The organism is Mycobacterium sp. GA-1199 (assembly GCF_001500045.1).
Classification (GTDB): domain Bacteria; phylum Actinomycetota; class Actinomycetes; order Mycobacteriales; family Mycobacteriaceae; genus Mycobacterium.
In genome coordinates this window covers 1-55303 of sequence record NZ_LQIX01000015.1, presented here as the reverse complement: position 1 = coordinate 55303, position 55303 = coordinate 1, and the positions used below count along the sequence as shown (strand labels likewise).

56 protein-coding genes and 1 pseudogene (1 of these 57 cut by a window edge) are annotated in these 55303 nt (G+C 67.2%); 27 read left to right on the top strand and 30 right to left on the bottom strand.

The genetic code is table 11. The features are described from left to right. The 3 genes in view from manT to mmpH are tightly spaced (each overlapping or abutting the next) and all read left to right on the top strand, a layout consistent with a single transcriptional unit that may run on beyond the window. Positions 1 to 206, top strand: the 3' end of a protein-coding gene (manT, locus tag AU198_RS12650) for an MMP alpha-(1->4)-mannosyltransferase (protein WP_064348486.1). Its footprint begins 1030 nt before the window's first position; only the last 206 of its 1236 coding nucleotides appear in the window; its start codon lies beyond the left edge, outside the window; the stop codon is at positions 204 to 206. Next, a complete protein-coding gene (locus AU198_RS12645; RefSeq protein WP_064348485.1) occupies positions 200 to 931 on the top strand; it encodes a class I SAM-dependent methyltransferase in 732 nt (243 codons plus the stop codon). The genes manT and AU198_RS12645 overlap by 7 nt, the downstream gene beginning before the upstream one ends. Further along, complete coding sequence (gene mmpH / locus AU198_RS12640; RefSeq protein WP_064348484.1) at positions 918 to 1997, top strand: MMP endo-(1,4)-3-O-methyl-alpha-D-mannosidase; 1080 nt, start codon at positions 918 to 920, stop codon at positions 1995 to 1997. Before AU198_RS12645 ends, mmpH begins: the two co-directional genes overlap by 14 nt. On the opposite strand, the gene AU198_RS12635 is transcribed toward mmpH, so the two are convergent. Then, on the bottom strand, positions 1998 to 2645 hold the full coding sequence (locus AU198_RS12635) for a class I SAM-dependent methyltransferase (RefSeq protein WP_064348483.1): 648 nt from the start codon (positions 2643 to 2645) through the stop codon (positions 1998 to 2000). A gap of 64 nt (positions 2646 to 2709) precedes the next feature. Here AU198_RS12635 and AU198_RS12630 point away from each other — a divergent pair, with 64 nt between their 5' ends. Further along, positions 2710 to 3279, top strand: coding sequence for a TetR/AcrR family transcriptional regulator (locus AU198_RS12630; protein ID WP_064348482.1), 570 nt, complete (start codon positions 2710 to 2712; stop codon positions 3277 to 3279). A gap of 3 nt (positions 3280 to 3282) precedes the next feature. Here the strand turns inward: AU198_RS12630 and AU198_RS12625 are convergent, their stop codons facing one another. After that, complete coding sequence (locus AU198_RS12625; protein ID WP_064348481.1) at positions 3283 to 3888, bottom strand: TetR/AcrR family transcriptional regulator; 606 nt, start codon at positions 3886 to 3888, stop codon at positions 3283 to 3285. Between the two features lie 100 nt (positions 3889 to 3988). Here AU198_RS12625 and AU198_RS12620 point away from each other — a divergent pair, with 100 nt between their 5' ends. Both AU198_RS12620 and AU198_RS12615 read left to right on the top strand, forming a co-directional pair. Next, positions 3989 to 5368: a cytochrome P450 gene (locus tag AU198_RS12620; RefSeq protein ID WP_064348480.1), complete on the top strand. Its 1380-nt coding sequence runs from the start codon at positions 3989 to 3991 to the stop codon at positions 5366 to 5368. Continuing rightward, positions 5365 to 6696, top strand: a complete 1332-nt coding sequence (locus AU198_RS12615; RefSeq protein ID WP_064348479.1) for a cytochrome P450 — start codon at positions 5365 to 5367, stop codon at positions 6694 to 6696. Before AU198_RS12620 ends, AU198_RS12615 begins: the two co-directional genes overlap by 4 nt. Positions 6697 to 6700: 4 nt before the next feature. Here the strand turns inward: AU198_RS12615 and msrA are convergent, their stop codons facing one another. Next, a complete protein-coding gene (msrA, locus tag AU198_RS12610; protein ID WP_064348478.1) occupies positions 6701 to 7216 on the bottom strand; it encodes a peptide-methionine (S)-S-oxide reductase MsrA in 516 nt (171 codons plus the stop codon). Beyond that, positions 7213 to 7674 carry a peptide-methionine (R)-S-oxide reductase MsrB gene (gene msrB / locus AU198_RS12605; protein ID WP_064348477.1) on the bottom strand — a complete coding sequence of 154 codons (462 nt, stop codon included), beginning with the start codon at positions 7672 to 7674 and terminating at the stop codon, positions 7213 to 7215. Before msrB ends, msrA begins: the two co-directional genes overlap by 4 nt. A gap of 59 nt (positions 7675 to 7733) precedes the next feature. Here msrB and AU198_RS12600 point away from each other — a divergent pair, with 59 nt between their 5' ends. From AU198_RS12600 to AU198_RS12585, 4 genes are read left to right on the top strand one after another with little or no spacing between them, the layout of a single operon-like run. Beyond that, positions 7734 to 8147 carry a hypothetical protein gene (locus AU198_RS12600; RefSeq protein ID WP_064348476.1) on the top strand — a complete coding sequence of 138 codons (414 nt, stop codon included), beginning with the start codon at positions 7734 to 7736 and terminating at the stop codon, positions 8145 to 8147. Between the two features lie 19 nt (positions 8148 to 8166). Beyond that, positions 8167 to 8673 (top strand): nuclear transport factor 2 family protein, encoded by a 507-nt coding sequence (locus AU198_RS12595; RefSeq protein ID WP_064348475.1) that lies wholly within the window; start codon positions 8167 to 8169, stop codon positions 8671 to 8673. Then, positions 8670 to 9674: an NAD-dependent epimerase/dehydratase family protein gene (locus AU198_RS12590; RefSeq protein WP_064348474.1), complete on the top strand. Its 1005-nt coding sequence runs from the start codon at positions 8670 to 8672 to the stop codon at positions 9672 to 9674. Before AU198_RS12595 ends, AU198_RS12590 begins: the two co-directional genes overlap by 4 nt. 13 nt (positions 9675 to 9687) lie before the next feature. Next, complete coding sequence (locus AU198_RS12585; protein WP_064348473.1) at positions 9688 to 10506, top strand: class I SAM-dependent methyltransferase; 819 nt, start codon at positions 9688 to 9690, stop codon at positions 10504 to 10506. A 9-nt stretch (positions 10507 to 10515) separates the two neighbouring features. Here the strand turns inward: AU198_RS12585 and AU198_RS12580 are convergent, their stop codons facing one another. Both AU198_RS12580 and AU198_RS12575 read right to left on the bottom strand, forming a co-directional pair. Beyond that, positions 10516 to 11172: an enoyl-CoA hydratase-related protein gene (locus tag AU198_RS12580; RefSeq protein ID WP_064348472.1), complete on the bottom strand. Its 657-nt coding sequence runs from the start codon at positions 11170 to 11172 to the stop codon at positions 10516 to 10518. Positions 11173 to 11245: 73 nt separating this feature from the next. Beyond that, complete coding sequence (locus tag AU198_RS12575) at positions 11246 to 12769, bottom strand: HNH endonuclease signature motif containing protein (RefSeq protein WP_064348521.1); 1524 nt, start codon at positions 12767 to 12769, stop codon at positions 11246 to 11248. A gap of 69 nt (positions 12770 to 12838) precedes the next feature. Between AU198_RS12575 and AU198_RS12570 the strand changes: the two genes are divergently transcribed. The 3 genes from AU198_RS12570 to AU198_RS12560 all read left to right on the top strand — a co-directional run bounded on the left by AU198_RS12570 (position 12839) and on the right by AU198_RS12560 (position 14784). Continuing rightward, positions 12839 to 13219, top strand: coding sequence for a DUF427 domain-containing protein (locus AU198_RS12570; protein ID WP_064348471.1), 381 nt, complete (start codon positions 12839 to 12841; stop codon positions 13217 to 13219). A 9-nt stretch (positions 13220 to 13228) separates the two neighbouring features. Continuing rightward, positions 13229 to 14140 carry a DNA-3-methyladenine glycosylase family protein gene (locus AU198_RS12565; RefSeq protein ID WP_064348470.1) on the top strand — a complete coding sequence of 304 codons (912 nt, stop codon included), beginning with the start codon at positions 13229 to 13231 and terminating at the stop codon, positions 14138 to 14140. An 80-nt stretch (positions 14141 to 14220) separates the two neighbouring features. Beyond that, on the top strand, positions 14221 to 14784 hold the full coding sequence (locus AU198_RS12560; RefSeq protein WP_064348469.1) for a Dps family protein: 564 nt from the start codon (positions 14221 to 14223) through the stop codon (positions 14782 to 14784). A 24-nt stretch (positions 14785 to 14808) separates the two neighbouring features. Here the strand turns inward: AU198_RS12560 and AU198_RS12555 are convergent, their stop codons facing one another. Then, a complete protein-coding gene (locus tag AU198_RS12555; RefSeq protein ID WP_064348468.1) occupies positions 14809 to 16200 on the bottom strand; it encodes a chloride channel protein in 1392 nt (463 codons plus the stop codon). Between the two features lie 24 nt (positions 16201 to 16224). Then, positions 16225 to 17028 carry a PaaI family thioesterase gene (locus tag AU198_RS12550; RefSeq protein ID WP_064348467.1) on the bottom strand — a complete coding sequence of 268 codons (804 nt, stop codon included), beginning with the start codon at positions 17026 to 17028 and terminating at the stop codon, positions 16225 to 16227. Between the two features lie 54 nt (positions 17029 to 17082). Between AU198_RS12550 and AU198_RS12545 the strand changes: the two genes are divergently transcribed. The 4 genes from AU198_RS12545 to AU198_RS12530 all read left to right on the top strand — a co-directional run bounded on the left by AU198_RS12545 (position 17083) and on the right by AU198_RS12530 (position 26529). Next, positions 17083 to 19176, top strand: a complete 2094-nt coding sequence (locus AU198_RS12545) for a heavy metal translocating P-type ATPase (protein WP_064348466.1) — start codon at positions 17083 to 17085, stop codon at positions 19174 to 19176. A gap of 413 nt (positions 19177 to 19589) precedes the next feature. Next, entirely contained in the window at positions 19590 to 24173 is a 4584-nt protein-coding gene (gltB, locus tag AU198_RS12540; RefSeq protein WP_064348465.1) for a glutamate synthase large subunit, read from the top strand. Beyond that, entirely contained in the window at positions 24166 to 25632 is a 1467-nt protein-coding gene (locus AU198_RS12535; protein WP_064348464.1) for a glutamate synthase subunit beta, read from the top strand. The genes gltB and AU198_RS12535 overlap by 8 nt, the downstream gene beginning before the upstream one ends. Positions 25633 to 25689: 57 nt before the next feature. After that, the gene (locus AU198_RS12530; protein ID WP_064348463.1) at positions 25690 to 26529 is read left to right on the top strand and encodes a polysaccharide deacetylase family protein; all 840 of its coding nucleotides are present in this window, start codon (positions 25690 to 25692) and stop codon (positions 26527 to 26529) included. Positions 26530 to 27010: 481 nt separating this feature from the next. Here the strand turns inward: AU198_RS12530 and AU198_RS12525 are convergent, their stop codons facing one another. Both AU198_RS12525 and AU198_RS12520 read right to left on the bottom strand, forming a co-directional pair. Next, positions 27011 to 27859 carry an LLM class F420-dependent oxidoreductase gene (locus AU198_RS12525; protein ID WP_064348462.1) on the bottom strand — a complete coding sequence of 283 codons (849 nt, stop codon included), beginning with the start codon at positions 27857 to 27859 and terminating at the stop codon, positions 27011 to 27013. Positions 27860 to 27914: 55 nt separating this feature from the next. After that, positions 27915 to 29411: a potassium/proton antiporter gene (locus AU198_RS12520; protein ID WP_064348461.1), complete on the bottom strand. Its 1497-nt coding sequence runs from the start codon at positions 29409 to 29411 to the stop codon at positions 27915 to 27917. Between the two features lie 184 nt (positions 29412 to 29595). Here AU198_RS12520 and AU198_RS12515 point away from each other — a divergent pair, with 184 nt between their 5' ends. Next, positions 29596 to 30288: a potassium channel family protein gene (locus AU198_RS12515; RefSeq protein ID WP_064348520.1), complete on the top strand. Its 693-nt coding sequence runs from the start codon at positions 29596 to 29598 to the stop codon at positions 30286 to 30288. Here the strand turns inward: AU198_RS12515 and AU198_RS12510 are convergent. Both AU198_RS12510 and AU198_RS12505 read right to left on the bottom strand, forming a co-directional pair. Then, a complete protein-coding gene (locus AU198_RS12510; RefSeq protein WP_064348460.1) occupies positions 30260 to 31897 on the bottom strand; it encodes a SulP family inorganic anion transporter in 1638 nt (545 codons plus the stop codon). The genes AU198_RS12515 and AU198_RS12510 overlap by 29 nt on opposite strands. Then, the gene (locus AU198_RS12505; protein ID WP_064348459.1) at positions 31894 to 32271 is read right to left on the bottom strand and encodes an ArsR/SmtB family transcription factor; all 378 of its coding nucleotides are present in this window, start codon (positions 32269 to 32271) and stop codon (positions 31894 to 31896) included. The genes AU198_RS12510 and AU198_RS12505 overlap by 4 nt, the downstream gene beginning before the upstream one ends. 86 nt (positions 32272 to 32357) lie before the next feature. Here AU198_RS12505 and AU198_RS12500 point away from each other — a divergent pair, with 86 nt between their 5' ends. Both AU198_RS12500 and AU198_RS26420 read left to right on the top strand, forming a co-directional pair. Beyond that, positions 32358 to 33362, top strand: a complete 1005-nt coding sequence (locus AU198_RS12500) for a PHP domain-containing protein (protein WP_064348519.1) — start codon at positions 32358 to 32360, stop codon at positions 33360 to 33362. 44 nt (positions 33363 to 33406) lie between these two features. Next, positions 33407 to 33907 carry a hypothetical protein gene (locus AU198_RS26420; RefSeq protein WP_197416106.1) on the top strand — a complete coding sequence of 167 codons (501 nt, stop codon included), beginning with the start codon at positions 33407 to 33409 and terminating at the stop codon, positions 33905 to 33907. On the opposite strand, the gene dinB is transcribed toward AU198_RS26420, so the two are convergent. Together dinB and AU198_RS12485 are read right to left on the bottom strand one after the other, a co-directional pair. Beyond that, complete coding sequence (gene dinB, locus AU198_RS12490; RefSeq protein WP_064348458.1) at positions 33896 to 35116, bottom strand: DNA polymerase IV; 1221 nt, start codon at positions 35114 to 35116, stop codon at positions 33896 to 33898. The genes AU198_RS26420 and dinB overlap by 12 nt on opposite strands. Before the next feature lie 20 nt (positions 35117 to 35136). Beyond that, a complete protein-coding gene (locus AU198_RS12485; RefSeq protein WP_064348457.1) occupies positions 35137 to 35784 on the bottom strand; it encodes a TetR/AcrR family transcriptional regulator in 648 nt (215 codons plus the stop codon). Between the two features lie 79 nt (positions 35785 to 35863). Here AU198_RS12485 and AU198_RS12480 point away from each other — a divergent pair, with 79 nt between their 5' ends. Further along, positions 35864 to 37339 carry a flavin-containing monooxygenase gene (locus tag AU198_RS12480; protein WP_064348456.1) on the top strand — a complete coding sequence of 492 codons (1476 nt, stop codon included), beginning with the start codon at positions 35864 to 35866 and terminating at the stop codon, positions 37337 to 37339. Positions 37340 to 37390: 51 nt separating this feature from the next. On the opposite strand, the gene AU198_RS12475 is transcribed toward AU198_RS12480, so the two are convergent. From AU198_RS12475 to AU198_RS12435, 9 genes are all read right to left on the bottom strand, one after another. Then, the gene (locus tag AU198_RS12475; RefSeq protein WP_064348455.1) at positions 37391 to 38779 is read right to left on the bottom strand and encodes an IS30 family transposase; all 1389 of its coding nucleotides are present in this window, start codon (positions 38777 to 38779) and stop codon (positions 37391 to 37393) included. A gap of 87 nt (positions 38780 to 38866) precedes the next feature. Next, a complete protein-coding gene (gene rraA / locus AU198_RS12470) occupies positions 38867 to 39346 on the bottom strand; it encodes a ribonuclease E activity regulator RraA (protein ID WP_064348454.1) in 480 nt (159 codons plus the stop codon). Then, the gene (locus AU198_RS12465) at positions 39343 to 42165 is read right to left on the bottom strand and encodes an ATP-binding protein (protein WP_064348453.1); all 2823 of its coding nucleotides are present in this window, start codon (positions 42163 to 42165) and stop codon (positions 39343 to 39345) included. Before AU198_RS12465 ends, rraA begins: the two co-directional genes overlap by 4 nt. A 69-nt stretch (positions 42166 to 42234) precedes the next feature. Then, positions 42235 to 42984: a MerR family transcriptional regulator gene (locus AU198_RS12460; RefSeq protein WP_064348452.1), complete on the bottom strand. Its 750-nt coding sequence runs from the start codon at positions 42982 to 42984 to the stop codon at positions 42235 to 42237. A gap of 45 nt (positions 42985 to 43029) precedes the next feature. Continuing rightward, entirely contained in the window at positions 43030 to 43542 is a 513-nt protein-coding gene (locus AU198_RS12455; RefSeq protein ID WP_064348518.1) for a hypothetical protein, read from the bottom strand. 90 nt (positions 43543 to 43632) lie between these two features. After that, positions 43633 to 44577: a CopD family protein gene (locus AU198_RS12450; protein WP_064348451.1), complete on the bottom strand. Its 945-nt coding sequence runs from the start codon at positions 44575 to 44577 to the stop codon at positions 43633 to 43635. Next, entirely contained in the window at positions 44553 to 45086 is a 534-nt protein-coding gene (locus tag AU198_RS12445) for a copper resistance CopC family protein (protein WP_064348450.1), read from the bottom strand. The genes AU198_RS12450 and AU198_RS12445 overlap by 25 nt, the downstream gene beginning before the upstream one ends. A gap of 35 nt (positions 45087 to 45121) precedes the next feature. Then, the gene (locus AU198_RS12440) at positions 45122 to 45637 is read right to left on the bottom strand and encodes a hypothetical protein (protein ID WP_064348449.1); all 516 of its coding nucleotides are present in this window, start codon (positions 45635 to 45637) and stop codon (positions 45122 to 45124) included. Between the two features lie 7 nt (positions 45638 to 45644). Then, positions 45645 to 46301 carry a DUF6474 family protein gene (locus AU198_RS12435; protein ID WP_064348448.1) on the bottom strand — a complete coding sequence of 219 codons (657 nt, stop codon included), beginning with the start codon at positions 46299 to 46301 and terminating at the stop codon, positions 45645 to 45647. A gap of 253 nt (positions 46302 to 46554) precedes the next feature. Between AU198_RS12435 and AU198_RS12430 the strand changes: the two genes are divergently transcribed. Continuing rightward, a complete protein-coding gene (locus AU198_RS12430) occupies positions 46555 to 47046 on the top strand; it encodes an ImmA/IrrE family metallo-endopeptidase (protein WP_064348447.1) in 492 nt (163 codons plus the stop codon). Beyond that, on the top strand, positions 47043 to 48206 hold the full coding sequence (locus AU198_RS12425; RefSeq protein WP_064348446.1) for a hypothetical protein: 1164 nt from the start codon (positions 47043 to 47045) through the stop codon (positions 48204 to 48206). The genes AU198_RS12430 and AU198_RS12425 overlap by 4 nt, the downstream gene beginning before the upstream one ends. Positions 48207 to 48257: 51 nt before the next feature. Here AU198_RS12425 and AU198_RS12420 read toward each other — a convergent pair whose 3' ends face one another. The 4 genes from AU198_RS12420 to AU198_RS12405 all read right to left on the bottom strand — a co-directional run bounded on the left by AU198_RS12420 (position 48258) and on the right by AU198_RS12405 (position 50916). Further along, complete coding sequence (locus AU198_RS12420) at positions 48258 to 48656, bottom strand: helix-turn-helix domain-containing protein (RefSeq protein WP_064348517.1); 399 nt, start codon at positions 48654 to 48656, stop codon at positions 48258 to 48260. A gap of 379 nt (positions 48657 to 49035) precedes the next feature. Further along, a complete protein-coding gene (locus AU198_RS12415) occupies positions 49036 to 49722 on the bottom strand; it encodes a TMEM165/GDT1 family protein (protein ID WP_064348445.1) in 687 nt (228 codons plus the stop codon). A 259-nt stretch (positions 49723 to 49981) separates the two neighbouring features. Further along, positions 49982 to 50515 (bottom strand): hypothetical protein, encoded by a 534-nt coding sequence (locus AU198_RS12410; protein ID WP_064348444.1) that lies wholly within the window; start codon positions 50513 to 50515, stop codon positions 49982 to 49984. A gap of 122 nt (positions 50516 to 50637) precedes the next feature. Next, a complete protein-coding gene (locus tag AU198_RS12405; protein WP_231744661.1) occupies positions 50638 to 50916 on the bottom strand; it encodes a S24/S26 family peptidase in 279 nt (92 codons plus the stop codon). 85 nt (positions 50917 to 51001) lie between these two features. Between AU198_RS12405 and sodN the strand changes: the two genes are divergently transcribed. Further along, positions 51002 to 51424, top strand: coding sequence for a superoxide dismutase, Ni (gene sodN, locus AU198_RS12400; protein WP_064348443.1), 423 nt, complete (start codon positions 51002 to 51004; stop codon positions 51422 to 51424). Positions 51425 to 51509: 85 nt separating this feature from the next. On the opposite strand, the gene AU198_RS12395 is transcribed toward sodN, so the two are convergent. Next, positions 51510 to 51668 carry a hypothetical protein gene (locus tag AU198_RS12395; RefSeq protein ID WP_156431584.1) on the bottom strand — a complete coding sequence of 53 codons (159 nt, stop codon included), beginning with the start codon at positions 51666 to 51668 and terminating at the stop codon, positions 51510 to 51512. A gap of 368 nt (positions 51669 to 52036) precedes the next feature. Between AU198_RS12395 and AU198_RS12390 the strand changes: the two genes are divergently transcribed. From AU198_RS12390 to AU198_RS12380, 3 genes are all read left to right on the top strand, one after another. Continuing rightward, positions 52037 to 52378 carry a rhodanese-like domain-containing protein gene (locus tag AU198_RS12390; RefSeq protein ID WP_064348441.1) on the top strand — a complete coding sequence of 114 codons (342 nt, stop codon included), beginning with the start codon at positions 52037 to 52039 and terminating at the stop codon, positions 52376 to 52378. A 69-nt stretch (positions 52379 to 52447) separates the two neighbouring features. Beyond that, on the top strand, positions 52448 to 53476 hold the full coding sequence (locus AU198_RS12385; protein WP_064348440.1) for a DUF4328 domain-containing protein: 1029 nt from the start codon (positions 52448 to 52450) through the stop codon (positions 53474 to 53476). Between the two features lie 5 nt (positions 53477 to 53481). Continuing rightward, positions 53482 to 54333 (top strand): glycerophosphodiester phosphodiesterase, encoded by an 852-nt coding sequence (locus AU198_RS12380; protein WP_064348439.1) that lies wholly within the window; start codon positions 53482 to 53484, stop codon positions 54331 to 54333. 25 nt (positions 54334 to 54358) lie between these two features. Here the strand turns inward: AU198_RS12380 and AU198_RS12375 are convergent, their stop codons facing one another. Next, on the bottom strand, positions 54359 to 54904 hold the full coding sequence (locus AU198_RS12375; RefSeq protein ID WP_064348438.1) for a ferritin: 546 nt from the start codon (positions 54902 to 54904) through the stop codon (positions 54359 to 54361). Positions 54905 to 55029: 125 nt separating this feature from the next. Beyond that, positions 55030 to 55303 (bottom strand): annotated as a pseudogene (locus tag AU198_RS26415) (LCP family protein); the annotation flags it as partial.

Genomic DNA, 55303 nt, shown 5'->3' with positions numbered 1-55303 from the left:
ACGGAGATTGCGCCCGGCTGGTCAAGCCCGCCGACGTCGACGAATTGACCGCGGTGCTCGGCGAGCTGCTCGACTCGCCGCGTGAGCTGGCCCGCCTCGGCGCGAACGGCCGCAAGCGCGCGGTGGAGGTGTTCAGCTGGCAATCGGTTGCGGCGCAGACGGTTGCGGTCTACGAGAAGGCGCGTGAACGGGTGGGCACATGCTGACGGTCGACTTCGACCTGCTCGGTGTCGGCGCGGGCACGAAGGTGATCGACGTGGGCTGCGGCGCGGGACGGCACAGCTTCGAGGCCTTCCGGCGCGGCGCGGACGTCGTCGCGTTCGACCAGAGCGCCGCCGACCTCAACGACGTCGACGAGATCCTGACCGCCATGCGCGAACAGGGCGAGGCGCCGGCGACGGCCAAGGCCGAGGCTGTCAAGGGCGATGCGCTCGATCTGCCTTATGCCGACGGCACTTTCGACTGCGTGATCGCCTCGGAGATCCTCGAGCACGTGCCCGAGGACGAGAAGGCGATCGCCGAGCTGGTTCGGGTGCTCAAGCCCGGCGGAACGCTCGCCGTCACGGTGCCGCGGTGGCTGCCCGAGAAGCTCTGCTGGGTGTTGTCCGACGAATATCACGCCAACGAGGGCGGCCACGTGCGGATTTATCACGCCGACCGGTTGCGGGACAAGGTGCTCGCCCATGGCCTGCGGCTCGAGCGCACGCATCATGCGCACGCACTGCACTCACCGTACTGGTGGCTCAAATGCGCGGTGGGAACCGAGAATTCGGATCACCTGGCGGTAAAGGCGTACCACCGGATGCTGGTGTGGGACATGATGAGCCGTCCATGGCTGACCAGGACGACCGAGTCGCTGCTCAACCCGCTGATCGGTAAGAGCGTCGCGTTGTACTTCACCAAACCGGTGGGCGCCGGTGCTGACGCCTAAGCTCGAAGGCGTCCCGGGTGTCCCCGGGGTGCTGACACCCGAACAGTGCCGCCAGACCGCGAAATCGATTGCCGCCACCCAGGAGTCCTCGGGTGCGCTGCCGTGGTTCGACGGTGGCCACACCGATCCGTGGGATCACATCGAGAACGCGATGGCGCTGACCGTCGCCGGATTGCTGGAACCCGCCCGCGCGGCGTTCGAGTGGTCGCGCACCCACCAGCGCCCCGACGGATCGTGGCCAATCCAGTTGCGCAACGGCGTGATCGAAGACGCCAACAGCGACAGCAACTTCTGCGCCTACATCGCCACCGGCGTCTGGCACCACGTGCTGGTCACCGGTGACCGGCGGTTCGCGGAGACGATGTGGCCGGTGGTCACCAAGGCGATCGACTTCGTACTCGGCATGCAGCTCAGTGGCGGTGAGATCGCCTGGGCGAGAAGCCCTTCGGCCATCGAATCCGAGGCTCTGCTGACGGGGTGCGCCAGCATCTATCACAGCATCCGGTGTGCGCTCGCGCTCGCGGATTACTTCGACGACCCGCAGCCGGAATGGGAGGTCGCGGTCGGTCGGCTCGGCCATGCGATCGCCCACCATCCCGAGGCGTTCACGGTCAAGGACCGCTGGTCGATGGAGTGGTACTACCCGGTGCTCACCGGTGCGGTGCGCGGTGCCGCAGCCAGAGAGCGGATCGACGAGCGGTGGCACGACTTCGTCGTCCCCGGACTGGGTATCCGGTGCGTCGACGACCGGCCGTGGGTGACCGGCGCCGAAACCTGTGAGCTGGTATTGGCGTTGGATGCGATGGGCGATCCGGTACGCGCCAGAGAGCAGTTCGCCGCGATGCACCATCTGCGCGAGGACGACGGTTCCTACTGGACGGGTCTGGTGTTCGCCGATGGCAAGCGCTGGCCGGAGGAACGCACGACGTGGACCGGTGCGGCGATGATTCTGGCCGCCGACGCGCTGTCGTCGACGTCGGCCGCCAGCGGGATCTTCCGCGGGACGGACCTTCCGCGCGGTCTTGAAGGCGAGTACGACTGCGAGTGCGCGACCAGCGACCGCTAGTCACAGCGGCTGGCCGGCAGCGCCGTCCGTGCGTTCGAGCACCCGCATGGATCCCGTTGCCGAAACCTCGCGAAACTGGTTGGTGTCCAACGCCCGCTGGTAGATGTGGAACGGCGCCTGCCCGCCCTCGTCGGGGTTGGGGAACACGTCGTGGATGACGAGCGCTCCGCCCACCTCCACCCACCTGGCCCAGCCGTCGAAGTCGCGCTGTGCGGCTTCCTCGGTGTGACCGCCGTCGATGAACAAGAGGCGCAACGGAGTTCGCCATCCCCGCGCCACCACCGGCGACCGGCCGACGATCGCGACGACGTGGTCGTCGAGGCCGGCGGAGTCGAGGGTGTGCCGCGCCGTCGGCAAGGTGTCGAAGAGGCCGGTGACGGGATCGACCAGCGACTCGTCGTGGTACTCCCAGCCGGGCTGGTGTTCTTCGGAACCGTGGTGGTGGTCGACGGTGTAGAGCACGCCGCCGGTCTGCTGTGCGGCGGCGCCGAGCAGCACGGTGGACTTGCCGCAGTACGTGCCGATCTCGACGCCGATACCGTCGCCGAGGTATTTCACGGCCGCGTCGAACAGGGCCCGGCCCTCATCGGCGGGCATGAATCCGATGACCTGCTCGGCCAGGGCGAAGAGTTCGTCTGTGGTGCGCATCGGTACGAACCTACTCGGCGCGAATCGTTGCTGGTGCAGGGGTGTTGTAGTAGCGTCCGGACATGTGTCCGACACGGCCATGGAGTCGACTCGGCGCCGCCTGACCGCCAAGCAGGCCGACACCGTCGACCGCCTCGGCCGCGCCGCAGTCGCACTCCTGCACCGCGAGGGCTTCGCCGGTCTCACGGTGCGCCGCGTGGCCGCCGACGCGGGCGTCGGGGCGGCCACCGCCTACACCTACTTCTCCTCCAAGGAACACCTTGTCGCCGAGGTCTTCTGGCGCAGGCTCGCGGCGTCTCCGCCGGCGGCGCACGAGTCGGACGACCCCGCCGCCCGGGTCATCGAGGTGCTGCGCCACATCGCCTTGCTGGTCGCCGACGAGCCCGCCTTCGCCGGTGCGGTGACGACGGCGCTGCTGGGTCGCGACCCCGACGTCGAGGTGCTGCGGGGCCGCATCGGCCGAGAGATCCGCGACCGGCTGGCCGCGGCGTTGGGCGCCGACACCGAGCCCGACATCATCGACACGTTGGAGATGCTGTACTCCGGCGCGCTGGTGCGCGCGGGTATGGGATATGCGTCCTACATGGAAATCGCGGAGCGACTGGAGAAATCGGCGCGGCTGATCCTGAACTGACCCTCAGCGCGAACCGAGGATCGCCACCGCCGCGGTGATGGCCGGCTCGATGATGCCGCGCAGATCGTGGCCGTCCTCGACGAAGAGCGCGGTCAGCTCCCGCAGGCCGCCCAGGATGATGAGCGCCAGGGGACGCGAAATCGGAGTCAGCTGGGCGCGATGGAAGCCGGGGGTGCTGCTGATGTCGACCAGCATGTCGGTGAAATGCTCCATGGCCTCCCGATGCAGCGGATGCGCGACGGCGCCCAGTGCGGGCGCCTCGCGGATCCACGCCAACGTGATGGCCGGTCGCGCCGCGATGTGGTCGACGTAAGCGGTCACCGCCGAGCGGATCTGGGCCCGCCAGTCGGCGTCGGGGTCCGCCGCTGCGCGGACGCCGGCGATCATTGTCTCGTTGTTGCGCCGCAGCAGTTCGATCAGGCATTCCTCTTTGCTCGCGAACTGTTCGTAGAAGGTGCGCTTCGAGGTTTTCGCCTGCCGCACGATGTCGGCGACAGTGGTGTCGCGATAGCCGCGCTGCGTGATCGAGGCGGCCATGCCGTCGAGCAGGCGGTCGCGGAACGCGCCGTCGGCCGCGGTATGCGCGCCGTTGTCCAGCGCAGTGGTCATACCGCCCTCCTCGACAGCCTTGCGTCTGCTGGTACCAAGCGGTACCGTACTACACGAACCTGCGGTACATCGTAGTACCGGGGAACTGGCTGGGAGCGTCATGAGCGAAGCTGTGGTCGTCGATAAGCCTGTCCGCGCCGCGGCGTCGCCTGCCGCGGTCAACCTGCCGCCGAAGGCGCCGATCCCCAAGCCGCTGCTGGGCCTGGCCTTCGCGGTGTCCCGGCGCTGGACCGTCGCCCAGTTCGCCCGCCGCTACGGCCCGGTTTTCACGATGAACGTTCCGGTCTTCGGGCGCACGGTCGTCGTCGGCGACCCGCAACTGGCCAAGCAGATGTTCATGGCCAACACCGACGACGTCGGCAACATCCAGCCCAACCTGTCGCGGGTGCTCGGCCCCGGTTCGGTGTTCGCGCTCGACGGATCCGAACACCGGCGCCGACGGCGACTGCTGACACCGCCCTTCCACGGCAAGAGCGTCAAGAACTACGAGGCGATCTTCGAAGAGGAGACGCTGCGCGAATCGGCGAACTGGCCTGAGGGCCAAGCGTTTCCGACTCTGGAACCGATGATGCGGATCACCCTCAACGCGATCCTGCGCGCGGTGTTCGGCGCCGATGGAGAGCAACTGGACGATCTGCGGCGCATCATTCCGCCCTGGGTGACGCTCGGCTCGCGGCTGGCGTCGTTGCCCGCGCCGTCACGCACGTACGGTCGGTTCAGCCCGTGGGGGCGACTTGCCGAGTACCGCAAACAGTACGACCGGGCCATCGACAAGTTGATCGACCGCGTGACGGCCGACCCCGGCTTCCACGAGCGGACAGACGTTCTCGCCCTGTTGCTCGGCAGCACCTACGAGGACGGTACCGCGATGTCGCGCAAGGACATCGGCGACGAACTGCTGACCCTCCTGGCCGCCGGACACGAGACCACCGCCTCGACCCTGGCATGGGCGTTCGAGCGGATCACCCGCCACCCCGACGTCCTGGACAGGCTGGTGTCCGAGGCGCAGACCGACGACAACGACTACCGCCAGGCCGTCCTCGCCGAGGTGCAGCGGTCACGCACCGTGATCGACTTCGCGGGCAGGCACGTCTACTCACCAACCTTCGAGTTGGGTGAATGGGTTGTGCCGCAGGGCTATACGATGCTGGCAAGCATCTCGCTGATGCACGACAGGGCGGCCGAGTTTCCCGACCCCGAGCGCTTCGACCCGCAGCGCTTCCTCGACGAGCGGCCGTCCACCTTCGCCTTCATCCCATTCGGCGGCGGCACCCGCAGGTGTGTCGGCGCCGTGTTCGCCAACGTCGAGATGGATATGGTACTGCGAACGGTATTGCGCCAGTTCGTGATCGACACCACCGCAGCGCCCGCGGAGAAGACGCATTCGCGCGGCGTGGCCTACACCCCGAAGGACGGCGGCCGCATCGTGGTGCACCGCCGCAAGACACCGCTCGCGCAGGAGGAGCCGAGGAACCGATGACGAACGCGACCGCCACCGATCAGCACGCCCCGGTCACGCCCGGCAAGTTGCCGCCGGCGGTACCGCTGCCCAAACCCGTTCAGATGGTGCTGATGGCGGGATTCCGCCGCTGGTTCCTCGGAAAGGCGCTCAAGCGATACGGTCCGGTGTTCGCGATCAACGTGCCGTTCTTCGGCCGCAGCGTGGTGATCGCCGATCCCGCGCTGATCCGGACGGTATATCTGGCGAGCACCGACGACCTGATCAACGTGCAGCCGAACCTGTCCCGGATATTCGGCCCCGGTTCGGTGTTCGCGCTCGACGGTGTCGAGCACCGCAAGCGTCGCAAGCTGCTCGCACCGCCGTTCCACGGCCAGAGCATCAAGAACTACGAGAAGATCATCGAGGAGGAGACGCTTCGCGAGACCGCGACCTGGCCCGAGGGCGTCGAGTTCGCGACGCTCGAACCGATGAACCGGGTCACGCTGAATGTCATCCTGCGCACCGTGTTCGGCGCCGACGGGGCCGAACTCGACTATCTGCGCGAGATCATCCCGCCCTGGGCCAAGCTCGGTTCGCGCATGGCGACGTTGCCCGAACCGCCGTTCAAGACGGGCCCGTTCAGCCCCTGGGGCCGCCTGGAGACGTTCCGGCGCAACTTCGACCGCACCGTCTTCGCGCTGATCGAGAAGGCCGAAAAGGATCCCGCCCGCGAGGAGCGCACCGACATCCTGGCGCTGCTACTGGGCAGCACCTACGAGGACGGCACCCCGATGTCGCACCAGGACATCTCCGACGAGCTGCTCACCCTCCTCGGCGCCGGCCACGAGACGACGGCGTCGACGCTCGGTTGGGCGTTCGAGCGCTTGCGCCGCCACCCCGCGGTGCTTGCCAAGCTGGTCGAGGAGAACGACGCCGGCGGCAACGAGTACCGCCAGGCCTTCATCAACGAGTTGCAGCGCAACCGGACCGTGATCGACTTCTCCGGACGCCACGTCCTGGCACCGTATTTCGACGCCGGCGAGTGGCGCATCCCGCACGGTTACACCGTGATGGTCGCGCTGGCGAACATGCACGCCAATCCGGACGTGTTCCCGGACCCCGAACGTTTCGACCCGGACCGGTTCCTGGGCAAGCGCCCGCCGACGGCGTGGGTGCCGTTCGGCGGCGGGACCCGCCGATGCATCGGCGCCGCGTTCGCCAATGTCGAGATGGACGTCGTTCTGCGAACGGTGTTGCGCCACTTCGTGATCGAGACCGATGACGCACCCGACGAAAAGGTGCACTTCCGCGGCATCGCGTTCACCCCGAAGGACGGCGGCCGCGTCGTGGTGCGCCACCGCACCTAGCGCGCTACCGGTTGGCGGTTTCGCGCTTGGGCAGTTTCCAGCCCGGGCGCGGGAAATGACAGGTGTAACCGCTCGGGTAGCGCTCCAGGTAATCCTGGTGCTCGGGTTCGGCCTCCCAGAAGTCGGATGCCGGGGTCACCTCGGTGACGACCTTGCCCGGCCACAGCCCCGACGCGTCGACGTCGGCGATGGTGTCCAGTGCGACGCCCTTCTGTTCGTCGTCGAGGTAGAAGATCGCCGACCGGTAGCTGGTGCCGACGTCGTTGCCCTGGCGGTTCTTCGTGGTCGGGTCGTGAATCTGGAAGAAGAACTCCAACAACGCGCGGTAGTCGGTCTGCGCGGGGTCGTAGACGATCTCGATCGCCTCGGCATGGCCGGGGTGGTTGCGGTAGGTGGGGTTGGCGTTCTCGCCGCCGGTGTAGCCGACGCGCGTCGACACCACCCCCGGTTGCTTACGGATCAGATCCTGCATTCCCCAGAAGCAACCGCCCGCCAGGATCGCCGTTTTCTTTTCACTCATGCCTGCGCCTCCTCATTCACGAACAGCTTCTTGTAATCGCCATACCCCTCGGCCTCGAGGTCGTCGAGGTGGATGAACCTCAGCGAAGCGGAGTTGATGCAGTAGCGCAACCCACCCTCGGAGCGGGGGCCGTCGGTGAAGACGTGGCCGAGGTGGCTGTCGCCGTGCGCCGAGCGCACTTCGGTGCGGATCATCAGGTGGGAGAAGTCGCGCTTCTCGACGACGTTGGTCGTTTCGATCGGACGGGTGAAGCTGGGCCACCCCGTTCCGCTGTCGAACTTGTCCACCGATGCGAACAGCGGCTCGCCTGAGACCACGTCGACGTAGATGCCCGGCTCGTGGTTGTCCCAGTACTCGCCGGTGAACGGCCGCTCGGTGCCGTTGCGCTGCGTGACCTGGTACTGCTCCGGCGACAAGGCGTTCACCGCGGCCGGATTCTTGTGGTATTGCTTTGCCATAGTGCCTGTATAACCGTCGAACCGACCGCCGTGTTCCTGCCGCCGATTACGGTTGTGTGATGCGCACACTCCTCGCTGCGATGGCCGCTGTGCTGGCCGTGTGGGCGGCCCCGGCGGCGTCGGCGCAGACGGCGGTGCTGCCTGAGCGGCCGGGCTATCCGGGCCTGCTGTTCATAGACAATCCCGCGATCGTCGACCCGCATCCGATGCGCGCCGAGTCGTTCAACCGCGTCGCCGGGGACCGCGCCGTCGGGGTGCACTTCACCACCGGCACCCCACAGTGCTACGGCGTGTCCGCGAGGGTGCAGGAGACGCCCGAGACCGTCACCGTCGAACTCTTCGGCGGCACACTGCCCGAGGCCGTGGACCGGCCCTGCATCATGATCGCGGTGGCGGGGATTTTGGACGTCCCGCTGCAGAATCCGCTGGGTAGCCGCCAGGTGCTCACCGCGCTCCCTCGACAAGCTGGGTAGAACGTGTTCTAGTTCTGGTGTGACGGGCAGCACCTTCAGCCGCGAGGAACTCGCCGCGGCGTTCCAACAGTTCGAGGCGACGGTCGACCGCGCCGCGCAGACCCGTGACTGGGATCCCTGGGTCGACCAGTACACCGACGACGTCGTTTACGTCGAGCACGCGGCAGGCACCATGCGCGGCCGCGAACAGGTGCGCCCTTGGATCTGGAAGACGATGGAGTCGTTTCCCGGTAGCTACATGACGTCGTTCCCGTCGCTGTGGACCGTGATCGACGAGGCGACCGGCCGGATCATCTGCGAGCTCGACAACCCGATGCGCGACCCCGGCGACGGCACCGTCGTCAGCGCGACCAACATCTCGATCGTCACCTACGCCGGTGACGGGCTGTGGCGTCGGCAGGAGGACATCTACAACCCGCTGCGGTTCGTCAAGGCGGCGGTGAAATGGTGCCGCAAAGCAGCCGAACTCGGCACGCTGCCGCCCGAGGCCGAGGAGTGGATGAAGCAGTACGGAGGAGACAAGTGAGCAAGCTGGTCATCGGCGCCAACGGCTTCCTCGGTTCCCACGTCACCCGGCAGCTGGTGGCCGACGGCCACGACGTCCGAGTCATGGTGCGCCCCAACGCGAACACCAAGGGCATCGACGATCTTCCGGTCGAGCGTTTCCTCGGCGACATCTGGTACAACGACACGCTGCGTGCGGCTATGACCGGAGTCGACGACGTGTACTACTGCGTCGTCGACACCCGCGGCTGGCTGAAAGACCCGACGCCGCTGTTCTATACGAACGTCGAGGGCACCCGGAACGTGCTCGAGGTCGCCAAGGACATGCGCCTGCGGCGGTTCGTCTACACCAGCAGCTATGTCACGGTCGGTCGCAGGCGCGGGCACGTCGCTACCGAGGACGACGTGATCGTCGACAAGGGTCTGACGCCGTATGTGCGCTCACGGGTGCAGGCCGAGACGCTGGTGCTGCGGTATGCGCGCGAGCACGGCCTGCCCGCGGTGGCGATGTGCGTGTCGACGACGTACGGCGGCGGCGACTGGGGCCGCACCCCGCACGGCGCGATCATCGCGGGGGCGGCGTTCGGCAAGCTGCCCTTCGTGATGCGCGGAATCGAGCTTGAGGCCGTCGGTGTCGACGACGCCGCGCGTGCCATGTTGCTGGCCGCCGAACGCGGCCGTGTCGGTGAGCGGTATTTGATCTCGGAGAAGATGATCAGCAACGCGGAGGTGGTGCGCATCGCGGCCGAAGCCGCCGGGATGCCTGCGCCGACGAAGTCGATCCCGCTGCCGGTCTCATATGCGATGGCCGCCCTCGGCACCGCCAAGGCGCGGCTGACGGGTAAGGACGAGAAGTTCTCGCTCGGCTCGCTGCGACTGATGCGCGCGGAAGCGCCGGTGGATTGCAGTAAAGCTCGGCGCGAACTGGGTTGGCGGCCAAGGCCTGTCGAGGAGTCGATCCGTGAGGCGGCGAGGTTCTGGGCGGGGCTGCGGGATGCGCGGCGCACGAGCAGGGCCGGCTAGCTCGCGAGGAGAGATGCCCGACAAGCTGCACGTCGATTTGTCCGGTGCGCCGCAGACCATGCTCGCGACGTTCTACGCCAAGGCGCTGGACGCCGACCTGCCGAAACCGATTCTGGGGGATCGGTTCGCCAGGGACATCGTCGGGCGCATCGACTTCGACTGGTCGAAAACGTCGATCACACCGGCCACTTCGGCGTCGGTGACCACCCGTAGCGCGCACTTCGACAGGTGGACGCGCCAGTTCCTGGCCGTGCATTCGCGGGCGGTCGTGTTGCACCTCGGGTGCGGGCTGGACGCGCGGGCAGTCCGGATCGATCCCGGGCCGGGGGTCGACTGGTTCGACATCGACTACCCGGAGGTGGCCGATCTGCGCACGCAGCTCTATCCGCCTCGCGACCACTATCGGGTGATCGGCGCCTCGGTCACCGACGTGTCGTGGCTGTCTGAGATTCCCTCGGATCGACCCGTTTTGATGATCGCCGAGGGCCTGACCATGTATCTGACCGAATCCGACGGTGTGGCACTGCTGCGACGAGTTGTCGACGGGTTCCCCTGCGGTGAACTGCAATTCGACGCGTTCAGCCAGCTCGGCATCCGGTCGCAGTTCCTGAACGCGGTGGTGCGGCGCGCGGGGGCGACGCTGCACTGGGGGATCGACGGTCCGGAGGACATCGCCACGGCGGTGCCCGGCGTGCGGTTGCTGGCGTGGGTGTCACCGTTCGACTCCCCGACGTTTCGCGACGTCGCGTGGTACTACCGGGCGCTGGGTAAGGCGATGTCGGTGGTGCCGTCGCTGCGGTATATGGCGCAGTATCATCGCTGGGCCTTCTGAGCGTTGTGTCTAGCGGACGTTGAGCTCGGCGATCACCTCGGCGTACAAGCGCGCCTTGATCGTGCCGAACACCGGGCCGGCTTTGGCGGCCAAAGCTGCTGCCCGCTCAACCGCCGCGTCGAGGACTTCACCCTCCCCGGCGGCGGCCGCGACAATCCCGGCCGCGCGGGCCTCTTCGCCGCCGTACCGTCGCGCGGTGGTCATCGCCTCGTGTGCGGTCGCGATCGGCAGTCGGGCCCGGATGAGCGCGTTCATGCCGCCCGTGAACGGGATACCGAGGTCGACCTCCGGGAGGCAGAAGAAGCCGCGATCGGCGCGCATGACGATCTGGTCGTGGGCGAGCGCCAGCATCGCGCCCGCGGCGAACGCGTGTCCCTGCACCGCGGCGATGATCGGCGCCGGAAACGCCACCACGCGTGCCAACAGCGCGTGCACGTCGGCGAGGTTGGCTTCAGCCGCATCGGGATTGGCCGCCATGAAGTCCAGGTCCAGACCGTTGGAGTAGAACTTGCCGCTGCCCGTGGTGACGACGGCCCTCGGCCCATCGGCGGCCTCCACCTCGTCGAGTGCGGAGTTGATCGCTGCCAGCCGGTCAGGGTGGAAGCGGTTCTCATCCTCGCCGAGGGTCAAGACGTACACCGCGCCGCGCTTGTCCAGATCGCTCATCAACCGATTACACCACCTACTCAGGAATCGGATCGCGCCTCATCGAGCAGACACCCGCGATAACGTATCTCGCTCAGAACGGTGCGGGGTCGGCGTTGCGTGCCCGCTCAGCCTTGATCCGTGCGGCGAAGTCGGCGGCCCGCGTTCGTTTTCGCTTCGGCATCTTCGCCGTGCGATCAACCTGCGACGGCGAAACCGCCGATGGTGGTGGAAGGTTGGCGGTGGTGGTGTCCCAATCGAAGAACAACTTGCTGCCGGGTGTCGTGGTATAGGTCCTGCCGCTCGGTGATTTCCAGATCACCGTGCCGTCGGGCAGCTGAACATCGAGCCACCCATCGAACGTCTTCATCATGTGGTGCTTGCGGCACAGGCATTTGAGGTTCGACGGATGCGTGGGCCCGAGCGGCCACGGGGTCGTGTGGTCGATGTCGCAAAGGTCGGCGGGCACGTCGCATCCCGGTGCGCGACAGTACATATCACGCATTCGCACGAACTCGGCCAGCGCCGTCGACGGCTGGTATCGCGCCTCGGCGTCGGGCCTGGGTGTCTTGACCGGACGCACCTTCGCGCCGCGGCCGATCAGCCAGGGCAGCAGTGAGGTGGGCAGGGCACCGTGGCCCAGCAGTACCGCGGTGCCTCGCTTCTCGGCGCCTTGCGAGTCGGCCTGAGGTGGGGTAGTGCCTTCTGCGGCAGTGCTGTCCGCGGCGCGTTCTGCGTCCGCCTGAGGCGGGGCGGCGCCGTCCGTGTCTCCTTCGGTTGCAGGGGGAGCGTCGTTACCTGCTGCAGCAGCGGCGTTCTCGATCGCGTCTTGGTCGGCGATCACGTGGACGACGACGTTCGACGTTTGCGGAGCGGCCGCGGCGCACGTCGGTGATCCGCATGCGCAACCCAACCGGTCTTGGTTGGCGGCCAACGCGCCGATAGCGTCGGCTCGCCGCTCGCCCATGCTGCGCGGATCGTTGTCGCACAACCCCTGCATCATCTCGGCGAGGCGGAGTTTGAGGACAGCGGCATCGGTGACCAACAGCCTGCCCCACACCGAAGCGGTGCCGGCCGGGTCATCGACATCACCGATGTGGAAATCCCGGGTGCGCGCCGTCGACCGACTTCTCCGCACCGCTTCTGGGTCGAACTTGTCGACGAGCGCGTCGATGGCCTCGTCCAACCGCTGCTCGGACAAAGGACCCAACCGAGACGCCCGTTTCGCAAGCGCCGTGTCGATGAGCGCCAACGCCTCAGGATCCTGGACAAGTTGGGTGCGCCAAGTGATCGCCGAGACGATCCGCGCACCGATTCCGCCCCGTTCGAACAGCGCGGCCACCTGTGGCAGCCGCTCGCGCAACGCCTCCGCGATCCGCATCTGCCCGGACGCGCGTCGATGCCCGATTGTCATCGCCGCGGCCACCTCGGCGGCGACACTGTCCCACGGGTCGAACGCACACAGACTGCGTTCGTCATCCTCGCTGACCTTGCGCCGGATCAGCTCCGCGATGGCCGCGAACCGGCGCGCCGCGGCCTCGGCCTCCGCACGCGCACCGTCGGCGATGGCGGCGACCAGAGCGGCGTCGTCCACCTCCGCGAACTGCGATCCGAACATGTGTTCGAGTATGTCACGGGGGTATGACACGTCCGGAATCCAGCCGCCAACTCGAACGTTGGCCATGACATGAGCGATCGACCCGTACTTGAGCCCACCGCGGAACACCCGATCACCGTCGCGCCGACCGGCAGACACGTCACCGCCCGGGTGAACGGCGAGATCGTCGCCGACACCGACCGGGCGTTGACGCTGCAGGAGTCGACGTACCCGGCCGTGCAGTACATCCCGTTCGCCGACGTCGTCCAAGACAAACTCAGGCCCAGCGACACCCAGACGTACTGCCCGTTCAAGGGCGACGCAGCCTACTTCCACGTGGTGACCGAGGCCGGCACCGTCGTCGAGGACGCCATCTGGACCTATGAGAAGCCCTACCCGGCAGTCGCCCCCATCGCCGGGCATGTCGCGTTCTACCCGGACAAAGCGGAGATCGTCGTGGCTCAGGCATAACCTTGGCCGGTGCACACCTCGGTCAGCGTCGCCTTCGACGGCCCGGTCAGCCCTGCGTTGACGCTGGCGCCGCTGCGGCGTGGCCGAACGGACCCCTGCTATTACGACGCTCACGATGGCGCCATCTGGCGCACCAGCCTGATGCGCAGCGGGCCGGTCGCCGCGCGTCTCACCAAATCGGCACCCGACACCGTCGACTGTGAAGCATGGGGTGACGGCGCGACAGAATTCGCCGAGACCCTGCCCGCCCTGCTCGGCGCGTACGACGACAGCGTCGGTTTCGTACCCACCGAACCGACCATCGCCGCCGCGCATCGACGCGTCCGGCATCTGCGGCTGGGCCGCACCGACCGCGTGCTCGAAGCGCTGATTCCCGCGGTGCTCGAACAGCGGGTCTACGGCAAGGACGCTCGCCGCGCTTGGCGGCTGCTCGTCACCAAGTACGGAGCGCCCGCGCCCGGACCGGCGCCCGCGCACATGCGGGTTCCGCCTCCCGGTGAGGTCTGGTGCCGCATTCCGTCGTGGGAGTTCCACCGCGCCAACGTCGATCCCCGCCGGGCACGCACAGTCGTCGTGTGCGCGCAACGCGCCGACTCCCTGGAACGGCTTGGCGCCCGGTCACCGGCCAAGGCCCGCGTCGCGATGGCGTCGCTTCCGGGAGTCGGTGAGTGGACCGCCGCGGAGACCAGTCAGCGCGCATTCGGTGACGCGGACGCTCTCTCGGTCGGCGACTATCACCTGGCGAAGATGGTCGGTTGGAGCCTCCTGGGACATCCGATCGATGATCCCGCGATGGTCGAGTTGCTCGAACCGCTTCGGCCTCACCGTCACCGCGCGGTGCGGTTGTTGGAGGTGAGCGGGCTTGCGGTGTTGCCACGATTCGGGCCGCGCATGGCGATCCCGAATCTGATCGAGATGTGACGCCGCCGACGCGGTGGATTACCGCACCAATGCAGCGGGTAGTCGAAGCGACGACACCCTATGCGTGCAAAGGAGCTTCCATGCCTAGATCCAATTACACAGTCCCCGGCATGACTGACAAAGACGCCACGAAGGTCGCCGAACTTCTGCAGAAGCAGTTGAGCCGGTACAACGATCTTCACCTGACCCTCAAGCACATCCACTGGAATGTGGTGGGCCCGAACTTCATCGGCGTGCACGAGATGATCGATCCGCAGGTCGAGTTGGTGCGCGGTTATGCCGACGAGGTCGCCGAACGGATCGCCACCCTCGGCTTCTCGCCGAAGGGCACGCCCGGCGCGATCATCGAGGACCGCAGCTGGGATGACTACTCGCTCGATCGCGATACCGTGCAGGCGCACCTCGCTGCGCTCGACCTCGTCTACGACGGGATCATCGAAGACACCCGTCAGAACATCGAAGAGGCCGAGGACGCCGACCCGGTGACCGAGGACATCCTGATCGGCCACGCCGCCGAACTCGAGAAGTTCCAGTGGTTCGTGCGCGCACACCTGGAGAACGCGGGTGGTGAGCTCGCCAACAAGGGCGCGACGACGGAGAAGGCGGCCGCAAGCCAGGCCAAGAAGAAGTCCTCGGGCAAGTAACGTCTCCGGCGGAGGTGACCGGCGTCAGCCGGCACCGCGTTGCGCCCGCGCGGTTTCGCGGTCGAGACGCTGAGCCTGGTAGATCGACACGTCGGTGCGCGACACCAACATGTAGGCGATCCCGACCGCCACCATCGCGCACGGGATCACCGAGAACGAGCCGGTCATCTCCGCCACCATGATCATCACGGCCAACGGGGCGTGCGCGACGCTGCCGAAACACGCCATCATGCCGACGACGACGAACGTGGCTGGGCTGTCGGGGATTCCGGGAGCGTCGACCAGATCGCCGAGTCGCCACAGAGCGGCGCCGACGAACGCGCCCACCACGACACCGGGCCCGAAGATACCGCCGGATCCGCCGGTGCCGATCGACAGCGACGTCGCCACGATCTTGGCCAGCGGCAGGATCAATACGATCCACAGCGGTATCGCCATCAAAGTGTCGGTGGCCGTGGCCTTCTGCGCCCATCCGTACCCGCTGGCCAGCACCTGCGGGATCGCGAGCGCCAGCAATCCCACCGCCAGCCCGCCCACCGCCGGTTTGAGCACCTTGTGACCCGGCAGCCGCGCGGTCAGCGCGACGGTTCCGTAGAAGATGCGCGCGTAGAGGTATCCGACGCCGGCCGCGACGACACCGAGCCCGACGAACCAACTCAGATCCAGCGGGCTCTCGAACCGGTAGTCGGCGGCGACGAACCCGAACAGCGGGTCGAAGCCGAGGATCGAACCGAGTACCGAGTAGGCGGTCGCCGAGGTGATGAATCCCGGTATCAGCGCCTGGTAGTCGAAGTCCCGGCGGTACACGATCGACGCCGCCAGCACCGCGCCGCCCAGCGGGGCGCCGAAGATCGCCCCGATGCCCGATCCGATGCCGAGCGACACCGCGATCCGTCCATCCTCGTCGGACAGGTTGAGCCACTTCGTCAACAGGGATCCGAAGCCGGCGGAGATCTGCGCCGCGGGTCCCTCACGCCCGCCCGAGCCGCCCGATCCGATGGTCAGCGCGCTGGCGATGGTCTTGATCACGATGGCTCGCCCCCGGATGGCGCGGGGATCGGTGTGCACGGCCTCGATCGCGCTGTCGGTGCCGTGTCCTTCGGCCTCCGGAGCGAACTTCGCGACCAGCCATGCCGATACGAGTGCACCGCCGAAGACCACCAGCGGGATGGCCCACGGCCGGTCGAAGCCGGCCGAACCGGGATCGCCGCCGTCGCCGACCGGTTTGGGGATCCGGTAGCCGGCCAGGTCGCCGAGCAGGAAGTCGCCCGCATAGTCGAGCGCCAGATAGAACACCACCGCGCCGAGGCCGGCGATGACGCCGATCGCGATCCCGAGGATCAGCCACTTACGGATGTAACCGGAGCGCCGAATGAATCCGCCGAGGCCGCCGCCGGTTTCACGGGTCTCGGCCATGGTCTCCAGATGCTAGCGCGACTGTCAGCGGTACGCGGTCAGTCTGGCGATGATCGCCACCCCGCCACCGGGGCCGACGGCTTGCCCCTCGGCAACACCTGTCCTGCGCCCGACACGCAAAGCGGTTCCCACATAACGGGATTCGGGTCCGCTGTGGAAGGGCCGCATGAAGTTGACCCTCAGCGACGCCGTTCGCAACGGCTGGTCGAGGCCGTCGGTGTCGAGCGCCGCGGCCGCGACCAGTTCCAGCGCCATCGCGGTGACGCCGCCGTGCACGATGCCGATCGCGTTGTTCAGCACGGGGTCCTCGTCCTGCAGCAGAACCCGCCCAGCGCCGCCGCTCTCGGCGACGCGAACCGCCATTCGGTCGGCGAGCGTCCCTGGCGGCAGCGGGCCGGACGGGCCGTCGGGGAACGGTGCGATGTCGGCGGGCGAGTGGATGTAGAACGAGCGCACGGTGGCGGTGGCGAGCACAGTGTCGCGGTGGGTGAGTTCGCACAGCGCCAATGCCACGTCGCTCTTGGCACCGAACGGCCGGGCGGTCGCGACCACCGGTACATCGGGTGCGCCGGCGATGATCTCGGCGGCGTCCGGATCGGCTTCCAGGGACAGCTCGCTGGACACCGTCCACTCGCCATCGGCGCGGCGCCGGTGGTTGACGAGGCCGCACGCGTGATCGACGAGCATCGCCATGGGCGCGATGGTCGGGGCGCCGGTCAGCGGGTTCACCATCCCACCCACCGGAATCGACGCCACACACTCATCGGGCGCGTCCACCGACGTCCCGATGCCGAACCGGCCCAGCGGAGTGTTCAGTGGATGTGACATCGGGATACAGCGTGACCGAACAAGCCCTGGCTATATACCCCTAGGGGGTATACCATGGCCGCCATGACGCATACCGGCCATGGTGCACAACACCCTGACACGGCCGCCGACGGTCATTCGGGCCACGACCATCCGGGCGGCCACTCGAACGGCCACTCGGGCGGTCATGACCACTCCGGCCATGTAGCCGAGTTCCGGCGCCTGTTCTGGACCATGCTGGTGCTCGCCGTCCCGACGGTCGCGCTGTCCGGGATGTTCGCGATGATCCTCGGCTACTCGCTGCCCGACATTCCCGGGATCCGATGGGTTCCGCCGGTGCTCGGCACCGTGATGTACGTCTGGGGCGGGCGACCCTTCCTGTCCGGGGCAGTGAGTGAAATTCGTTCCCGCGCACCGGGAATGATGCTGCTGATCGGGCTTGCAATCACGGTGGCCTTCCTGTCGTCCTGGGGCGCCAGCCTCGGCGTGCTGCATCACGAACTGGACTTCTGGTGGGAACTGGCGCTGCTGATCGTGATCATGCTGCTCGGCCACTGGATCGAGATGCGCTCGCTCGCGCAGACCACGTCCGCGCTCGATTCGCTGGCTGCGCTGCTGCCCGACGAGGCCGAGCGGGTCGTCGACGGCGGCACGGAGACCGTCGCACCGGCACAGCTGCGGGTGGGCGACGTCGTGCTGGTGCGCCCGGGAGGCAACATCCCCGCTGACGGCGAGATCGTCGCCGGCGCCGCGGACGTCGACGAGTCGATGGTCACCGGTGAATCGCGTCCGGTCCGCCGCGAGACCGGCGACCACGTCGTGGCCGGCACCGTGGCCACCGACTCGGGGTTGCGGGTGCGGGTCAGCGCGGTCGGCGACGACACGACGCTCGCCGGTATCCAGCGGTTGGTGACCGAGGCGCAGAACTCGTCGTCGCGGGCCCAGCGCCTGGCCGACAAGGCGGCGGGCTGGTTGTTCTGGTTCGCGTTGTCGGCGGCCGTCATCACCGCGGTGGTGTGGTCGTTCGCGGGGATGCCCGCCGCGGCCGTCGTCAGGACCATCACCGTGCTGGTGATCGCGTGCCCGCACGCGCTCGGGCTGGCGATACCCCTGGTCGTCTCGATCGCCACCGAACGCGCCGCGCGCGGGGGCGTTCTGGTCAAGGACCGGCTGGCGCTGGAGAGCATGCGGACCGTCGATGCCGTGCTCTTCGACAAGACCGGCACGCTGACCAAGGGGGAGCCGACGGTCACCGCGGTCGCGACCGCACCCGGACAGTCCGCCGAGGACGTGCTGGCCTGGGCGGCGGCGGCCGAGGCGTACTCCGAGCATCCGCTGGCCAGGGCGATCGTCGAGGCCGCGCGCGACCGCTCGCTGGCGCTGCCGCCGACCACCGACTTCAGCTCGTCCCCGGCGGTCGGCGTCAAGGCCACGGTCGGGGGCCGCGGCGTCCAGGTCGGCGGACCGCGGATGCTGTCCGAAGCGGGACTGACCGACCTCCCCGAAACCGGCCAGTGGCGCGACGAGGGGGCGATCATCCTGCACGTAGTCGTCGACGGTGACGCCGTGGGTGCGATCAAGCTGGCCGACGAGGTGCGACCGGAGTCCGCGCAGGTGGTCGAGGCGCTGACGAAGCTGGGCATCGAAGTGGTGATGATCACCGGCGACGCGGAGGCCGTCGCGCGAGCCGTGGCCGCCGACCTGGGGATCGAGCGCGTCTTCGCCGGGGTCCGGCCGGAGGACAAGGCGGCGAAGGTGGCCGAGTTGCAAGGTGAGGGCCGCAAAGTGGCGATGGTCGGGGACGGGGTCAACGACGCACCCGCGCTCGCTGCGGCCGACGTCGGCATAGCGATCGGCGCCGGAACCGACGTGGCGATCGCCTCGGCCGGGGTGATCCTGGCCGGGTCGGATCCGCGCTCGGTGCTGTCGGTGCTGCTGCTGTCCCGGGCCGCGTACCGCAAGATGAAGCAAAACCTCTGGTGGGCAGCGGGATACAACTTGGTGTCGGTCCCGCTCGCCGCCGGGGTGCTGGCGCCGATCGGCTTCGTCCTGCCGATGTCCGTCGGCGCGATCTTGATGTCGGCGTCGACGGTCGTGGTGGCGCTCAATGCCCAGCTGCTGCGGCGGCTGGACCTCACCCCCGAAACCAGCCTGAAAGCGGTTTCCTAAGAATCTGGCTAGGCTTTTCGCAAACCTCGACGCAGCGGCCTAAGCTGGTAAAAGCGCCGAAACGGCGCATCTCAGCAAACGCCAGGCGGCGTCGGAAGGGAAGTGTGATGTGTACCGCACTCCGCTGGGGGATCGCTGAATGCCTTGAAAATACCAGGGCCACAACGGAATTGAGCGTGAGACACCGCTGGCGGCGAGCGGGTCGGCCGCCCACCCCGCCGAGCTAGTTAGGTTCTACTAAGTTGGCATGTCACCCGGTGTTTGTCATATCGTTTTCTCCACTCGGGGCAAGTGGAAACAAGCCGGCGTTCGATGCTGCACGAAGGCACTCCATAGCCGGACCGGCTAACCGCCGCTGTCTACGGCTGTCAGGCAGAAGCTTCGTAAGACGTGCAGGAAAAGGGTAGGTGGGAATGGCGCCCAGGACGCAAGGGCTGTACAACCCCGGGTTCGAGCACGACGCGTGCGGCGTCGCCATGGTGGCCGATATGCACGGCCGCCGCAGTCGCGACATCGTTGACAAGGCGATCACCGCTCTGGTGAACCTGGAGCACCGCGGTGCGCAGGGCGCCGAGCCGAACACCGGCGATGGTGCAGGCATCCTGTTGCAGGTTCCCGACGCGTTCCTGCGCGAGGTGCTCGACTTCGACCTGCCGGAGCCGGGGAGCTACGCCACCGGTATCGCGTTCCTGCCGCAGTCGTCGAAGGATGCGGCGACCGCGTGCGAGGCCGTCGAGAAGATCGCCGAGGCCGAAGGGCTCGAGGTCCTGGGTTGGCGCGAGGTGCCGATCGACGATTCGGCGCTGGGCGCCCTGGCCCGCGACGCGATGCCGACATTCCGGCAGGTGTTCATCGGCGGCGCTTCGGGCATGGAGCTGGAGCGTCGCGCGTACGTGGTGCGCAAGCGCGCCGAACACGAGCTGGGCACCAAGGGGCCGGGACAGGACGGGCCGGGGCGTGAAACCGTCTACTTCCCAAGTCTTTCCGGGCAGACGTTCGTCTACAAGGGCATGCTGACCACCCCGCAGCTCAAGGCGTTCTACCTCGATCTGCAGGACGACCGGCTCACCAGTGCGCTGGGCATCGTTCACTCGCGCTTCTCGACCAACACGTTCCCGTCGTGGCCGCTGGCCCATCCGTTCCGGCGCATCGCCCACAACGGCGAGATCAACACCGTCACCGGCAACGAGAACTGGATGCGCGCGCGAGAGGCGCTCATCAAGACCGACGTCTTCGGCCCCAATCAGGACCTCGACAAGATCACCCCGGTCTGTACGCCGGGCGCCTCGGATACCGCCAGGTTCGACGAGGTGCTCGAACTCCTGCACCTTGGCGGGCGGAGCCTGCCGCACGCGGTGCTGATGATGATCCCGGAGGCCTGGGAGCGACACGAGAGTATGGACCCCGCCCGTCGGGCCTTCTATGAGTTCCACGACTCGCTCATGGAGCCGTGGGACGGCCCGGCGTCGGTGTGCTTCACCGACGGCACCATCGTCGGCGCGGTCCTCGACCGCAACGGTCTGCGCCCGTCGCGTATTTGGGTCACCAAGGACGGCCTGGTCGTGATGGCCTCGGAGGCCGGCGTGCTCGACCTCGACCCCTCGACGGTGGTCCGGAAGATGCGCCTGCAACCCGGCCGGATGTTCCTGGTCGACACCGCGCAGGGGCGCATCGTCGACGATGAGGAGATCAAGGCCGAACTGGCCGCCGAGCACCCGTACCAGGAGTGGCTCGACGCCGGGTTGTTCGACCTCGACGAGCTTCCGCCCGGCGACTACGTCCGGATGCCGCACCACCGGGTGGTGTTGCGCCAGCAGATCTTCGGGTTCACCTACGAGGAACTCAACCTGCTGATCGCGCCGATGGCCCGGACCGGCGCCGAGGCGCTCGGCTCCATGGGGACCGACACCCCGATCGCCGTGCTGTCGAACCGCCCGCGGATGCTCTACGACTACTTCCAGCAGCTGTTCGCGCAGGTCACCAACCCGCCGTTGGACGCGATCCGCGAAGAGGTGGTGACCAGCCTGCAGGGGGCCGTCGGGCCCGAGGGCGACCTGCTCAATCCAGGTCCCGATTCGTGCCGGCAGATCGTGCTGCCGCAGCCCATCCTGCGCAACGCGGAACTGTCCAAGCTGATCTGCGTCGACCCCGACCACGAGATCCGCGGCCACAAGCACGGCATGCGCGCCGCGGTGATCCGCTGTCTGTACCCGGTGAACCGTGGCGGCCAGGGCCTCAAGGAAGCCCTGGACAACGTGCGTGCCAAGGCGTCGGCGGCCATCCGCGACGGCGCCCGCATCATCGTGCTCTCCGACCGCGAGTCCAACGAGCAGATGGCCCCGATCCCGTCACTGCTGTCCGTGTCGGCCGTGCATCACCACCTGGTTCGCGAGCGGACGCGCACCAAGGTGGGCCTGGTGGTCGAGGCCGGCGACGCCCGCGAGGTGCACCACATGGCCACGCTGTGCGGATTCGGCGCGGCGGCGATCAACCCGTACATGGCGTTCGAGTCGATCGAGGACATGGTCGACCGCGGTGTGATCACCGGCATCTCCAGCGACCAGGCCAAGGCCAACTACGTCAAGGCCGCCGGCAAGGGCGTGCTGAAGGTTATGTCGAAGATGGGCATCTCCACGCTGGCGTCCTACACCGGCGCCCAGCTGTTCCAGGCCATCGGCATCAACCAGCAGGTGCTCGACGAGTACTTCACCGGGTTGACCTGCCCCGTCGGCGGAATCGACCTCAACGACATCGCCGACGACGTCGCGGCCCGGCACTCGTTGGCCTATCTCGACCGGCCCGACGAGTGGGCGCACCGCGAACTCGAGGTCGGCGGCGAATACCAGTGGCGCCGCGAGGGTGAGTACCACTTGTTCAACCCGGACACGGTGTTCAAACTCCAGCACTCCACCCGCACCGGGCAGTACGAGATCTTCAAGGAATACACCAAACTCGTCGACGATCAGAGCGAGCGAATGGCCTCGCTGCGCGGGCTGCTCAAGTTCCGCGACGGCGTGCGGCCGCCGGTGCCGCTCGAGGAGGTGGAGGCGGCCAGCGAGATCGTCAAGCGGTTCTCGACCGGCGCGATGAGCTACGGCTCGATCTCCGCCGAGGCGCACGAGACGTTGGCCATTGCGATGAATCGCCTTGGCGGAAGGTCGAACTCGGGTGAGGGCGGCGAGGACGTCAAGCGCTTCGACCGCGACGAGAACGGCGACTGGCGGCGCAGCGCGATCAAGCAGGTGGCGTCGGGCCGGTTCGGCGTGACGAGCCACTACCTGAGCAACTGCACCGACATCCAGATCAAGATGGCCCAGGGCGCGAAACCCGGTGAGGGCGGCCAGCTTCCGGGCGGCAAGGTGTATCCGTGGGTCGCAGAGGTGCGACACTCGACACCCGGCGTGGGTCTGATCTCTCCGCCGCCTCACCACGACATCTACTCGATCGAGGATCTGGCGCAGCTGATCCACGATCTGAAGAACGCCAACCCGCAGGCCCGGGTGCACGTCAAGCTGGTCTCCGAGAACGGTGTGGGGACGGTTGCGGCAGGCGTGTCCAAGGCACATGCCGACGTGGTGCTGATCTCCGGCCATGACGGTGGGACGGGTGCAACGCCGCTGACCTCGATGAAGCACGCGGGTGCGCCGTGGGAGCTCGGCCTGGCCGAGACTCAGCAGACGTTGCTGCTCAACGGTCTTCGCGATCGGATCGTGGTTCAGGTCGACGGTCAGCTCAAGACCGGACGCGACGTTGTGATCGCCGCGCTGCTGGGTGCCGAGGAGTTCGGTTTCGCCACCGCGCCGCTGGTCGTGTCGGGCTGCATCATGATGCGCGTCTGCCACCTCGACACCTGCCCGGTGGGCGTCGCCACCCAGAACCCGGTGCTGCGCGAGCGGTTCACCGGAAAACCGGAATTCGTCGAGAACTTCTTCATGTTCATTGCCGAAGAAGTACGGGAGATGATGGCCCAGTTGGGCTTCCGCACGGTCAACGAGATGGTCGGGCAGGTCGGCGCGCTGGACACCACGAAGGCCGCCGAGCACTGGAAGGCCTACAAGCTGGATCTGGCGCCCGTGCTGCACGAGCCCGAGTCGGCTTTTATGAACCAGGACCTGTACTGCAGTTCGCGTCAGGACCACGGCCTGGACAAAGCGCTCGACCAGCAGCTGATCGTGATGTGTCGCGAGGCGCTGGATTCGGCGACGCCGGTGCGCTTCTCGACGACGATCGCCAACGTCAACCGCACCGTCGGCACGATGCTCGGTCACGAGGTGACCAAAGCCTATGGCGGACAGGGCCTTCCGGACGGCACCATCGACATCACCTTCGACGGTTCGGCGGGCAACAGTTTCGGAGCGTTCGTGCCGAAGGGCATCACGTTGCGGGTCTACGGCGATGCCAACGACTATGTGGGCAAGGGCCTCTCGGGCGGACGGATCGTGGTGCGCCCGTCCGACAGCGCGCCCGAGGACTACGTCGCCGAGGACAACATCATCGCGGGCAACGTGATCCTGTTCGGCGCGACCAGCGGCCAGGCGTTCCTCCGCGGCCAGGTCGGCGAGCGGTTCGCGGTGCGCAACTCCGGTGCGCACGCGGTGGTCGAAGGTGTGGGTGACCACGGTTGTGAGTACATGACCGGCGGCAAGATCGCGATCCTCGGTCCGACGGGGCGCAACTTCGCCGCGGGCATGTCCGGCGGCATCGCCTACGTCTACGACCCCGACGGCGCACTGCCGGACAACCTCAACGCCGAGATGGTGGAACTGGAGGACCTCGACGAGGAGGACCTCGAGTGGCTGGCGGGCATGATCCAAGCCCACGTCGACGCCACCGATTCCGCCGTCGGAGCACGCATCCTCAACGACTGGGACAACAACGTGAAGCACTTCACCAAGGTGATGCCCCGCGACTTCAAGCGGGTGCTCGAGGCGATCGCGGAGGCCGAACTGACCGGCGCCAACGTCGACGAGGCGATCATGGCGGCCGCCAGTGGCTGATCCCCGCGGTTTCCTCAAGTACACCCAGCGCGAGACTCCGCAACGGCGGCCCGTGCCGATTCGGCTGCGCGACTGGAAAGAGGTCTACGAGGACTTCTCCCACGACACCCTGCGCGAGCAGGCGACCCGCTGTATGGACTGTGGGATTCCGTTCTGCCACAACGGGTGTCCTCTCGGAAACCTGATTCCCGAGTGGAACGATTTGGTGCGCAACGATCGTTGGCGTGACGCCATCGAACGGCTGCACGCGACGAACAACTTCCCCGAGTTCACCGGCCGGCTGTGCCCGGCGCCGTGCGAGGGCTCCTGCGTTCTCGGCATCAACCAGGACCCGGTCACGATCAAACAGGTCGAGGTCGAGATCATCGACAAGGCGTTCGACGAGGGCTGGGTGACGCCGCTACCGCCTGAGGTCAAGACCGGCAAGAAGGTCGCCGTCGTCGGCTCCGGCCCCGCCGGGCTGGCCGCCGCCCAGCAGCTGACCCGCGCCGGGCACAGCGTCACCTTGTTCGAGCGCGACGATCGCATCGGCGGGCTGCTGCGCTACGGCATCCCCGAATTCAAGATGGAAAAGCGCCACATCGACCGTCGTCTGGAACAGATGGCGGCCGAGGGCACCGAGTTCTGTACCGGGGTCAACGTCGGCGTCGACATCACCGCGCAGCAGCTGCGCAAGGAGTTCGACGCGGTGGTGCTCGCCGGTGGCGCGACCGAACGGCGCGACCTGCCGATCCCGGGTCGCGAGCTCGACGGCATCCACCAGGCGATGGAGTACCTGCCGTGGGCGAACCGCGTGCAACTCGGCGACCCCGTCACCGACGAGAACGGTCTGCCGCCGATCCACGCCAAGGACAAGAAGGTCATCATCATCGGCGGCGGGGACACCGGCGCCGACTGCCTGGGCACCGCGCACCGTCAGGGCGCAGCCAGCGTGCACCAGTTCGAGATCATGCCGCGCCCGCCGGACACGCGCGCCGACTCCACGCCGTGGCCGGTCTACCCGTTGATGTTCCGAGTGTCCTCGGCGCACGAGGAAGGCGGCGAGCGGGTCTACTCGGTCAACACCGAGGAGTTCATCGGTGAAGACGGGCATGTCACCGGGCTACGTGGCCACGAGGTCAAGATGAACGCGGGCAAGTTCGAGAAGGTCGAGGGCACCGAGTTCGAGCTGGAAGCCGATCTCGTCCTGCTCGCGATGGGCTTCACCGGTCCCGAGCGCGAAGGCTTGCTGACCGACCTCGGCGTCGAGATCAACGAACGCGGCAACGTCAGCCGAGACGCCGACTTCGCCTCCTCGGTGCCCGGTGTCTTCGTCGCAGGCGACATGGGACGCGGGCAGTCGCTGATCGTGTGGGCGATCGCGGAGGGCCGCGCGGCCGCGGCGGGTGTGGACCGCTACCTGATGGGCCAGTCGGCGCTGCCCGCGCCGATCAAGCCGACCGCCGTTCCGCAGCGGTAGGTTCCGCCGCGACACGCGGCGCAATGTACGGCTTTTGCGCCTGAGCGCGCGACAGTAATGGCGGTGATCGGCCGCTACCCAACCGTCGGCGCCGGGCGAAGACTCAACCGGCGCAACTTCATCGCGGCGCTGTCCGTCGCCACCGTGGGCGCCGTGGGGCTGAGCCGGTGCGCGACCGGGGAGCAGCCGCGAGTCGCCGGTGTAGCCGCCTCGCAGGTCCCGCCCGCACCCTCGGCCGGCCTGTTGCCGCCGCCACCGGCGTCGGCGCGGATCGCCCTACCCGGTGGTGGCGTGCTGAGCAGCCTGCCCGGCGAGGGAGATCTGCTGGCGCTGACCGTCGACGACGGGGTGAGCAGTGACGTGGTGCGCGCCTATACGCAATTCGCCAAGGCCACCGGGCTCCGGCTGACCTACTTCGTCAACGGGATCTACCGGTCGTGGACCGATCACGCCGCCCTGTTGCGGCCGCTGGTCGACGACGGTCGAATCCAATTGGCCAACCACACGTGGTCGCACCCCGACCTCACCAAGCTGTCACTGGTTGACGTGGCCGAACAGTTCCGGCGCAACCACGATTTCCTGTGGAAGACGTACGGCGTCGACGCGCGTCCGTACTTCCGGCCGCCCTACGGCGCGACCAGCCCGCATGTCGACAAGGTCGCCGCCGACCTCGGCTACACCGCAGGCACGTTGTGGTCGGGCACGCTCGAGGACCACGTGTGGATTCCGCCGGCGGAGGTCGTCGCGATGGCCGAGAGGCACTTCACCGCCCAGAAGATCGTGATCGGCCACCTCAACCACCCGCCCGTCACCGAAGTCTTCGGGCAGTTGGTCGACATCGTCCGGGCGCGCGGGCTGCGCACCGTGACGTTGGACGACGTGTTTCTGCGGACGTGACCGGCGGCGAGCGTGCGGTCTCATACGGTAGGGCCGCGCGTCGCGTACGAAACCGCACTATCGCGGTTTGAGTGGCCAGCGACCTTGAGTTCGAGTCACTTCTGTCACTCCAGCAACTCTAAAAACATCAGACGATTTACCGGCGCGCCTACCACAGTTTGCCGACGGACGGGTTCTAATGACTTCATGGGGGCACTGAGGTAAGGTTGGGCCCCGGTCAGCTATCGGTTTCGACACAGGAGTCAGTTCCGTGTATGTCAACCCGCTATCCCGGTCTCGGGTGAGCCGAATCGCCTGGTCACTCCTCCGTCATCCGCTGAAGAGCCGCGAGTTTCCGGCCAAGGCCGAGCGCCTCATCACCGCCGACGAGCTCCGCCTGTACGGCGTCTAGCGAACTGGGAAGCGCGAAAACCCTCGCGCTGATCCCGTCGGCCGCCTGTTTGCCAAATCGTTATATTTCCGTGACCGTCAGAAACGGCGGCTAATTCCGTAGACCCGATGCGGCGATCGCATCGGCCAACGGTTCGAGCACCGCGGGATCGTGTGGTGGCGGCAGATAGATGATCGCCAGATCCAGCCCCTCCTGTCCCAGGGCCGCGGCTTCCGACAGCGCCTTCTCGTAGTTGCGGTCGGGGTCCAGCCGGACGTGCGCGGAGAGCATGATGTCCGATGGATCCCGCCCGATGTCGGCGCAGTGGCCGGCCAGCACGTCGCGCTTGCGGGCGAACTCCTGCGGGGTTCCGCCGACGAAGTTCCAGTGCTGGGCGTATCGAGCGGTGATCCTCAGTGTGCGCTTCTCGCCGTTCCCGCCGATGCAGATCGGGGGGTGCGGACGCTGAGGGCCCTTCGGCTCGTTGCGGGCGTCCTTGAGTTGATAGAACTTGCCGTCGAACGATGTGGTCTGCTGGCTGAGCAGGTTGGTGAGCACCTCGCATGCTTCCTCGAAGCGGTCGAAGCGTTCACGGATGGAACCCAACTCGATCCCGTACGCGTCGGATTCCTCCTCGTTCCAGCCCGCGCCGATGCCGAGTTCGAGCCTGCCGTCGGACACGATGTCCAACGCGGAGGCCATATTGGCCAGCACCGCGGGATGGCGGTAGTGAATGCCGGTGACGAGCACACCGACGCGCAACCGCTCGGTCGCCTGTGCGAGCGCGGTGAGCGTGACCCAGCCCTCCAGGCACGGGCCGGTCGAGTCGGAGAAGATCGGATAAAAGTGGTCGAAGGTCCAGCCGGACTCGAACACGTCGATCTGGTCGGCCAACTTCCACACGGCGAGCATGTCGGCCCACGTGGTGTTTTGCGGCGATGTCTTGAAAGCGAACCTCACCGAGGCGAGGGTAGTCCCGAGCGCCTGACAGCCGGCTGTGAGCCACTCCAGCTGTCTATTCGGTCTCGCCGAATTCGTCGAACCAGTAGGCGAGCTTGCCGCGGCGGCTCACCGCGCGCAGCCGGCGTTCGGCCGATGCGCGTGTCTTGGTGGTGGTGACGATCAGTAGCTCGTCGCCGATCGCGATTCGGGTGTCGGGCTGCGGGACGAAGGTGCGCCCGTCGCGGATGATCAGCGTGATCACGCACGGATCGGGTAGCCGCAGTTCCAGCACGGTGACGTTGTGCAGCCGCGACGGCGCCTGCACCGTCATGGTCAGAAGCTCTGCGTCCAGCACATCGAGCGGAGCCGACTCCACCTGGATCTCCCGCGTCGCCTCTTTCGATATCAATCCCAGTCGATGCGCGACGAAGCGCAGGCTGGGACCCTGCACCAGTGTGAACACCACCACGAGGATGAACACGATGTTGAGAAGGCGGACGCTGTCGGGCACGCCGCCCACGATGGGGAAGGTCGCAAGCACGATCGGCACGGCACCGCGTAGCCCCGCCCAGGAGACGAAAACCTGTTCGCGCCAAGGGATTCGGAACCACACCAAGGACAGGAACACGGATAGCGGCCTGGCGACGAGCAGCAACACCAGACCCGTCACGATGCCGGGCACCACCTCAACGGCCAGGTCACTGGGGTCGACGAGCAAGCCGAGCAGGACGAACAGACCGATCTGCGCGAGCCAGCCGAGACCCTCGGCGAATGAACGTGTGGCCGAACGGTGAGGCAGGCCGGTGTTGGCGAGCACGACCGCGGCCACATAGGCGGCGAGGAACCCGCTGCCGTGTGCGGTGCCGCCTGCCGCGAACGCGACCATGCCGAGCCCGAAGGTGGCCAGCGGGTAGAGGCCCGACGCCGGAAGTGCGATGCGGCGCAGCGCCATCGAGCCCAGGTAGCCGACGCCGACGCCGATCACCGCACCGACCACCAGCTCGTAGACCAGTTCGGTGAGCGCGTGCACGGGCGACAGTTCGAGCGGGGCCACGCTGAACATCAGCACGAGGATGACGGCCGGCGCGTCGTTGAATCCGGACTCGGCCTCCAGCAAGCCGGCCACCCGGCGGGGCAGAGGCACCACGCGCAGCACCGAGAACACCGCCGCGGCGTCGGTGACCGAGACGACCGCGCCGAGCAGCAGCGACAACTGCCAGTTGATGCCCAGCAGCAGGTGCGCCCCGGCGGCGGTGATGAGCATGCTGACCGCGACCCCGAGGGTCGCGAGCACGCCCGCGGGCGCGAGCACGCGGCGGATGTCGGAGAACCGGGTCGTCAGACCGCCTTCGACGAGGATCACGGCCAGCGCCACCGTGCCCAGATGGTCGGCGAGCAGATAGTTGTCGAAATTGAGGCCGAGCCCGTCTTCACCGACGATGACGCCGACGAAGAGGAACAGCAGTAGGCTGGGCAGCCCGACACGGCTGGCGGCCCTGGTGGCGACGATGCTCGCCAGCAGCACCACCCCAGCGATCAGCAGCACAAGATAGAGCTGCTCGAGGGTCATTGCATCCCCGTTCGGGACCGTATGGGCGGTGTGAAAGGCAGTAAAACACCTACCACGGGCGGTAGCCGGGCGCTCCGGGCCGGTAGCTGCGCGCAAAGCCGCCGCGATGGGTCAGTATGAGTGCGTGATACGGCTGCGCTGGCCCCACTTCGACGCATCGCATCGAGTCGAGGAGCGGACGATGATGCGAGTCGGTATCGCCGGTGCCGGGGCGGTCGGCCGGTCCGTGGCGCAGGAACTGATCGGCTATGGCCACAAGGTGTTGCTGATCGAACACGACGTGCGGCACTACGAACCGCGGACGGTTCCCGCTGCGGAATGGCTGCTCGCCGATGCGTGCGAGCTGTCCTCGCTCGAGGAATCCGGCCTGCAGATGTGCGATGTGGTTATCGCGGCGACCGGTGACGACAAGGTGAACCTGGCGGCCGCGTTGTTGGCGAAGACGGAGTTCGGCGTCGCGCGCGTGGTGGCTCGGGTCAACGACCTGCGCAACGAGTGGTTGTTCACCGAGGCGTGGGGCGTCGACGTCGCGGTCTCCGCGCCGAGCGCGCTGGTGGCCGCGATCGAGGGTGCCATCGACATCGGCCATGTGGTGCGGTTGATGCAATTGCGGCACGGGCAGGTCAGCCTTGCGAAACTGACGCTGCCCGAGGGTGATCCGCTGGTCGGCCAACGGATGTGCGACCTGCCGTTGGTGGAGAACACCGCGCTGGCGATCATCATCCGCGACAGCGGGATCGTCCTGCCCCGGCCTGACGACGTGCTCGAAGCCGGCGACGAGATGCTGTTCCTGACCGGCGGCTCCACCCACGGCGAGGTCGCCGCGCTCGTACACGGCGCGATCAACCCTACGAGCGCTCGGGCGTCAGGCGGGTGACGTGGGTTCGGGCATGGTCGATCGCCTCGTCGAGTGAGTCCATCAAGTGGTTCTCGTGGCGTAGTGAGTCGAATACGCCGACGTTGGAAAGCAGGCTCATGTGTTCCGGGCGAACGCCTTTGATGATCACGGTGATGCCGCGCGCCTCCAGTTCGCTGGCGATCTGCGCCAACGAATTCGCGCCGGTGGCGTCGAGCATGCCCAGTTGACTGAGTCGGATGATCACCACCGACGTGTGCGGGTGGTCGGTATCGGTGATCTCGTTCGAGATGCGCTCGGCCACTCCGAAGAACATCGCTCCGTCCAGGCGCAGTAGCGCGATCCGCTCGTCACCGGGGTGGCGCGGCGCCGGGAGATCTTCTCGGGTCACGCTGCTGCGACGGGCCACCCCGCGCAGCGCGAAGAACGCCGCGACGACGACCCCGATCTGCACGGCTTCGATGAGGTCGAAGCACACCGTGATGGCAGCGGTGAGCGCAAACGTCACAGCATCCGAGCGGGTCGAGCGCAGGATCTTGCGAACGGTGGACAACGAGATCATCCGAAACGAGGTCACCATCAGAACGCCCGCCAAGGCCGACAACGGTATTGCGGAAACAGGTCCGGTCGCCAGGTAGACGACTGCGAGCAGGACCAGCGAATGCACGATAGCCGCGACCCGGGTGCGCGCGCCGGAACGAACGTTCACCGCGGTACGGGCGATGGCCCCGGTCGCGGGCATACCGCCGAAGGCGCCCGATGCGACCGAAGCGAGGCCCTGGCCCACCAGTTCGCGGTCGGGGTCGTACGGTCCCGTCGGCGCCATGGTGGCGGCGACCCGTGCCGACAGCAGGGACTCGATGGCGGCCAGTGCCGCGATCGCCAAAGCGGCACCGACGAGGGTCCGCATCGCGCCGACGTCCACCTGAGGGATGACGGGCGTGGGGAGGTGGGAGGGCAGCTCACCGATGCGCGCTATCGAAATATCCAGAGCCACAACCACTACCGTCACGACGACCACGGCAGTCAGCGATTCCGGGATACCGCGGTGCAGGCGTGGCAGGGCCACCATCAGCGTCGCGACAACCGCCACCACGGCAAGCGTTTTCGCGGCCGATGACCAATCCGCTTGTCTGACAACGTTCCACGCGACCGACAAGGTGCGCCCGCCCGCCGGGCTGTCTTGGCCGAATGCAGCGGGCACCTGCTGAAGGAAGATGATTGCGGCGATGCCCAGGGTGAACCCCTCGATGACGGGCCAGGGGATGAACGTCACCGCACGGCCCAGGCCGGTGACTCCCGCGACGAGCACGAGCAGACCGGCCAGCACGGTGACGAGGGCGATGCTGCCGAGACCGTAGTGAGCCACGATTGGTGCCAGCACGACGGCCATCGCACCGGTGGGCCCGGACACCTGCACATGCGACCCGCCGAACACGGCGGCCACCAAACCGGCGACGACGGCGGTGACCAGGCCGGCAGCGGCCCCGACACCCGAACTGATGCCGAACGCCAGGGCCAGGGGTACGGCGACCACGCCGACCGTGATTCCGGCCAGGAGGTCACGCCGCCACGATCGGGGGAGCTCGCTGTAGTCCCGGCGGTTCGGGAGCAGTCGGGCGAGGTTCACTTGTCGTGCGCCAGCGGAGGCAGCGTCTTGAACGCCTCCAACCGGTCCCGGTTGGTTCCGAGGACGTCGGCGAGGAAGGTTCTGGCGATGACCAGGAGTTCGGAGATCTTCGGGTGGGCGAGTTCGTAGAGGACTGAGTTGCCGACTCGTTGTGCCGAGACCACGTGATTACGCTTGAGCACCGCCAAGTGCTGGGACAGCAGCGTGGGCTCGAGGTCGGTTTCGGCGAGGATCTCGCTGACTGAGGTCGGCTCGCCGTTGGCCGACAGAATTTCCAGGACACGGATGCGTGCCGGGTGGGCCAGCGCCTTGAACAGGTTGGCCTTGATCTCGTAGAGCGGTAGCTCGGGGCTACCGAGGAAGCGGTGGGGCATACATTCCAGCACTTGATGGATTGAACAAATTCGCAAGCCACTATATCGCCCCAGGTCTGGGCGTGCAAAACGGGCACACTGGAGTGATGGACCCCGTCAACGCCCTGCGGCAGATCGCTTACTACAAGGACCGTGCGCGCGAGGATCCGCGTCGGGTGATGGCCTACCGTAACGCCGCCGACATCGTCGAGGCCCTCTCCGACGCCGAACGCGACCGCCACGGCGCCGCCAACAGCTGGCAGTCGCTGCCCGGCATCGGCCCCAAGACCGCGAAGGTCATCGCGCAGGCATGGGCCGGTCGTGAACCCGAGGTGCTGACCGAACTACGTTCCAACGCAAAGGATCTCGGAGGCGGCGATATTCGTGCGGCGTTGCGCGGAGACCTGCACGTGCATTCGAATTGGTCCGATGGTTCGGCCCCCATCGAGGAAATGATGTCCGCGGCAAGGGATCTCGGTCATGAGTACTGTGCGCTGACCGACCATTCGCCCCGGCTTCGGATCGCCAACGGCCTGTCGTCCGAGCGGCTGCGCCGGCAACTGGACGTCATCGACGAGTTGCGCGAGAAGGTCGCCCCGCTGCGAATTCTCACCGGTATCGAGGTCGACATCCTCGAGGACGGCTCCCTCGACCAGGAGGACGAACTGCTCGAACGGCTCGACATCGTGGTCGCCAGTGTGCATTCGAAGCTGGCGATGGATGCTCCGTCGATGACGCGTCGCATGCTCAAGGCCGTCGCCAACCCGCACACCGATGTGCTGGGCCACTGCACCGGCCGCCTGGTCACCGGGGGTCGTGGGATTCGGCCGGAATCGAAATTCGACGCCGAGAAGGTGTTCACGGCGTGTCGGGACCACGGAACGGCCGTCGAGATCAACTCCCGGCCCGAGCGGCGCGATCCGCCGACCCGGCTGCTCAAGCTCGCGCTCGACATCGGCTGCCTGTTCTCGATCGACACCGATTCGCACGCGCCTGGGCAGTTGGAGTTCCTCGGCTACGGAGCGCAGCGTGCGCTCGACGCCGAGGTGCCGGTCGAGCGCATCGTCAACACCTGGCCCGCCGAGGAATTGCTGGCGTGGGCCGGTTCTTGAGGAGAGTCCGCGGTTAACTTTCCCGAACGGGGTACAGGGTGACTGTGAGAAAAATTATCGGTGAGACGGCCGCGGCGCTGGGCGCGCGTGCCGCAGAGCTCGCGACCGCGGCGGGCGAGACCGCCGGCCGCCTCGTACGACGCGTCAGCGGCGAGCCCGAAGACCAGGCCGAGCACAGCGAACCGTCGTCGTCGGCGCCAGCGAAGAAGACCCCGGCGAATAAGGCGCCACCGAAGAAGGCACCCGTGAAGAAGGCCCCGGCGAAGAAGGCACCCGCCAAGAAGGTGACCAAGGTGCCCGCCAAGAAGGCGGCGACCAAGGCGCCCGTGAAGAAGGCTCCGGTGAAGAAGGGAACCGCGAAGAAGACCGCGGCCAAGGCGCCCGCCAAAAAGACACCCGCGAAAAAGGTTGTGCCGCCGATGAAGTCGGCTAAGACGGAAGCCGCCAACACACCGCCGAAGCCGGTCCGGGCAGCCAAGAAGGCACAACCCGCCAAGCGGGCGAAGGCCCAGCCGCGCAAAGGCAAGCCCGGGTCAGTCGGGTAGCTGGGGCATTTCGAGACCGGGGTCGCGGCCGAGTAGAACCCCGCGGGTCACCGCCGAATTGCCGTACCGCTGTCGCACCTGATCAACGGCTTCGTCGACCGCGGTGGTGTCGTGATTCTCTTCGAAGGGCAGCTCGAGCTGTTGTGTGCCGTCGCGATCGATGTTGGACACGGCGAACCCGACAAGGGTGAGACCGCGTTCGGCGATCAACGGCGCTGCAGCGGTCACGAGGCCCCGGGCGGCGTGCAGGATCACGTCGGTCGACGCCGTCGCGCGTGGCATCGTGTGCGACCGGGTGGCGCGGCCGAAGTCGTCGAAGCGCAGCCGCAGAACCACGGTGCGCCCGGTCCGCCCGGCGTTGCGCATCCGCCGGGTGATGCGGTCGATCAGGTTGACGACGACGGCGTCGATCTCGCCCGGCGACATCGTGTTGCCGCGTCGGCCCAGCGCGCGCTGCGCGCCGACCGAGCGCCGGCGCACACCGGTGACCACCCGGCGCCGATCGATGTTGCGCGACAACGCGAACAACCGGCTGCCCATGGCCGCGCCGACGAGGGATCCGAGAGTGGACTCGCTCAGCTCGGCGACGTCGGCCACCGTCTCGATGCCGTAGGTGTGCAGCTTCTCGGCGGTCTTGACGCCGACACCCCAGAGTCGGCGCACCGGCAACGGATGCAGAAACGCCAGCTCGCGATCGGGCGGGACGAGTAGCAACCCGTCGGGTTTGGCTTCCTGGCTGGCAACCTTGGCCAGGAACTTGGTGCGCGCGATGCCGACGGTGATGGGCAGGCCAACCTCGTCGCGGACCCGCGCCCGCAACCGGGCCGCGATCTCGACAGGGGTGCCCGAGACCCGCCGCAGCCCCGACACATCGAGAAACGCCTCGTCGACCGACAGCGGTTCGACCACCGGAGTTGTGTCGTGGAAAACCTCGAAGACCGCCGTCGACGCCTGCGAGTACGCCGACATCCGCGGCGGCACGACGATCGCGTGCGGACAGAGGCGGCGTGCCTCTCGTCCGCCCATCGCGGTGCGCACACCGTATGCCTTGGCTTCGTAGCTGGCTGCCAGCACCACGCCTGCCCCGACGATGACGGGCCGGCCGCGCAGCGACGGCTCGTCACGCTGTTCGACCGAGGCGTAGAACGAATCGAGATCGGCGTGCAGGATGCTCGCCGAGGCCGCCCCGGGACCAGTGGACACGAACATATGTTCGCATCGAAGACCGACTAGTGGCGAGTGGTGCCGTAGATGCTCGTGACCCAGATGTGGGCGAGGGTGTCGACGAGCTGGTCCGGGCTGACGGCAGGCTGCTCCGATGCGAAGGCCGCAAGCATCGTACGCTCGTTCATCAGGTTCAGCGACGTCGCGAGATCCTGTGCCGGAATCGTCTCGGGCGCCTCGCCTCGAGCGCGTTCACTCTCGATCGACGCGGTGGTGTGGTCGATCCACTTCTGCATGAAGCGTGACCACAGCGCGCGCACATCGGGATTGGTGGGCCGGGCGTCCGCCCCCGCGAGCGTGACCGCGCGGTGCGCACCGAAGGTCCCGAACAGGGCGTTGATGGCCTTCCACACTCCGGCGGGATCCACCGCGGGATCCATGCCGCCCATCGCGTCGTCGGCATTGCGGTCGGCCTCGTCGATGACCTGCTCGACGAGCGCACGAAGCACCGCGTCCTTCGACGGGAAATAGAAGTAGAACGTCGGACGGGAGATTCCCGCGCCTTTGGCCAGGTCGTCCACCGAGATGTCGGCCAGCGATCGGTCCTCGAGCAGCGCCTCGAGTGTCGAGAGAATCGCCTGTTCACGGTCATCGCCGGAGGGGCGGCCGGAACGGCGTCCCCGCGGTCCGCGGGACTGGCTGACGGCGGTCACATCGAACGACTTTACACGCTGTCGAGAAAATCGACACCCTGTTGACTAACTCGACACTCCGTTGATACGCTCCGGTACCATGAGCGAACACCTCGACGTCGTCATCGTGGGCGCCGGCATCTCCGGCATCAGCGCGGCCTGGCATCTGCAGGACCGCTGCCCCGGCAAGAGCTACGCGATCCTGGAGCGCCGGGAGAACCTCGGCGGTACCTGGGACCTGTTCAAGTACCCCGGAATCCGCTCGGACTCGGACATGTTCACGCTGGGCTTCCGGTTCAAGCCGTGGACCTCGGAGAAGGCGATCGCCGACGGACCGTCGATCATGGCGTACCTCAAGGAGACCGTGGCCGAGTACGGCATCGACAAGCACATCCGCTACCGCCATCGCGTGCTTTCGGCGGACTGGTCGGATGAGAACAACCGCTGGACCGTGCGCGTCGAACGCGACGGACAGGAAGCCGAAATCACCGCGTCGTTCTTGTTCGCCGCAAGCGGTTACTACAACTACGACCAGGGTTACACCCCCGAATTCGTCGGCCGTGACGACTTCGAGGGCACGATCATCCATCCGCAGCACTGGCCCGAGGACCTCGATTACCAGGGCAAGAAGATCGTCGTGATCGGCAGCGGCGCGACCGCGGTCACCCTGATTCCGGCGCTGGCCAACTCCGGCGCCGGCCACGTCACGATGCTGCAGCGCTCACCGACCTATGTCGGTTCACTGCCCGACGTGGACCCGTTCGCCGTTCGGACGAAAAAGACGTTGCCGGAGAAGCCGGCGTATGTGCTGAATCGGTGGAAGAGCATCCTGTTCCAGTCCGCGCAGTATCAGATCAGCAGGCGTTTCCCGAACTTCATGCGCAAGCAGCTGATGACCATGGCGCAGCGCCGGCTGCCCAAGGGCTACGACGTCGGAAAGCACTTCGGGCCTCGCTACAACCCGTGGGACGAGCGGCTGTGCCTGGCGCCCAACGGCGATCTGTTCAGGACCATTCGCCACGGTAAGGCCGACGTCGTCACCGACACGATCGAGCGGTTCACCAAGACGGGCATCAAGCTCACCTCCGGTGAGGAGCTCGAGGCCGACATCATCATCACCGCAACGGGTTTGAACCTGCAGCTGTTCGGCGGTGCGGCGATCATGCGCAACGGCGAGCCGATCGAGCTGAACGAGACCATGGCCTACAAGGGCATGATGCTGACCCACATGCCGAACATGGCGTTCACCATCGGCTACACGAACGCGTCATGGACGCTGAAGGCCGACCTGGTCTCGGAGTTCTTCTGCCGGGTGCTGAACTACATGGACGCCAATGGATTCGACCGTGTCGAACCGATGCATCCCGGCAACAGTGTCGACGAACGCCCGCTGATGGACTTCACCCCCGGTTACGTCCTGCGCGCGCTGGACTATCTGCCGAAGGCCGGACATGTCACGCCGTGGCGGCTCAAGCAGAACTACCTGTTGGATCTGCGTCTGATTCGTCGTGGCAAGGTCGACGACGAGGCGCTGGAGTTCACCAAACACCGTGCGACGGTGAAGGCTTCGGCTTAGCCGGCGTCTCGCGTCCGCGAGTGTGCATTCTCATACGCCACGGGCGTGGATTCAGGCGGTGGCTGCAACGAATGTGGACGGGTCTGACAGTAGTCGGTGGAGTTCTTCGGCGGGGGTGCGCCAGTTGAGGCGTTTGCGGGGTCGGGCGTTGAGTTCGGCGGCGACTTGGTCGAGCCAGCCAGGGCCGTAGAACGACAGGTCGGTGCCTTTGGGGAAGTATTGGCGTAGCAGTCCGTTGGTGTTCTCGTTGGTGCCGCGCTGCCAGGGGCTGTGGGGGTCGCAGAAGTAGATCGGCAGGCCGGTGGCTTCGGTGATCTTGGTGTGTAGCGCCATTTCGCTGCCTTGGTCCCAGGTCAGTGAGCGGCGCAGGATCTCAGGGATGTCGGGCACCTTGACGCTCATGGCCTCGGCCAGGGTGGTCGCGGTGCGATCGTCGGGCAGGTGCAGCAGCACCACGAATCCGGTGGTGCGCTCGACCAGGGTGCCGATCGCTGAACCTGAAGCGGTACTGCCCAGGATCAGGTCGCCCTCCCAGTGACCAGGGATGGCCCGGTCATCGGCCTCCTTGGGACGTTCACTGATGTTGATCATGCCGGCCTTGAACCGCTGGCGATCTTCTATCGGCTTGCGTCCCTGCGCTTTACGCTGAGTACGGCCGGTGCGCAGCGCGGTCTTGACCAGCTTGGCCAACTCGCCGCGCGGCTGGACGTAGAGGGCCTGATAGATCGTCTCGTGTGACACCCACATCTCCGGATCGTCGGGGAAGTCCTGGCGCAGCCGTTCTGCGATCTGCTCGGGACTGTGCCGCGTCTCCAAGCGTGCCACCACCTCGGCGAGCAGGACAGGATTGGCGTGCAGCTTGGGCACCTTGGGACGTTTGGCGTTGCTATCGGCGGTGTCTTGGCCGACCCTGGCCCGATACCCCGACAAGGTCTGCCCACGATTCATCTCGCGGCGAATGGTGTCGCGGTGGCGGCCCAACAACCCAGCGGCCTGTGCAGGGGTATGCCCGGTCTCCAGCAGCTGCTCCAATCGGCAGCGCTCAAGAAACGCCATCGGCGCACGCGGGTACGCAGGGGGCTCTGCAACGGCAAGCGGAACAGGGGTTCTGGGCACGTAACCAGCCTGTTGGATCCACCGCCGAGCGGTGTGCTCCGACACGCCAGCAGCCACCGCAGCCTGCGTCGGAGTTAACCCCGACCGTTGCGCATCCCAGAACGCATCCTGGCTGGCCTGCGAATACCGGAGACCGTAGTGCTTGGGATCGGTCCGATAACCGGCGTCCTTGGCCCACTGCCGACCCGTCGCCCCAGCCACCCCGGCCACCGTCGCCGCCGCCGTCGGCGATAGCCCCGAACTCACCGCCTCCCAAAACCGCTGCCGTACCGACTCCTTGCTCTCACCCAGCGACACACCACGACCGCGAAATCCCCAACCCATAAAGCAACACCTCTCCAATCAGGTGTTGCAGCGACCACTTGAGACTGAGGGGCGTGTCGCGTATGAAACCGCACACCCGGGCGGGAACTACGGTTCCACCACCACGATGCCGTCGTCGTCGCTGTTGGCGATATGGCCGGGCGTGAAGACCACGCCGCCGAACTCGACGTTGATATCGCGTTGGCCCTCACCGGTTTTCGTGCTCTTGCGCGGATTGGTACCGAGCGCCTTGATGCCGATGTCGAGTGTGCGCAACATCGCGGAGTCGCGGACCGCACCGTTGATGATTAAACCGGCCCAACCGTTCTCGACGCCGAGCCCCGCAATGACGTCGCCGACCAACGCCGAGTGCAGGGACCCCTCGCCGTCGATCACGAGCACGCCGCCATCACCCGGCTCGGACAGGACCGACTTCAGCAACGCGTTGTCCTGGAAGCACTTCACCGTGACGATCGGCCCGGCGAACTGCGCACGCCCGCCGAATTGGCGGAGCTGCAGGTCGCAGCTGCGCACGTCGGGGCCGATGTCATCGACCAGGTCAGCGGTGGGGCGGGGCTCGATGCTCACCGGTCGATGTTAAGGGAGTCGGTTTCGACGACGGCCAGGGCGTAGGTGATCGCGTCGTCCATACCCATCTGTCTGCCCTCTGCATGAAGCTCTCGAGCGCGTCCGTCACCCAGTGCTGCCGCGACGATCCGACCGGTGTCGTGCATCGCGGTGACGACGAAGTTGGCGTTCGGGCCTGTGGGTGCGGCGGCGCGTCTCCCCGCCTTCCTCGATTCGGCCGCCGCGCGCTGGAAAGTCGCGTAGGCGGCGCCGAGAAGGACACCGGCTGCTTCGGGTTGGTGTTCGGCCAACGCCCGCGCGTATGTCGCGAGACAGGGAGCGACCTGCAACGGTGCCATCACCCAGCGCTCCAATTGCATCGAACGGGCACCAAGCCGCAATGCCAGATTCCAGTCGCCGAGTCGGCCGGCCGCCAACGACGCGGTGAGGACTCCGGATGGACTGGCCTCCCCGGGGTCGGCGCATCGCTCGACACTCTCTCTCAGAAGTGTTCTGGCCCGGACAGGATCCGTGTCGGCCAAGGCTAGTGCGAGGGCGTTGAGGCTCATCACGATTGCCGCCTGCATGCCGGACCGCCGGGCCAACCGGACGGCCTCTTCGGCCCGCGCGACTTCCTCGGTGCCGTAACAACCGCCGAGCAGTGCCGCGTTGACCGATACCGCGAGGGCGACGGCGGCCAGAGCTGGGTACCCGTCCGCTTCAGCTATTTCGGCGGCTGAACGATATGCCGACACCGCACCCGAGTAGTCGCCGGACGCGAGGGCCGCCATCGCGATCAGGTTGAAGCCGTCCATCGCCACCCTCGGCCGATGGCTGGTATCCGGATGTGGCGCATCGGCTTCAACGGCTTGCCTGCGCCATTCGTCGGCGCGGTCGAAATCGCCCCGCAGATAGGCGTGCCAGGCCGCCGCCATCAGCACGCGAGGATAGCCGGGCTGCTGGTCGGCGCCCGGGAGATCGATCACCCGGGCGGAGGGTATGCGGATCTCGAAAACCTCGCCGGTTCCGCCGTAACCGTGATGATGCGGATGGTCGGCGACCAGTTGAACGGCCAATCGCGTGTGTCCTTTATCGATCGCCGTGGCCAGCGCCGTGCGGATGTTCTCGCGTTCGAGATTGATCCGTCTGGACCAACGAATCTGTTCGGGCCCGTAGTAATATTCTGCCGCCCTCGCGGACAGATCCCCATAGAAATGGGCGTGCTTGAGTAGCAGCGCGTCCGTCTCGCCCCACTCGGCCAGCTTCTCCTCTCCGTACTGACGAACCGTCTCGAGCATGCGAAAACGGGTTCCCGCCGAGCTGTCTTCGGTTACGACGAGTGACCGCGACACCAACGTCGTGACGAGGTCCAGCATGTCCTCGGAGCGCAACGGATCGTCACTGCACACCTCCTCGATCGCCTCCAGGGTGCATCCCGCCGAGAAGATGGCCATCCGGCCGAGCAGTCGCTGTTCGTTCGCGTTCAACAGTTCGAAGGACCAGTCGATGGCCGCACGAAGCGTTGCGTGCCGTTCGACGGCGCCACGCCGTCCTCCGGCAAGCAGCTGGAATCGGCGGTCCAACCGCTGGGCGAGTTCTGCGGGGCTCAACGCGATGACTCGCGCCGCTGCCAATTCAATTGCCAGCGGAACCCCGTCGAGTCGCTGACAGATCTCCACCACCGCGCGAGAGTTGTACTGGGACAACGTGAAATCGGCCTTGACGGCACGTGAGCGCTCGACGAAAAGCTTGACGGCGTCGGTGTTCAACAGGGTCTCGAGGGCGTCGTCCGGCAGTCCGGCGTTCATCGGCGGTAACGCGATCAATTGCTCACCGTCGACCGCGAGACCTTCGCGGCTGGTGGCCAGTACGACGACATCGGGACAGTCCCGCTCGATCCGGGCCACCAGGCGGGCGGCCGCCCCGATCAGGTGCTCGCAGTTGTCGAGCACCAACAGCAGCCGCTTGTTCTCGAGCATTTCGAGCAACAGTTCGTCGAGCGGCTGTCCGGCCCGGCTGGACAGCCGGAACACCGCCGCTACGGCCGTTGAGATGCCGTCCGGGTCGCGGACCGCCGCCAGGTCGACAAGCCATGCCCCGTCGCGATAGCGGGGCAGTACGTCGGCCGCGACCTGCAACGCCAACCGTGTTTTTCCGACCCCACCCACACCCGTCACCGTCACGACGCGCGAGCCGGCGAGCGCGGCAGTCACGCGGGACACCTCCGTCTGGCGACCGATGAACGAACTGACCTGTGCGGGAAGGTTTCCGGGGAAGGCGTCCAGTGTTCGGAGCGGCGGAAATCCATGGTCGGCCGTATCGGCGGCCAGTTCGAAAATACGCATTGGCCGACCGAGGTCGCGCAGTCGATGCTCGCCGAGGTCGACGAGGTGGGATCCGTCGGGAAGTTCGTCGCGCACAAGCGGTTCGGTGGCACCCGACACCACGGTCTGCCCACCATGAGCGGCCGCCATCAACCGAGAGCAGCGATTGACCGGCTCGCTGACATAGTGGTTCTCGACCACGACCGCCTCGTCGGTGTGCAGTCCGATCCGGGCCCGAAGTGGTTTCGGGCTACGCCATTCCTCCTCGGCCAGCAGGCAGCGGAACGTCGCCGCTGCGCGCACGGCGTCACCGGCCGTCGGGAACGCGGCGGCCATCCCGTCGCCCATTCGCGCGAACACGAACCCGTTGTGCTCGGCGATCGTCTGCTCCAGCAGCTCGTCGTGGCGAACCATGGCGGCCTTCATCGCCTCGGGGTCCTGTTCCCACATGCGCGTGGACCCTTCGAGGTCGGTCATCAGGAACGTCACCGTGCCCGACGGCGGCTGCCCAGTCATGCTCCCCACCCCGTTGACGTCGGGTACCGGAAGCGTAACTTCGCGACGTTCGCGTCGGGGTCCAGTTGGTCAGCGGGCGGACCTGGCCACGATGATGTCGTGCACAAATTGCGCCAGCCCCGGCTCGGCGTCGTCGTAGTAGCGCTTGAACCGCTCGTCGGCCAGATACATCTCGGCCAGGCGCACGTGCATCTCGTGATCGCAGTCGTAGAAGCGCTGGATGTTCGCGCGGTGCCAGGCGGCCAGTTCGTCCGCACGCGGTGTGCCGGGAGCGACGCCGTCGCGGTGGGCATCGGCCAGCGCCGCCAACAGCGCGTCGTTGTCGGCCTTGAACTCGATCCAGTCCTGCTTGGTCATACGCTCCGTCCGCTGCCGCGACTGAGTCCACGCGTCGGAACCGCCCCACCGCTGCTCGGATTCGGCGGCGTACTCGTCGAACACCGCGCTACCGAAGATCTCGACCTGCTCGTCGGCGGTCAGTTGTACGCCATTGCGGTGTGCGCTCATCAGTTCCTCCACTGCCTTGATCGTGTGCTGCAGGTGGTCCGCACGGTCCAGCAGCAGCCGGTGCTGCCGCTCGAGGTGGCCGAGCACATGCCCGTCTCCGTCCAGCAGTGCGCGGATCTCCTCGAGGGGCATGTCGACCGACCGGTACACCAGCACCAGGTGCAGCCGTTCGATATCGGCGTCGGTGTAGCCGCGATAGCCCGCCTCGGTGCGCACGCTCGGCACCACCAGACCGATGTGGTCGTAATGGTGCAATGTGCGTACCGAGACACCCGTCAGGGTGGCCACCGCGCCGACGGTCATGGTGTCCATGACGCCACTATCGACCCTGACGCCGCGTGAGGGTCAAGCGTTTGGTCAGTCCTCGTCGCTGCCCCGGCGGATCAGCAGCACGACGATGATCGCCAGCACACCCGCCGCGATGGCCGCCGCAACCGGCAGCCGTGACGGTTCGGGGCCGATCAGCGGGGTCGGCGGCGGCCCGGCCACCGGATTGCTGGCGGCAGCGACCGTCGACTTTGCCTGCGCGGCAGTCACTTTCGCTGCAGACTCAACATCGTTGCCGGTAGCGGCCTCGGCTGCGGGCGCCTTCTTGGCCGGCGCCTCCTTCGCCGGGCCCTTGGCAGGGGCTTTCTTGGCGGGCGCCTTCTTCGCCGGTCCGGTCTTCTTCGCCGCCTTCTTCGCGGGAGTCTTCTTAACGGCCTTCTTGGCAGGAGTCTTCTTGGCGGGCGTCTTCTTCGCCGGTGCGGGAGGGATCAGCGGGTCTGGCGAGACGCTCGCGGACTCCGCGGCAGCGGGCTGCGGGGTCGACTGATCCGCCGGTGGTGAGCTGTGCGGCTGTTCGTCGGGTCGGCCCTGCTGGTCTGCCATCGGGCTGCTCCTTTGCAGTGTCTCGTCGCCAGGCCGGCCGAACGTGCGGCCGGAAGTCGATCGGTCCATCATGCCAGGTCGGATATGGCACTAACCGGTGACGGCCAGACCGGCCGCCAGGACCAGTGCGACGAGCATCAGTGCGGTTTCGACCCGCGCGCGGGTCCGGGACACCACCGCCGTGGCGGTATGTGACCGTGCGGCGGGCAGCCACATCGTGCGGTTTCGCCAGCCGAGGACGACGAGCGCGACCGTCACTGCGATCTTGGCCGACACCAGCCGGCCGTAACCGGTCGCGTACAGGTCGGCCGGTGTACCCAACCGGATCACGGCGCCGGCCACCCCGCCGACCAGCAGCACCACCACACAGCCCAGCGACAGCGCAGAAAAGCGTGGCAGCATCCTGGCCCACTGACCGCGGTGGTCGACGGTCAGCACCAGCGCTGCCAGCGCACCGACCCACAATGCGGCGGCCAGGGTGTGCACGGTGACCGCCACACCACCCAGCGGGCTGTCCGCGAAGTGCCCCGTCAGCTGGCGTGCGACGACTCCGAGCGCCGCCGCGCCGATCACGGCGACATTCCACGACGCCGTGCGCGGTGCGACGAGCGCTGCCAGCGCTATGGCGGCCGCGGCGACCACCGCGAGCATGCCCGCCCGCCCCGCCGCGGTCGTCGTCGCAAAGTCGACGGTGGTCTGCACGCCGAGCCGGAACACCGGCAGCGAGGCGGTCTGTGCGGCCGCGACGATCATCCGGCTCAGCTCGGCGAGCAGCCACAGCACCGAGGCGGCCGCCAACGGTCGCGTCGAGCGGGCCAGCAACTCGCCGCGGTGCCGTTCGCCGTCGAGTATCGGCACCACGGCCAGGCCCAGTGTGACGACACCCGCGCAGTCGGCCAGCACCCGCACCACAGTCGAACTCAACGACCCGTGCGGATAGGCCAGCGCCCAGGACAGGCCGGTCGCGGCGGCCGCGAGCACCACCCCGACGACCACGGTGCGCTGACGGGTCACGCGCGCCGCCGCACCGCCCATATCGCGCCGACACCGACGATGACGACCGCTCCCACGAAGAACGGCCACACCGGGATTCCGTCGTCGGCGGGGGTTTCGGCCGGTGCGGCCGCCGACGGCCCCGGTGTCCCGGTCCCCGGTTCGCTCAGTTCGAACGTCCAGGATCCGTTGACCACGTGCCCGTCCGCCGACGTCGCCCGGTAGTTCACGGTGTAGAGGCCGGACGGTCCGAGCGGGCGAACGCCGACGCTCAGGACAGCGTCTTGGACCTGCGGTTCGCCGGTCGACCACAAGTTGCCGTCGGGGCCGACCACGGTCATCGCCGCGAACTGCGGCTGCAGGGCCTCGCTGAACGTCGCGGACACCGTCTCGGGCGCCTCGGTCAGCCGGGCGTTCTCCGCCGGATCCGACGCGATGCGGGTCGCGTGCGCGGAGGCGACGCCCGCGGTGGCCAGCATTGCGGCCGTCAGCCAGAGGATCGCGACCACGGTGGTGAGGGCGCCACGAGGCGCCCTGGTGATGGTTCTCATCGAAACAAATCTTTCTCGAGCCGGAGGTATGTCGATCAGCACGCGGGGCTGACCGGCGGCCCGCGATGAGACACCGAAGCGGCCAGAAGCAGCGCAGAGCGCAGCGGTTGTTCGGCACGCCGCACGATGGGGCGAGCATGCGGCGCGCGAGGCAGGCACACCACGCGTACCGCCAAGAGCACCACGCGCGACACGGCCCCGCACAGCCGGTCGCCCGCCGCGATCAGCACCGCACCGACGCCGACCGCCAATGCGTGCGCGGCCACCATCGTCGCGGTCTGGGGCGTGTGATCATGCCCGGAGGCACCCAGCACGATGTGCCCGACGATCTGGCCGCAAGTCAGAACCGCGAGCAGCACAAAGACTTTCGAAGCGCCCGACAGGGTGGCCGTCGATGTGCCGACGGTCAGCGCGATGATGGCCAGCGCCACGACCGCGGCACCGGTGGGCGGCTCGGCACCGCCGTAACCGTGTGCCGCCAGCGCGAGCGTGGCCGTCAGCAGCCCCGAAGCCACGCCACGAAGGCGGGCCGCGGAACCGGACGGCGACACGACCGGCTCAGCTCACGCCGAGCCGAGCCATCAGGTCGGCGTCGATTCCGTCGAGTTGCCGTTCGATGGCGGCGTGCGCGGACCGGCGCCTCGACGGAGGCATGTGCTCGGCGGCGGCGATCGCGGCCGACAAGTCCCCGAGACGCTCGGTGATCGCCCCGACGAACTGTTTGGTCTCGGCGTCCTTCGGTTTCTTCTCCGAGACCAACCGCAACGACTGCTCGGCACCGGCGATGCGCCCAGACAACTGGGCGCCGTGGCCGTTGAACTGACCGACCTGGCTGAGCGGAACCCCGAGCCGCTCCGCCCGGCGTTGGTCGGCGTAGCCGCGCGCGGCGATGGCCGCGCGGTAGCCGACGGGTACCACGATCGGCGCGAGCAGTCGCGTCACGGTCAGCACACGACGAATTCGGCCCGGAGAGAACAGCTTGCCCTCGCGGGCGGCCTTCAGTTGCGTCTCGGCGACCTTGAGGGCTGCCCGGTCACTGTCGCGCTGAGCCTTGATCTGCGCCTTCAGCGCCCTGGCCTCGGCCCGATGGGCGGACTTGATGCGACGGGCTTCGTTCTTGGCGGCCAGCTTGGCCTCCAGTTTCGCTTTCGCCTTGATCGCGCGGGCTTCGGCCCTGCGGGTGGCTCGGGTTTTGCGTCGCTTGAACGGGCTCATCCCGGCTGCCTCCCGGAGCTTTTCTCGGTTGCTGACGTCATGGCGGTGCAGGTTGTCGGTGCAGCACAACCCTATCGTTCACAGCGTTCGGGCTGCGGGCGGCTCGGCGCGGGCCAAGCGGTGCCGGATGCGTCTTGGCTGCATGGCGTATTGAGGGCATGCTTGTACAGACCGCAAAGTTCGCGAACTGACGGAGGAAGCCGCCCGTCAAGACGGCGGACAGCGCATAGTGAACTGGTCGGAAGGGGGATCCATGCCAGCTAACCGCCGTGTCACCCGCGCGGTCGGGGCCGTGCTCGAACTGGCGCCGCGGCACGGGGAGGTGTCACTGACCCGACTGATCGAGGCCGTCAGCGAAGACCGCAAGCGACCCATCGAACTCAAGATGGCCGAGCTGCCGCCCGGTGTCTGTGGGCAATGGCGCCAGTACAACGACCACGACGTGTTCCTGATCCAGAAGGGCCTGCCCGCGTGGGACCGCACGCTGGCCCACGAGCTGGGGCATCTGGTGTTGGGCCATGACGGCATCCCCGTCGCGCAGGCCGCCGAACAGAGCACGGAGTTCGCCAGCTCCGATCTGATCAGCTACATGCTCAACCAGCGGACCGGTTGTATGGGCCCCGCGGGTGAGGAGGCCGAGCAGGAGGCCGAGGACTTCGCGGCCCTGCTGCTGTACCGCCTGGGCCGGCTTCCGTCGGACCGCTCGTCGATCGTGCAGGTGCGGCTCGGAGAGGCGTTTGGTTGATCGTCTGGGTGATCGCCGGTCTGCTCGGACTGGCCACCGGACTACGCATCGGATGGGCGCTGGTCAACAAGCAGAGCCTGGTGAGCACCGCGATGATCGTCGCGCTGGCGAGCCTGGCATTGATCGCCGCGCTGAATTGGCAACCCCTGACGCTGCTGATCGACCGGTTGCTGCGCTGGCCCAACATCTCCCTGGGCCTGTCGCAGGTGGCGCTCGTGGCGTGCGCCGCGGGTAGCTGCGTGATGATCACGACCGTATCGTCGGTGCGGAAACCGGCGACCATCCGCAAAATCGCCTTGGCGCAGTACAGCGTTGCGGGCGTGATCGCCGTGGTGACCGGGGTGGCCTTCTTCTCCGCAGGTCGTCAGCCCGAGATGTCGCCCCAGGAATACCTGCAGCGCAACCTCAGCGGCGGGCCGAACACGCTGCCGTGGTTGCTGCCGCTGCTCTACGTGCTACTGGCGTTGTCGCTGGTCTCATGGGCGGGGCTGCGCTATTCGAACCGCAGCCGCCGCGGGCGCGCGCTGTTCGTCTTCACGATCGGCATCGCGCTGATCGTGGTGGCGTCGGCTTTCTTCTTCCTGCGCGCCCTCGACCGCGACGGACCGGTCGGCGTCGGGGCCGCGGCGACGCTGCTGGGCTGCGCGATGCTGGTCGTGGCCGCGGGCTCGCTGCTGCCCAGCATCGAGGACTGGTTCGGGGCCCGACGGGAACTGCGGGCGATCCAGCCGATCCTCACCGAACTCGGCCGTAGGCACCCCGACATCGGTATCGGTGTCCGGCCGCGCGGGCCGCTCGTCTTCCGGGTCGCGGAACGGATGTCCTTGATCTCCGACGCGCTCTACCTGGAAGCCACGGCCGCCGAGCACCGGCGCAGACTTCGGGTCGACCCGCGTGGTGCGGTGTCCGGCGATGACGCCGACGCCGACGAGACTGACCTCGAGTCTCCACCGGTTCCGCCGCGGGAACAGGCCAGAGCGATTGCCGAGTGGATCCATTCGGGAACCGACGACGCTTCGGAGGACAAGCGCGTCGAGTTTCCCGGCCTGGGGTGGTTGAACCAACCGAGCGAGTACTCGGACCGCGAATGGATCCTGGAGATCGCAGAGCAGTACAGAGCACTGACCCGTCGCGGCGGCGCGACGGGTCAAGCAGCGTAGCTGGTAGCGCGGCCCCGCTTCGCCAGCTGTGACGCGGTGGGCCGTACCGGGCTAATCGTCGAGATGCTCGCGGCGACGCAGCTCGTCGACCTTTTGGACGATGTCCTGCTGGGCCTCCGGCGACAAGCCGACGGTGCGTGCGGCAATACGCCGGACACCCTCGTCGCGCATGCTGGCGAGCCAGGTCAGTTCCTTGTCGAGCTTCTCGTAGTACTCGTCATCGGTGAAGTAGGCCGGCTTGATCCGGAAGAAGTTGGCAAGAGCGGCCATGGTGGTGGCGGAGGGGTTGGTGCGGTTGCCCGAGCGCAGCTGCGAGAGGTACGGAGCGGACATGGTAACGCCCTCGGCCTTCAGTGCCGCGATCACCTCAGCGGAGGTGTGCGGGCCGCGTCCCGGCGGGTAGACCGTGTCAAACAGCCGGTTCAGGCGAGCGGCGAACGTCGTGCTCATCGATATGACCTCCACATGCATTGGACGAGCGGTGTACAAGCGGCGTATTTGCTGATCATCGTAGCGAGTGTTGTGGCAACAACCAAGTGCAAACCCGGGAAAAGGTGATTCGCCCCCGTGCCCGACGCCCGCTACTGTGCCGGCCGCGACGCAGTCCGCGTGCGCCGGCGCCTCTACCATACGGTGCGACGAAGCAAACCACGGCGAGTTTGTCGAGCTAGTTTTGCTCTCAGACCGGACGGCGCGGCCACAGCAGGCCCCGTGACCGCCGCCGGCAACATCAGTTGCATGCATTCGGGCGCAAAGCGACGTTTGCCAAAGACCGTACGGATGGTCGCGGAGCCGCTGCGAGTCGGGTTGCCGGACGCGCAGGTCGAGGTCAGGACACCTGGGTCGACGGCCGATCTGTTCCGTCCGGCGCGGGTGCGCGGCGGCGGCCGATGAGCCAGACCACCAGCACCGAGACGGTGACGCAAGCGGTGACCGCCACGGCGACGCACCGCAGCCCCAGCGCACCGTCGAACAGCAGCCACAGACCGAAAAGCAGGAACAGGAGACTGGCCAGACCGTGCAGGAACCGCTCAGGCAGTCTGCGGTGCATCAGCCTGCCCGCCGCGATCGCGGCGCCGTCGGCCAGAATCATGCCCGCAGTCGCGCCGATCCATACGCCTGTCCAGTGGTGTTCGCTGGCGAGGGCGACGGTGGCCAGCATCGTCTTGTCGCCGAGTTCGGCCAGGACGAAGGAAGACACGATCGCGGGTACGACGAACCGCGGCTCGGCGATCCGGATCTCCTCGTCGTCGCCGTTCTCGCGCCACGTCCACACGGCGAACAACAGGAAGGCGATGGCGGCGACGAACGCAATGGGGCGTTCGGGCAATGTCATCCCGAGAAAGTGGCCGACTGCGACGGAGAGGCCGTGCACCAGCATCGCGGCGATCCCGACCCCGGAGAGCACCACCCACCACCGGTGGCGCAGCGAGTAGGTGATGGTGATCAGCTGCGACTTGTCGCCGAGTTCGGCGACGAAGACCACGGCCAGACTGACCAGGATGGCGGCGAGCATTCGGACGACCCTTTCGACGCGTCGCCGACGAAGCGGTGCTCACGCCCGCCGGCTTCGGTCGAAGGTCTCGCCCACCACACGTGGGGTGTGGTTCGCCGGCCGGGCTTGCGCCAGTGTGTCGACACGACGATTGGGGGCTACTCCCCTTCGCTTACTGACCCGACCATAGCCGCGGGATCGCGGATGCGCCACCGCCGCGCAGGTTTTCGGGTATCCGAATCCAGCGTTCAGGTAAGCGAATCAAATGCTTCGAAAGCCCTTATGCCGCAAGCAGCATCGCGAGGATCGCGGTGTCGGGATGGCTGATGGGGTCCACGCCGACGCGACTCACCATGGACGTCACTGTTCCGTCGGATTCGGCTTCCACCCACGCGGCGCGGTGCTCGAGGCCCAGATGGGGGAGGCCCGGAAGTAACACACACCCGGAGGCCGCCCCGCTGCACTCCGGCAGCGAGGGTGTGGTTTCCGACGGGGGATGCAGCATCAACAGGGCCGGTGGCTGATGCTCGGCGAAATAGCCTGGCGGTACCGCTGATTCACCGACCACGGTGCCTTCGGCGACAACCAGGCCGACCGTGTTGGGCTCGGGTTCGTCGGGCAGTTCTTCGCGGGCACCGAAAATCGTTGTTGTGGAGAGCAATCCGGGAAGCGATGCAACCCGCACGGCGACCATGAGCAACTGCGCCCACTCCTTGGTCGAATCCGGCCAGCGGCCCGAGATGACGAAGCCCTTGAGTGAACCGCGTGAATGAAAGGGGGCGATCTCGATCGCCTTGCCCGACTCCCTCTCCATATCGCCTCCGCGCCATCGGTGTTCGGACGCCGGCCGCTAGCCGACTGATGGCCCGACACGCCAGTGGGTCGATTTTCCCAGCATGCGGCAGAACTTGCCTGGCACGCAAGTGGACACGACTGCTAATCGCCGGAATCTGCTCGGGCAGTCCACAGCACGCGATACGACCCGGCCGCCGCGATCCAACCGAAATCGTGGGAGTCGGCGGCGCCGGGCGCGCCGGGATTGTCCGAGCGGGCTTCGAAAATCACGTCGCGACCGTCGGTGTAGACATCGCCGACCCGCTTGACGAGCCACCGCGTCGAACGACGCGGATCCTGGAACACCCGTAGCTGCCCGCGCCGAATGCTCCCGCCCCGCATGGCCAATAGCCCGTCGCCGGGGCCGACCGTCGGGCGCATCGAGTCGTCGACCACTCGGAACAGCCGCAGCGGCCAGCGTCGCGGTGTCTGGTTGCGGCGCACGTCCAAAGGGTAAGTTAGGACCATGCTGCATCGATTGTTCAACAACGCGACCCCTGCCCATGCCCACTGCGATCTGTACTGCGGCGTCTACGACCCCGCGCAGGCCAAAATCGAGGCGCTCTCGTGCCTCAAGACGATCCAGAAGTACCACGACTCAGACGATGAGCACTTCCGCGCGCGCTGCATCATCATCAAGGAGCGGCAGGCCGAGGAGGTCAAGCATCACCTGATGGTGCTGTGGGCCGATTTCTTCACCAAGGATCACTTCGAGCAGTTCCCCAACCTGCACCAGCTGTTCTGGGACGGCGTGCACGGTGCCGGCGACGTCAAGAAGTCACTCGACGTGTCCGTCGCCGAGAAGCTGCTCAAGACGATCGACGAGCTCGCCGACATCTTCTGGCAGACCGACAAGGGCAAGCAGATGGGCGTCTATCCGCCCGCCTGAAACCTTCTCGACATCGAAGAGCCGCCGAGTCATCGACCCGGCGGCTCTTTTGTATCCGCCCTCGCATCAAGCGGGCGGCACGTCGTCAGTACAGGACGATCAGGGCCAGCACGACCAGCAGCACCAAGGCGATCACGCCGGCGCGCAGGAACGCCATCAACTGGCTGCGGGTGTAGGCGGCGGGCGTGGAGGACTGCCACTCCGTGGGGGGCATAGCCGAACCCGACCCCATCGAAGATGTCATGAACCCCTCCTGACCTGCATGTTCTAAATCTTCCCCCGGGTGAGATCTATCACAACAGCTGTATGTGACGCCGATCATAACGCTTAATGTCGCGCCGGAAAAATCGGCTCGCGTCCACGACGGATACCGGCACCGTCGGCTCCGTCGCGGTTAGCGGGGCTAGGGATTTCGCTCGCCATCCGCCGGCCTGTTGATGGGAACACCGAAAAGTTTGACGCTTATCCACAGCGGTCCTCAGGAAAATCACAGATTCAGCGGCTCAAGGCGGGTTGTCCGATGACGTTGCTTGTGGATGAACCTGTGGAAATTGTGGATAGGTGGGCATTGCTGTCGCCGCAAGCCGGCCGGCGGCATGTCAGCATTGAGGCATGAACGAGGCTGAATTCGGGCAGGTCGACATCGCCGACGTGCCGACCACTTTCGGCCCCGGGGCGATCCTGCTGGACGTACGGGAAGACGACGAGTGGGCACGCGGGCATGCCCCGGAGGCGCGACACATCCCGATGGGACAGGTTCCCGCGCGTTTGGCGGAGATCGAGGTGGACGCCCAGGTGTTTGTGATCTGCGCGGCCGGTGGGCGGTCGCAGCGGGTGGCGCAGTATCTGGCCAGGAACGGCTATTCACCGGTCAACGTCAACGGCGGCATGTTCGCCTGGGCCGGCGCCGGTCGGCCGGTGGTGACCGACGACGGCGGGCCGGGTGTCGTCTGACGGATCGTCGCTACCCTGGTCGAATGGTCGGGCGAGGAGCGAAGTGATTCCGCGCGCGCGAGGAGCGAAATGATTCAGGTGTGTTCGGCGTGCGGAACCCGGTGGAATGTGCGCGACCGGCGCCGGACGTGGTGTCCGCGGTGCAACGGTTCTTTGATGCCGCCGTCGGTTCCCGCGCCGGACGCCGCGAACGCCCAGTGGAGCGCACGGTCCTCGGCCGGAGCGCCCGGTGCGCGGCCGCAACTGCCGCCGGGCTACCGCTGGATCGCCGTGCGGCCTGGCGCACCGCCGTACCCGCGACGCCCGAAGCGTGCCCTCGGGCCGACGCCCCGCTACGCGACCATCCCGCGGTGGGGCCTCGTCGATCAGATTGCGCCGGTCGACCAGCAGCAGGAGGTGCCGCGCCGTGGGCCGTCGCCGGGCGTGGTGACGGGCACGCTGCTGCTGACGATGGCGGTACTGGGTGCCGCGGCGCTGATTCACCTTGCGCGCTATGTGCTGCTGATCATCAACAGGTCGGTGTTGCTGCCCCCCTGGATCGCGGCCATCGCGACATGGTTCGGCGTGGTGCTCAGCGTCGTCGCCGCGTTCATGGTGGTGGCCAGCCTTGTCGTGCTGACCAACTGGCTGATCGCCAGGCGGGCCGCTGCATACACCTACCGGGGAACGACCGACCCTCGACCGTCCTGGCGACTGCAGGCCGGTTGCCTGCTCCCGTTCGTCAACCTGTTCTGGGCGCCGGTGTTCGTCCTCGAACTGGCCGGGGTCGAGGAGCGGCTCAGTTATCTGCGCAGGCCGATCGCGGTGTGGTGGCTCGCGTGGGTGGCCAGCTATGCCGTGTCGATCTGGTCGATCGCGACCAGCTTCACCCGCGATGCGCAGGGAATCGCCGACAACACGATGACCACGATGATCGCCTATCTGCTGGCGCTGGCCACGCTGCTGCTCGCCATGAAGGTCGTTTCCGGTTTCGAACGGCAGCCCGTCGAGCGTCCGAGCAAGCGCTGGGTGATCGTCCCCGACGACGGTACGCCGGCGCAGGATGCACCCGAGCCCAAGGCTCCGGTTGAGTCACACGGGCAGGACCCGGCAGCATAGGCCGTATGACAGGCGACTCCGAGGCCGCCGAGAACGCGACGTCCGGACCGACGCCCGGAGGCCATCCGTTCGTCGTGGCTCACCGAGGCGCGTCGGCCGACCGTCCCGAGCACACGCTCGCGGCGTACGAGCTTGCGCTGCAGCAGGGTGCCGACGGCGTCGAATGCGATGTGCGGCTCACCCGCGACGGCCACCTGGTGTGTGTGCACGACCGCAGGGTCGACCGCACGTCGAACGGAACGGGGATCGTCAGCGACATGACGCTCGCCCAACTGCGGGAGCTCGACTACGGCGGCTGGCATCCCAGCCGGAACGCCCTTGAGGCGCAAGGTGATACGGGTCTGCTCACCCTAGAAGCCCTGATCTCGCTGGTGCTCGACTGGAACCGTCCGGTCAAGCTGTTCATCGAGACCAAGCACCCCGTCCGGTTCGGTGGGCTGGTGGAGAGCAAGGTGCTGGCCCTTCTGCACCGGTTCGGGATCGCCTCCCCTGCATCGGCGGACCTGTCGCGCGCCGTGGTGATGTCGTTCTCGGCGGCCGCGGTGTGGCGAATCCGCCGCGCGGCACCGATGCTGCCGACGGTGTTGCTCGGGGAGACGTCGCGCTATCTCGGCGGCAGCGCCGCCACGACGGTGGGCGCCACCGCGGTCGGGCCGTCGATCGCCACGCTGCGGGAGCATCCGGAGTTGGTGGACCGGGCGGGCGCGCAAGGCCGCGCGCTGTACTGCTGGACCGTCGATCATTTCGAGGACGTCCACTACTGTCGCGACCTCGGCGTGGCGTGGGTCGCGACCAACCACCCCCGCCGCACCAAGGATTGGCTGCAGAACGGTTTGGCCGGCGCCGGGCGCGATTAGCCGCGAGCTCCGCGCGACGCGACGATCAGAGGCTTCCGCCCGCGACCTTCGGTGCGCCATTGTCTTTCGGCGCCGTGCCCAGTTCGCGCGCGACGAAGTCCTCCAGATGGAAGAGGTCGTCGCCGGCCCGGTCGGCAATGCGCACCAGCGTCGTCATCTGCGAGACCTCCTCGACCTGCTCCCCGAGGAACCACTGCATGAACTGCTCGCCGAGGTAGTCACCCTCGTCCCGGGCCACGCCGGCCAACCGGCCGATCTGCTCGGTGACGGTGCGCTCCAGATCGAGCGCCAGCACGAGCGCGTCGCGCGGAGCGTCGAAGCTGTTGCGCACCGCATCGATCCCGGGAATCTCGAATTCGACGTCGCGGTCGAGCAGGTACTGGACCAGCATCATGGCGTGGTTGCGCTCTTCGACGGCCTGGCGGTAGAAGTGCTTGGCCAGCTGCGGAAGGTCGGCTCCGTCGAAGTAAACGGCGATGGCGAGGTATTGCTGCGCGGCACCGAACTCGTTGCGGATCTGCTCTTGCAGAAGGGCGTGGAATTTGGTGTCGGAAGCTTCGGCAGTGGTCATGACGCCACGATAGCCCAGCTCAGAGGGTATCGTCAGCGAAGGACGGCCTAACACAGGCGAGGTTTGCCTTATTGAGTCGAACCTTTGTGATGGCGCTTACACCGGCGGACATGTGTTTGCTGGCGTTAGGGCTGAGCGTCGATGACGTCTTGCGGCACCGGGGAGTCGGTGCGCAGCGCCTCGAACAGTTGGCCGGCCAGGGCCTCGTCCCAGACGACGACCGAGCCGACGTCGCCGCTGGAGTATTCACCGATGGGGACCGTGGTGGTGAGGACGTCTCCGTGCATCGCCCAGGCGAGCCGCGCCAGATTCCACACGTGATCGTCCTCGTTGACGGTGAAGGTCTGACCGGCGGCCTGCGCCATCGGGTACCAGCGCAGCGGATTGAGCAGCACCGAC

What these genes read in the sequence shown, in the direction of transcription:
- AU198_RS12415 (WP_064348445.1), bottom strand. Translation starts at nt 49,722, where the DNA reads ATGCTCGCCGCCATCCTGGTCAGTCTGGCCGTGGTCTTCGTCGCCGAA.
- AU198_RS12405 (WP_231744661.1), bottom strand. Translation starts at nt 50,916, where the DNA reads ATGCGCCCGACGGTCGGCCCCGGCGACGGGCTATTGGCCATGCGGGGC.
- AU198_RS12570 (WP_064348471.1), top strand. Translation starts at nt 12,839, where the DNA reads ATGAGCGATCGACCCGTACTTGAGCCCACCGCGGAACACCCGATCACC.
- AU198_RS12620 (WP_064348480.1), top strand. Translation starts at nt 3,989, where the DNA reads ATGAGCGAAGCTGTGGTCGTCGATAAGCCTGTCCGCGCCGCGGCGTCG.
- AU198_RS12460 (WP_064348452.1), bottom strand. Translation starts at nt 42,984, where the DNA reads ATGGACACCATGACCGTCGGCGCGGTGGCCACCCTGACGGGTGTCTCG.
- AU198_RS12390 (WP_064348441.1), top strand. Translation starts at nt 52,037, where the DNA reads ATGAACGAGGCTGAATTCGGGCAGGTCGACATCGCCGACGTGCCGACC.
- AU198_RS12580 (WP_064348472.1), bottom strand. Translation starts at nt 11,172, where the DNA reads ATGAGCGATCTGGACAAGCGCGGCGCGGTGTACGTCTTGACCCTCGGC.
- AU198_RS12555 (WP_064348468.1), bottom strand. Translation starts at nt 16,200, where the DNA reads ATGGCCGAGACCCGTGAAACCGGCGGCGGCCTCGGCGGATTCATTCGG.
- AU198_RS12465 (WP_064348453.1), bottom strand. Translation starts at nt 42,165, where the DNA reads ATGACTGGGCAGCCGCCGTCGGGCACGGTGACGTTCCTGATGACCGAC.
- AU198_RS12455 (WP_064348518.1), bottom strand. Translation starts at nt 43,542, where the DNA reads ATGGCAGACCAGCAGGGCCGACCCGACGAACAGCCGCACAGCTCACCA.
- AU198_RS12430 (WP_064348447.1), top strand. Translation starts at nt 46,555, where the DNA reads ATGCCAGCTAACCGCCGTGTCACCCGCGCGGTCGGGGCCGTGCTCGAA.
- msrB (WP_064348477.1), bottom strand. Translation starts at nt 7,674, where the DNA reads ATGGCAAAGCAATACCACAAGAATCCGGCCGCGGTGAACGCCTTGTCG.
- AU198_RS12530 (WP_064348463.1), top strand. Translation starts at nt 25,690, where the DNA reads ATGGCGGTGATCGGCCGCTACCCAACCGTCGGCGCCGGGCGAAGACTC.
- AU198_RS12615 (WP_064348479.1), top strand. Translation starts at nt 5,365, where the DNA reads ATGACGAACGCGACCGCCACCGATCAGCACGCCCCGGTCACGCCCGGC.
- AU198_RS12380 (WP_064348439.1), top strand. Translation starts at nt 53,482, where the DNA reads ATGACAGGCGACTCCGAGGCCGCCGAGAACGCGACGTCCGGACCGACG.
- gltB (WP_064348465.1), top strand. Translation starts at nt 19,590, where the DNA reads ATGGCGCCCAGGACGCAAGGGCTGTACAACCCCGGGTTCGAGCACGAC.
- AU198_RS12545 (WP_064348466.1), top strand. Translation starts at nt 17,083, where the DNA reads ATGGCCGCCATGACGCATACCGGCCATGGTGCACAACACCCTGACACG.
- dinB (WP_064348458.1), bottom strand. Translation starts at nt 35,116, where the DNA reads ATGTTCGTGTCCACTGGTCCCGGGGCGGCCTCGGCGAGCATCCTGCAC.
- AU198_RS12420 (WP_064348517.1), bottom strand. Translation starts at nt 48,656, where the DNA reads ATGAGCACGACGTTCGCCGCTCGCCTGAACCGGCTGTTTGACACGGTC.
- sodN (WP_064348443.1), top strand. Translation starts at nt 51,002, where the DNA reads ATGCTGCATCGATTGTTCAACAACGCGACCCCTGCCCATGCCCACTGC.
- AU198_RS12600 (WP_064348476.1), top strand. Translation starts at nt 7,734, where the DNA reads ATGCGCACACTCCTCGCTGCGATGGCCGCTGTGCTGGCCGTGTGGGCG.
- AU198_RS12575 (WP_064348521.1), bottom strand. Translation starts at nt 12,769, where the DNA reads ATGTTCGGATCGCAGTTCGCGGAGGTGGACGACGCCGCTCTGGTCGCC.
- msrA (WP_064348478.1), bottom strand. Translation starts at nt 7,216, where the DNA reads ATGAGTGAAAAGAAAACGGCGATCCTGGCGGGCGGTTGCTTCTGGGGA.
- AU198_RS12500 (WP_064348519.1), top strand. Translation starts at nt 32,358, where the DNA reads ATGGACCCCGTCAACGCCCTGCGGCAGATCGCTTACTACAAGGACCGT.
- AU198_RS12475 (WP_064348455.1), bottom strand. Translation starts at nt 38,779, where the DNA reads ATGGGTTGGGGATTTCGCGGTCGTGGTGTGTCGCTGGGTGAGAGCAAG.
- AU198_RS12410 (WP_064348444.1), bottom strand. Translation starts at nt 50,515, where the DNA reads ATGGAGAGGGAGTCGGGCAAGGCGATCGAGATCGCCCCCTTTCATTCA.
- AU198_RS12395 (WP_156431584.1), bottom strand. Translation starts at nt 51,668, where the DNA reads ATGACATCTTCGATGGGGTCGGGTTCGGCTATGCCCCCCACGGAGTGG.
- AU198_RS12515 (WP_064348520.1), top strand. Translation starts at nt 29,596, where the DNA reads ATGCGAGTCGGTATCGCCGGTGCCGGGGCGGTCGGCCGGTCCGTGGCG.
- AU198_RS12550 (WP_064348467.1), bottom strand. Translation starts at nt 17,028, where the DNA reads ATGTCACATCCACTGAACACTCCGCTGGGCCGGTTCGGCATCGGGACG.
- AU198_RS12450 (WP_064348451.1), bottom strand. Translation starts at nt 44,577, where the DNA reads ATGGGCGGTGCGGCGGCGCGCGTGACCCGTCAGCGCACCGTGGTCGTC.
- AU198_RS12480 (WP_064348456.1), top strand. Translation starts at nt 35,864, where the DNA reads ATGAGCGAACACCTCGACGTCGTCATCGTGGGCGCCGGCATCTCCGGC.
- AU198_RS12560 (WP_064348469.1), top strand. Translation starts at nt 14,221, where the DNA reads ATGCCTAGATCCAATTACACAGTCCCCGGCATGACTGACAAAGACGCC.
- AU198_RS12505 (WP_064348459.1), bottom strand. Translation starts at nt 32,271, where the DNA reads ATGCCCCACCGCTTCCTCGGTAGCCCCGAGCTACCGCTCTACGAGATC.
- AU198_RS12645 (WP_064348485.1), top strand. Translation starts at nt 200, where the DNA reads ATGCTGACGGTCGACTTCGACCTGCTCGGTGTCGGCGCGGGCACGAAG.
- AU198_RS12520 (WP_064348461.1), bottom strand. Translation starts at nt 29,411, where the DNA reads ATGACCCTCGAGCAGCTCTATCTTGTGCTGCTGATCGCTGGGGTGGTG.
- AU198_RS12375 (WP_064348438.1), bottom strand. Translation starts at nt 54,904, where the DNA reads ATGACCACTGCCGAAGCTTCCGACACCAAATTCCACGCCCTTCTGCAA.
- AU198_RS12635 (WP_064348483.1), bottom strand. Translation starts at nt 2,645, where the DNA reads ATGCGCACCACAGACGAACTCTTCGCCCTGGCCGAGCAGGTCATCGGA.
- AU198_RS12385 (WP_064348440.1), top strand. Translation starts at nt 52,448, where the DNA reads ATGATTCAGGTGTGTTCGGCGTGCGGAACCCGGTGGAATGTGCGCGAC.
- AU198_RS12435 (WP_064348448.1), bottom strand. Translation starts at nt 46,301, where the DNA reads ATGAGCCCGTTCAAGCGACGCAAAACCCGAGCCACCCGCAGGGCCGAA.
- AU198_RS12625 (WP_064348481.1), bottom strand. Translation starts at nt 3,888, where the DNA reads ATGACCACTGCGCTGGACAACGGCGCGCATACCGCGGCCGACGGCGCG.
- AU198_RS12445 (WP_064348450.1), bottom strand. Translation starts at nt 45,086, where the DNA reads ATGAGAACCATCACCAGGGCGCCTCGTGGCGCCCTCACCACCGTGGTC.
- AU198_RS12585 (WP_064348473.1), top strand. Translation starts at nt 9,688, where the DNA reads ATGCCCGACAAGCTGCACGTCGATTTGTCCGGTGCGCCGCAGACCATG.